The organism is Actinomadura vinacea (assembly GCF_039532545.1).
Taxonomy (GTDB): domain Bacteria; phylum Actinomycetota; class Actinomycetes; order Streptosporangiales; family Streptosporangiaceae; genus Spirillospora; species Spirillospora vinacea.
The window spans coordinates 113,160-169,884 of record NZ_BAAARW010000003.1; the positions used below are offsets into that span (position 1 = coordinate 113,160).

Genomic DNA, 56,725 nt, shown 5'->3' on the forward strand with positions numbered 1-56,725 from the left:
AAGGCCGCGAGCCAGTGGCTCAACGGCCAGCTCAACGGATCCGGCGAGGGCCTCACGGCGGAGGGCAGGGCGGCGGGCGTGGCGGCGGGCCTGCCACGGGATTCGGCGGCGGGGATGCCGTCGGCCAAGAGCTGGCGGGCGGGCCAGCGACAGGCCGATGACTGGCATCGCAACATCATCCGGGTCAGTGATGACGAGGAACGTGAGAGGCTGATCAAGGAGCACACTCTGGACGGGCTGAACATGCTGCGAGCCCGGCAATGGGGCGAAGGGCACGAGAACGGGATCAACCCGTACTTCAACGGATTCGTCAACGACGAAGAGAAGGAGCGGGCGCGCGCCGAAATGGCGAGCAAGATGGGGCTGAAGGCCGACCAGATCATGATCGGCAACCATGGCCTGGCCATCCCCGTTCCACCGGAATTCGACCGGCAGACCGGACGGGTGGTGTTCCCGGAAGGAATGAGCGTCGAGGATTTCGAGAAGAACCCGTACAACTTCTTCGACCCGTACACCCTGAAGCGCCAGATGGTCGACGGTGCCCCGGAGAACGACGACCAGTACATCGCCCGGCTCGCCGCGCAGGCGAGGGAGCGCGGCTACGTCAACGACAATGGCGAGTACCTCAGCGTGCTGGCCGCCCATGGCATCGACACGAGCCGTCCCGAGGTGCGGGAGCAGGTGGCGGCCGTCATCAGCGGGGGCTACGACGAGGAGATCTCCAGCATCAAGATCACCGCCCGCCGATCAGAGGACGTCGCGGTGCGGGCGGCCCGGGAGGAATGGGCCGAGATCGACCTGCCGAGCGCCGATATCCGCCGGCACCGCGACGTGCAGGCGGTGCGCACCGTGGGGGACTTCGCGCAGCGGGAGATCGGTGACATCCGGATGAACCCGGTGGAGATGCCCGACGGCAGTTCCACGACGACCGGAGAGGTCCAACGCCGGCTCGAGCAGGATCTCACCAGAATGCTCAGCGTCGTCGCGGAGACGCAAAGTCTGCACAGTGCGAACGCCGCGGGGTTCGCCGGCGACTTCCCGGCGGAGTTCGAACGGCTGACCGGTCTGCAGCAGCAGGTCGCCGCGAACATCGACCAGCTGAGCGCGCAACTGCGCGACGCGGTCGACGCGTCCGCGTCGGCGCGCGGCGTCTGCGAACTGCGGGTGCAGCTGGCCGATCCGAACACCGTCGTGGACGCCGACGGGCTGCAGCGGGCCGCCGAGCAGATCTCTAGGCAGACGCAGCAGGCGCAGCAGGACTGGCACGAGACGGTCGAAAGGCTGGCCGGCTCCATCACGCGGACGCCGTACACCACGGGCGACACCGATGCCCTCATCGACGCCCTCGACGAGTTCAGGGACACGTTCAGGCAGCGGGTCGCCAGCGAGGAGCGGGACAACCAGGACGTGGTCGACAGGTTGGAGGACATGCAGCGGTCCCTCCAGGAGAGCCGGCGGATGACCCAGGTCGACCCCCGGATGACCGCGAGCCGCCCGCTCGACATGGGCAAAGAATTGAGGAGGTCGCGCGAGCGTGAGGCCAGCAGGAACTAGGACCTGTCTCGAAGCGGCCTCAGGTACCGCGCGGAATCAGGTGAGCCGGACCCGCTGATCCGGACACGGAACCGGCCTCCACCCCGGTGCGGGGCGGAGGCCGGTTGTTGTGGACGGGCGTCGCCGTGACGCCCGTTCTGCTCAGCAGACGATGTCCGGGTCCGCGGGGCAGGCCTTGAGCCGGTGGGTGTCGGCGTACCGATCGACCGCCTTCTCGAAGTCGGTCGCGGAACCGACCTTCCACCCCTTCGACTCGGAGCCGGAGGTGTCGTCCAGAACGGGACCGCCTCCGGTGAGGGTGCCGGTGACGGGACGCTCGTCCAGGAGGAAGTCGTCGAACTTGAACCGATTGTCGGCGACCGTGCCCGTGAACTCCTTCGGCTGCTCGCGCATTTGGCGGGGCTTTTCGCCGGGCGTCCCGGATTCGTTGTTGAAGGTGACCCGGGTGTACTCGCCCTTGATCGTCCCCGGGGAGCGGACGGTGAGACTCACCAGGAAGTGCTCCTCATTGTCCGGATCCTGGGGCAGGATGGCGAAGGTGTACTTCCCGATGGTCTGGTTCTCCACGGGAGTACGTTCCGTTGAGTCGTCCTGACCGCCCGTCAGGGCTCCGGTGAGCAGGGCCGCGACCACGGCCACGACCAGTCCCACCAGGGCGAGACCGAGGATGGGCAGGATTCGCCGCCGGTTGGCCGGCATCTCGCGCTTGTTCACGGTTGCTTCCTTCCGTATGGAGGCGCGAGGAACCGGTAGTTGAGCCCGGCTTCCCGTTGCGCCTCATGAGACGTCTACGGAGCCGGGTTCGGCCCTGTTTGTGTGTGCTTATTGATTTTCGCGTATAACGCGCCGCGCTCGCAAGTGGATCCGCGGCCGGACGCGCGCCTTACCGTTTCCCGTCAGGTCCGGTCCGGCGAGATATCGCCAAGCCGTTTTTCCGTCGGTTCACAGCTAGCTGCGATCGAACTTGCCGACCCAGGTGGGGTTGATGTAGTCGTAGCGATCGACCCGGGAGGGTTCTGAGCGCTTATTGGTGTGCACCTTGTAGCCGTTGGCCAGCTTCATCGCCACATGCCCGTCGTTCGGCTGCACCAGGTCTCCTGGCTGGGCCTGGCTGATCGGGATCTTCCGCATCCAGGGAACCTGTCGCAGCATGTGGGTATTCGGGGAGGCTCCCCGATACAGGTTCGGGACCGCGCTGCGGTAGGCGCGGGATACGAAGCTGGAGCAGTCGGCCATGTTGTCCCAGTCGCGTTGTGGAACGCACATGCAGTACGGAAGTCCGAGATGTGTCAGCGCCCATTTGATGGCCTTCGCCGCCTCCGGGCTGCGGGCTTTCGCCACCGAGTTGACGCACAGTTCGTGGATACCGATCTCGGCAGCGCCGTTCCGGAGGGTGTTGTTCGGGGCCTCTTTGGGGCAGCCGTCCGGCCCGACCTCCACCTGCACGACACCCGTGGTGCCCTCCCCGCCCGAACCGCTCTCGAGCGAACCGATCAGCTTGCCGGCGCTGTTGAACGGGGCGATGACGCCGCCGAAGAACCAGGCGTACTCGATGGCGCGCTGCCCCAGTGAGAGGGTCACCCCCTCGGCGCTGCCGAGCCCGTCCCAGGCGTCGGCGGCGTCGGGGGCGACCGGGGCGCCGATCTCCGCCAGCGGGCGCAGCGCCAGCCTCGGGATGACCAGGGTGTCCTGGCCGACGACCGGGGGCGTCGGCTCGTTGGCGGTCTCCCTGCCCTGGTAGTAGTTGACCAGGCCGTTGAGATTGTCGCTGTTCGCGCGGTCGCTCGAGGCCAGGTCGGTGGCGATCTGCGCGAGCGTGTTGTTGAACCCGGGCGCCCAGGATCCGATGGAGCAGGCGCGGTCCCAGGCCGGGTCGGTCAGGCCGTTCGCCCTCGCCAGAGCCGACAGCTTCGGCTCCCACTCGCTGTAGACCTTCTCCCTGCTCGGGGGGTCCTTCAGGGCAGCGAAGTCCGTGGCCTGCGGGGCGATCGCCGTCAGGAAGCGGGTCATCACCCGGGTGCACTCTTCGGACGCGGTGAACTGGGTTCCCGGTCCGACCGTCGAGAACAGCCGCAGGTCGGTGCCCATGGCGATGCCGAGCTTCTGCCAGCCGCCGATCATCGGCTGGAAGACGCCGAGGTCGTCGGGGCGCTCCTCCGGCTTGGTCTGCTCGACGGAGAGCACCAGCCTGGCGGCGCCCGCGATGTTCTCGTCCACATCGCACCGATCCGTGACCCCGGCCGCGTCCGCCTCCTTCTTGGTCATCGGGAAGACGCCCTGGCGTTCGTCCCTTTTGAAGTTGTTGCAGTCTTCGTCTTCGGTCTTCCACTTGCCGGCTCCGTAGCTGACCGACATCGCCTCGTTGACGAGGGTCTCGACGGCGGCGGCCCGGTCGGTCTCGACGGAGTACTCGAACGTGTTCCCCTGGTACTTGCCGCCGGTGACCAGATAGAGATCCTGCAGCCGGGTGGCTTCGCATTTCCAGATTGAGATGATCTTGTAGCTGATCGACCAGGGCTTGTCGGGGGCGGCGGGCGGGGGGAGGGCGCACGGCGCGTCGGGATCGGCCGAGCGGTCCACGAAGATCCCGGAGGACTCGATGATCTTGCCCCAGTACTTCCGGGCCTCCTCCTCGTCCTTTTTCGACCCGTTGGGCTTCCACTTGGGGCTCTTCGGATCGGCGTGGACCCGCTTGGCCGTCTTGATGAGCTCGCGGGCGACGAAGAGCGAGGACTCGCACGGGCTCTGGGGATCGAGGCCGTCCAGACGCATCTGGCCGGCCGCCGCGGGAGTGAGCAGGTACGGCCCGGTCCCCTGCTTGTCCCGGCCGCCGATGCCGGGGTCGGGTTCGTCGACCGCGCAACCGCCGGTGAAGAAGACCGGGGGCCCCGCGGCGGCGTTCACGGCGGCGTCGGGTGGATCGGCCTCCACCTGGGACGCGGCGGGCATCGCCCCGATCCCGTCATCCCCGATACGGAACGAGGCGGGCTGCACCCCGCCTCCGCCTCCTCCGCCCCCTCCGGCCTGGCGCTGCCCGGCGTACTTCCGCATCTTCGATATCACGCTGTCGACGAAGTCCCAGATGGTCGGGTTGAAGCCACACAGGCCCGGGCACTTGCTCCAGGTCGTCTCCTCGTAAATCCCGGAGCCGGAGAAGTGGGCGGCCGCGACCTGCTGCCAAGTCCCGTAGTTCCTGAATTTCGTCAGGAAGCTGTTGCGCGCCCATCTGTCCTGCACGCTCGGCGGGGCCTTGCATGCGGTCTGGTAGCCCCCGAATTTGTTCCAGGTGGAGGAGATGACCTGGTAGGCGCCGCAGGCGTCGCTCCCGCTCGCCCCGGTCTGGCGGTCGTAGTCGCCGCCCGACTCGTGCTCGCGTATCGCGGCCATGAACCAGCCGAGCTGCTCGCTGAGGGTGCCGGCCGGCGGCGCGGGATGGTCGCCGGAGCCTACGGTGCCGGTCGAGCCCGGGCCTTTGACGCCTTGGATCGGCCCCGGCCCGCCGCCGCTGGTGCTGCCGACCTCCACGGCGCCACCACCGCCGCCGCCCCCTGAAGGGATCTCCGCCGCCTTGCGGTCCTTGTCGCGGTCGATGTTGTCGTACGGGCTGTAGCGGGCGAAGTCGGTCTGCGTCTTGGCGATGCCGGCCAGGACGGTCCAGGGCACCTTGGCGAAGTCCTCCGCCCCGCCCTCGGCGGCCCGGTTCGCGGCGTCCGCTAGGAGCTCCTGCCACCCCTCGGGGAAGTACTTGGCGACCTTGCGGTCCGAGCCGTCCTCGGGCTGGGACTGCTCGTCGCCGTCCGCGGCGCCGATGCCCATGATCAACGAGAAGAGCAGGATGATGGACAGGGGCAGGGCGATCAGCGGCAGGGCGACGGCCATCGACACCCGGAACTTCCCGCTGCTCGACCCCGAGCCCGTCCCCGAGCCGCTGGCCTTCTCGTTCCGTGTGGTGTCCTTCTTGCTCTTTGCGGCGCTTTTCCCGATCCGGGCCATCCCGCCCCCGGAGCGGAAACCGCGCATGACCGGCTCCGGTATCCACTTCCCGAAGCGAGACTGCTGGAACTTGTCCAGACCTTTCCGACCCGGAGCGGAATTCTTGGCCACGTCGGAGGCGCCGCGCGTGTAGACGCTGGCGGCCCCCGCGAGAAACTGGCCCACCCCCTGTCCAACGGCATCGAGGGCCTTCTCGCCCAGGGTGTCGCCCTGCACCGGCGCCCCGAGGTACTGCTCCGCGGCGTTGGTCAGGGCCTCGTCGGCGGCCCGGGTCGCCTCGTCGAGGGCCTGATCCGCCAGCTGCCCTATCAGGCCCTTCTCCGGGTCGCCGCCCGCGCCCTGAGCCGGCCTCAGCGCCTTCGCGGCCGCGTCCAGCGCCTGCTGCTCGGCGAGCGGGTTGGCGGCGGCGGGAAGGTTGACGGCCCCGCCAAGCAGGGCGGCCGCGCCGTACGGGGCCTTGCCCGTTCCGTCCACGCCCAGGTCGGGTTGCTCGGCGAAGAGGTCCTTGACGTTCGGGGGCTGCTGGGCCGCCGCGAGCGCGCGGGGATCAACCTCCGACGCGGGGACTACCTCGGGCGGATACCGCAGGGCGTCGTCGGGCGACTCCTGGTCGTCCAGGGGTTCCTGATCGTCCAGCGGTTCCGGCTGGCCTGCCGGGTCGGACGGCCGCCGAAGGCTCCTGTCCGGCTCGTCCACGCGGCACCTCGCTCAACTCTGCGGCTTCCCCGGATCGGGGGCGACGCCAATGACCGTCCGCCGCTTCGCCGGGAGGGCAAGGGGATGCTGGAGTGGGACACCGCGCTAGCGCGCCCGGATCGCGTAGCCGGACTGGTTCCGCTCCACCAGGATCCGCACGACGTAGGGGGCGGCCTGTCCGCCGTGCGTGATCGTCGCGCTGAACCGGTACTGGCTGTTGCCGGTCACCGAAGGGTCCGCGACGGTGATCTCTCCCACCACCGATCCCTGCGGTGTCGGTGACCTGGCCGGGGAGGGCCGCGCCGAGCCGACGAAGGGGATCGCGTTCCAGTTCCCGGTCGCCGTGGCCTTGGCGGCGGCCATGGCCACGTTCCGGGCACCGGCCGGGACGACGGTCGTCCCGCCGCTGGTCACCGGCACCTGCATCGCGGCGGAGGCGGTGAAGTCCTTGGCGGAGACCCCCGCGGGAGGCGTCCGGGAGGGAGCCGCGGACGCCGAGGGCGTCGCGCCCGGCGAGCCCGGAGCGGCGCCGGAACCGCGGGGGTCCAGTGTCTGGACCGTGTACCGCGGCGGCTCGGCCCCGGCGGTGCCGCCGCCGGACGATTTGCCGCGCCCCAGCGCCGCACCGGCCACCAGCATCAGGACGACGCCGCCGACGGCGAACCAGATCGCGACATCCCACCATTCGGGGAGTTCGGTGCGGTCCCACGGGCGTTGCCGCCGCCGGAAGCCCTCGCGGACGTAGTCGGTCACCTTCGGCATATCGGTGACCGTCGCCGCCGGAGGGGTCCGGGCAACCGGCGGGCGCCAACGAATCGCGAATCGGTGGCGCCCGGGACCCGACCGCGCACGGTCCTGGGCATGAGCCAGGACGATGCTGTCAAAGGCCCGGTGATGCTGGCGGCGACCAACATGCTGAAGCCGCCACCGACCGTGATCGGCAGCGTGAACAAGGACGTCACGCTGCCCCGCACGGTCAGGCTGAGCACGCTCATCGCGGTCCTCATCGGGGCGGCGATCGGCTTCCTGGTCGCCTTCTTCGTCGCCGGTCCGGGCCTGAAGGCGCTGATGTACGGTCCCACGCTCGGCGGCGGGCTCGGCTGGGGAGCCGTCAACATCTCACCGCTGCGGGGGGAGTCGCTGGCCAAGTGGCTGGGGTTGCAGTTCAACGAGACCCGCAACCGCAAACTCGTCGTCAACGGCCGGCCGGTCCGCCTGTACGTGGGCATCGCCCCGCTCCGCCGCACCGCCGCGGGAACCGTCCGGATGCTGCCGGGCGGCGTTCCGGTGGACGCCGTCCGCTGGGACTCGCGCGGTTATCCGCAGCAGGAGATGCCCGGCGCGGCCCGGCTGCCCTCCCGCCCGCGCGGCTCCCGCGGGCTGACCGCGTCCGCCCGGATGACAGGCGGCCGCGGCCGCGTCCGGGACAAGCGCGGGCGCGACTGAGCCACCCGGACTTGCGCATCCGCATGACGGCCGCACGGTCCTGCCTGCGACATCACAAACGGTGGAGAGGACGATGCCGGAACAGTCACCTACGCGGTTCACCATGGTGCCCGCCCGGCGTTCCAGCGAGCCGACCGCTCGCAGACGGGCCAGAAGAATCCTGGGGGCGCTCTTTCTCGCGGCGGGACTGAGCGCCGTGGCTCTGATCGTCTCCCTCACCAAGGGAAGCTCCAAGCCCGATCTGTCATCGCTCGACCCGAAGGGCCGCGACCTGGCCCACACGGCGGCGGTGAACTTCCTGGCAGGCGACCAGCAGAACCTGCCGCATGCCGAGTCCTTCGACCCGCGGGCGGCCGCCAATCAGACCGCCAACGGCCGCAGCACCCCGCTCGACTACCGGTCGCTGAACTGGGTGGGGTTCAGCCCGCAGCATTTCGGCTCGGAGAAGGCCGGCTTCACGGATTTCGAGGTGCACCATTTCCTCGTCGTCCTGGGAGCCCCCGGGGAACCGTCCGCGCAGGACTCGCAGACCCCGCGGGCTCCGTCCGGGGCGCGGAGCGCTCAGCCGTCCGCGTCGCCGAGCGGGCCGCCATCGGGCGGGCCGCCGTCGGCATCGGGCGGGCAGCCGTCCGCGCCGCCCCCCGGCTCGCCCCCCGGCTCGCCGCCCGCGGGCGAGACGGGCTCCCCGCAGCCCAGCCCCTCGACTTCCGCCAGTCCCACCGCGGGCGGGGATACGGGGGACGCGCCGGCCTCGAACGTGCTCCAGCTGGACGTCCCGGTGCTGCTCGACCCCAAGGGGCCGGTTCTGGCGGCGTCGCCCGCCTTGTCGGTCTGGAAGAACGGGGTCGGCAAGGCGGGGGGACGGGGCGATTACACCAATTACAGCGGCCTGACCACAGAGGTCAGCGACGCGGCCAAGAACCAGATCCTGCGGTGGGCGAGGGCCTACGCCACGGGTGACTCGGCGGGTCTGCTCGCCATCACCGGTGACCAGGACGGCTCCCACCGCTACGCGGGCCTGTCGGGATTCACCCTGGCCGATGCCCCCCAGGCCGTGCAGATCCTCTCGGCGATCAAGTCCGCCGACGGTCAAATCATCGTCCGGGCGCGGATCCTGCTTGCCAGAGCGGCGCCCGCCGGGACGGTCCCTGGCGGGAACGTCCCCGCCCGGCCGTTCACCACCTTCGCCGATTTCGACCTGCTGGTGGGAGAGACGGGAGCCCAGCCTCCGGTGCTCGCCTGGGGACCGGCGGGTTCCGCGGCGGAGCTGGAGCCCTACTACAACGCTCTTGCCAACTGACCAGGAACTCACAACAGGAGAAGATGATGACGTCAGTCCCTGGTTTCCAACTGCTCGCGGCGCCCGCCGGCGACACCGGTCGAAGCGGGGCCCAAGAGTTCCTCGAGTCGCCCGGGGGAGAGGCACTCGTGGCGATCTGCGGCGCGGTCGCGGTCGTCATCGTGGTGATCGCGGTCTTCCGAATGGTCAACGGCATCGGCCGGGGAAGGCCGGGGGAGGCGTTCCGGGCGCTCACCTTCGGCCTGCTGATCGGCGGGCTGCTGTTCAACCTCAACCTCACCATCGACGGGGTGGAAGCCATGTCCGGCCTTGTCGACAAGGTCTTCCAGAGCATCAGCAAGGTCAGCAAGACCGATTCCTGATGCAGGTGTCCCAGTACAGGGAGTGAAAGTGGCGTACAGCGGAGGGCCGCCGCCCAGGCCCGGGGACGACAGCGGCGGATACGTGTTCACGACCGTGGTCATGGTGGTGATCGCCATGCTCATCGTGACGCTCGTCCCGGCCATCTGCGCGGTGGTGCTGTTCGTCGCGCTGCGCCGGCTCCTGACCCGCCGGGACTGGGCCATCATGACGCTGGCGGGCGTGGCCGGATTCGCCGTGTACGCAAAGCAGAACGCGCTCAGCTATGGCTACTGGCTGCTCAGCTTCGTCGACTACGGCCCGGGGGAACCCGGCCGGGTCCCCGTCACCGTGGTGCTGTGCATAACGGCGGTACTGGCGGGCTGCACCGGCATGATCATGGGTGACGCCATCGGCTCGCCGGTCGCCGCGTTCAGCAGGTTCCTGCGCCTGATGAACCAGTTCTCCGACCTGTTCGACGGCACGTGGATGCGCCGCAAGGAGTCGGTCGACGACAAGATCACGCCCCTGAAGATCCGGCGGGACATGCTGAAGAAGCGGGTGGCCGGCCGGGTCCCGCTGAGCGACATCCCCGCCGTCCGCGGCCCGCACGCGACGGCGAAGGCCATGAAGACGCCGCTCAAGGCCAAGGCGCTCCCGATCGGGTTGGGCCGCCGGGACCGGCCGGTGTTCCTCAGCGTCCAGGAAATGGGCATGCACGGCGCCGTCGTCGGCTCCACCGGGAGCGGGAAGACGGTCACCCTGATGTGGATCATCGGGGCGGCGCTCGACATGGGGTTCGACGTCACCGTCATCGACATGAAGGAGGACACCGAGCCGGGCGGCCTGCGCGACTTCCTGCGCGCGTACTCGCGGATGCACGCGGTGCCGCTCCAGGAGATCGCCCTTGCCGACGAGCGGCCCGCCTACTGGTTCAACGCCCTGGCCGGAATGTCCGCCGACGAGGCGTTCGACACCATGATGACGCTGGTCGAGTTCGACGACGCGTTCTGGCAGGCGCTGAACCGCAAGATCTTGCAGCAGGTCGTCCAGCTGTGCTACGAGGCCAACGAGGTGGCGCCGGACCGGTTCGCCCTGCCCACCATGCTGGACATCGGCAAGATCATGGAGCAGGGCGAGAACATGCGGGGCATCGTCAGGGAGCGGGTCCTCGCGATCGACCGGGTGCGCGGCACCGGCCACTGCACGGAGCGCTACGCCAACGTGCTCCGGCCGTCCCGCGACGAGGCCAACTCCGCGGCCAGCTTCGGCACCAAGCTGACCGGGCTGTACGACTCCGGCGTGGGCCGGCGCATCCTCGTCCCCGGCGGTGACCGGCAGATGATCGACGTCCGGAGCGACGGGCTGACCTACATCGGGCTCAACTCGCTCGGGCAGCCCGACATGGCCAAGATCCTGTCCTCCTCGGCGCTGCAGCGCCTGTCGGTGTACGCCGCGCAGCGCATCCAGGGCCGTGCCCCCAAGGAGCGGCCGCGGCTGATCGTCGTGGACGAGGCGAACTTCATCGACCGGGACATCGCCATGAACATGCTGTCGCGGGTCCGGTCCGCGCTGTTCAACATGATCCTCTGCACCCAGGGGCCGACGGACTGGATCGACAAGGACGGCGACGACTGGTCCCGGCTGGCGCAGAACATCAACTGGCTGATCGCCATGGCGCAGTCGTCCCCGGAGTCCGCGGAGAAATGCGCCGAGTTCCTCGGGATGCGGGAAAACGCCACGCTCTCCGAGCGGCTCGGCCGGAGCGGCAGTCCCCAGCAGTTCAACGTCATGACGGACGAAGAGTTCATCGTCTCCCCGCAGGAACTGCGGGACCTGGGCACGGGCGAGGGGTACCTGCGGGTCAACAAGCCCGACAGCAGGGTCGAGTACGTGATCATGCCGATGCGCACCCAGGAACTCCAGTGGTACGAGGAGCGGGTGCCATGACCGCGCTCCGGGTGAGGCCGCGCACGCTGGCGATCGAGACCGCGATCGTCGCGGGCCTGGGCGCGGCGCTCGCGGGCATCTCCCTGGGGCTGCTCGTTCTCCAGTACGGCGGGACGCTCCGGCTCGGGATCGCCGATGTGCTCGCCGCCGGAGCGGCGGGCATGGCGGCCGCCGCGGTCGTGCGGCTGACCGTGCGCCTGCACCGCCGCTGGAAGAAGACGATCGGCCGGTTCACGGCCGCCGCCGCGCTGTGCTCCCTGGCCGTGGTCGCGGGAATGCTCGTGGTGATGATCCCGGGCGAATGCCCGGGCGGGCTGTTCAGTACCGGCCGGTGCGGCGTGCGTGAGGCGGCCGCCTGGGGACAGGTGGCCGGACTGGCGGCGGTCGTCAACTTCGGGATCGCGGGTCTCACGTTGGCGTTCGTGCGGATCGTACGGCGGCTCGCGCGAGCCGTCAGGGGCGTGCTGCGCGACGGGACGGACCAGGGCGTCATCTGGGTCAAGGCCCTGCGCGGCTCCGGCGGCGGCGCGGCCTCGGAGGGACGGCGGCGCGACCCGCAGGAGCCGAAGGGCCGCCCGACACGGCGCCGCGCCGACGCCGAGCGGGCCCGACGTGAACGGTCGCGTGCCCGTGCCTGACCGCGAGCGAGCCGCCGGCCCGCGGGTGTGCGCCGCGTGTCTCAGACGCCGCGGCGCACAGCCCGAACCGTCAGGGAACGTGCGGACGCCAGATGATCGACGAGACCACCAGCAGCACGCCCATACAGGTGATGGCGAAGGTCACCAAGAAAGGCAAGAGAGTGTCCGCACTGGGGCGCGGCGGCCGGTACGCCGGCAGCGCCCGGCGGGCCGGGACGCCTTCGCCGACGTCGAGCGGCAGTCCGTCGCCCACGGGCGCCGTCCAGCCGGACCGGTCTTCCGGCGCCGCCTCGGGCGGCGCGCTGAACGCGGCGTTCGACGCGCTTTCCCTCTCCGTCCGCGCCCCCGCTCCGGGGGGCGAGACATCCATGCCGTTCCACGTCTGCGACGTGGCGGAAGGCTCCCAGCCGTTGTTCCCCGGGCCGTCGACGGTGTCGTCAATGATGATCCACGGGTCCTGTTCCCAGCCCCCGACCGGCTCGGTCGCCGGCTTCCGCTCGTCGTTCATCCCGCTCGTCCTTCGAGTCCCGTCCTACGCGTCCACGAGGGGGCCGGCGAGTTTGGCCAGCGCCTTCTGCTGGATCTGCCGCACCCCCTCACGGGACAGCCCGAGCCGCTCGCCGATGACGCGGAGCGACTGCTCCGGCTCTCCGTCCAGCCCGAACCGGCGTGTCAGTACATATCGTTCGCGGGGGTCCAGACTCGGCAAGCCGCGGCCACCGATGGCGCGCAGGTCGAACTGGAGCAGCACTTCTTCCTCGACTCCCGGCGAAAGGGCGGGCAGCCGTTCCTCCCACGAGGTCTCGTCCTCGCCCGGAGCGGGCGTCTGCAGGCTGTCGAGCCGGGGCGCGTCCAGGACGCGGAGCACCTGGGCCTCGGTCACGCCCGCGCGGCGGGCGACGTCCGCGTGGTCCACCGGGGCGTCCGGCCCGGCCTCCTCCAGGAACGCCCGCTCGGCGGCCAGGATCGCGGGGCGCTTCTCGAAGTCACCGGGGTTGAGATTGGGATGATCGGCGTCCCGAACCGCGCGCAGCACCTCCCGCTGGATCGGCTTGAACGCCCAGCCGGCGAACGGGCCGCGCTTCGGGTCGTACGAGGAGATCGCCCACAGCAGCCCGACCTTGCCGGCGCTCTCGAAATCCTCGATGTGCTTACTGGATCTGGACGTGAACATCGCGACGTACCTGCGGACCAGACCGAAGTTCACGTTCAGGATTTCGAGGGTGACGTCCTCGAACTGGCGCTCGGCGCGGCGCAACGCAGGTTCCGACAGCGTGTCCAGCTCACCCGCGTCGGCCTTGGCACGCAGAACGGCGAGCTGCTCCTGAAGTTCCTTACGGCGGGCGAAGAGTTCGTCATTGCGGGTGCGGAACTCCTTGGCGGCGGGCCTACCGCCATCCAGCTGCACAGTGTCCATCTGTCTCCTCACCATCAGATGTCGTTTCATTTGATGAGTTGGCGGGCAGATGAGCGCGAGAGGGCCGGGGTCGTGCTCGTGGCGACGGCGGAAGCAGACGCGCCACCTCGCCAAGGTGGAACCCTGTGGCCCCACCCAGAAGTGCCGATTTGGGTACCGACTCCCCTACGGGGAGAACATGGCACATGGACGTCTTTGGTGGACCCTGGAGAGTTCCAGGGCGCCGTACCACAAGCAGAACCACCAGTGACAGGGCGTGTCCGTTAGCGGTCACAGAGCGACCCATCGTGACGACCTGGCCGCCGGCGCCGAAACACCGGTTGCGGATCCGTGAACGCACGGACTCTAAAGAACAGGGGCAGTCGAGAGCCAAGCCCCGCCTGACAAACGAAAGGACCATGGTGCGTACGATCCTGAGTGACCTCGGTCTCGAATCCCCGCTCGTCGGGACGACGGTGACAGCGCACATCAAGTCGAGCGGGCCCGACGGGTTCCGCTGCACCGTCTACGACGTCGCCACCCTGCTGCCGCGGGAGGCGCTCCTGCCCCGTGCCGACGCCTACGACCTCCCGGAGGGAGCCGCCGCCCCCGAGCTGGTGCCGGGGGACACCGTCATCGCGCTGGTCGTCGGCGTCTCCGGTGGGGAGGAGGAGGGCACCGAGCGGCTCCTGCTGTCGGCGACGGCACCCGAACTCGTCGAGCGGATCCTGGCGGGCTTCGTCGACGAGATCCTCCGGGGCAAGGTCGTCATCAAGGCCGTCGCCCGCGTGGCCGGAACCAAGACGAAGATCGCCGTGGCCCCCACCACCAAGGGAGTGGACGCGCGGGGCGCCTGCATCGGCCGCGGCGCCTGCCGGCTCAAGGGGGCCGAGCGCCTGCTGAACCGGGGTTACGGCCGGGAGCGGCTGGAGATCATCGAGTATTCCAGCGACCCGGTGACCTTCCTGACCAACGCCATGAACCCCGTGCAGGTCACCGAGGTCCTCGTCCAGGGCGGCGACGCGATCGTCGCGGTCGAGGGACACCAGCTCTCCGGCGGCATCGGCGAGGGCGGCCTGAACGCCCAGCTCGCCGGGCGCCTCACCGGCCACTACGTCCGGGTCGTCAAGGCCGGCACCGACCTGCGCGCGGCGCTGGACCGGTCGGCGGCGACCGGCTGATGAGATGAACGCGATACCGCTGCGCCGCCGGCTACGGTACGGGGCGGTCGCTTCGCTGATCACACTCGCGGGCTTCGCGGCCACGGACTCCCCCTACTACCGCGTCGGCCCCGGCCCCGTGATCCAGGTCGGCGGCTCCTGGTCGGTCACGACAGCCCGCGTCAGCCCGAGCAACTGGTTCCAGTGGAGCAAGGCCGAACTCACCGGACAACGCACGATCCGGGGCGGCGACGCCCCCCCAATGCCCCAGACGATGGCAGCCTCCCAGACCAACGCCGTACTAGTCGCCGCCCAACTGGCCGCACGCCGCACCCCCGTAGGCGGAACCGGCCTACAAGTAACCGACGCTCCCGGCCTGCACCCCGGCGACATCCTGCTGGCCACCCAGCAAGCCGGGGTCCTCACCCCCCTGCGCACACAGAACGACCTGCGAACCCCCCTTCGCCAGTCCCGCCTACAGGTGCTCGTAGTCCCCATGACCTCCGCGAACACCTGGGGCACCGCCGAACTCCGTCCAATATCGGCCGCCCACCTGGCCCAAGTGCGCGTACGCGAGACCTCAGCCGCCGCCTACCCCCTAGGCGACGTGCAGGGCCCCTCGGCCGGGCTAATCCTCGCCCTGGCCCGCGTCGACGCCCTCACCCCAGGCGATCTGACCGGCGGCCGCCGCATCGCCGGAACAGGCGCCATCAATTCCGACGGCACCGTGACCACCGTCGGCGAGGTCACCGAAAAGATCCACGCCGCCATAGCAGCACGCGCCGACGTCTTCCTGGTCCCCACCTGGCAAAGCCGCGAGGCCACCGCAGCGGCCAAAGGCACCAACCTGAAAATCATCCCCGTCCGCACAACCAAAGAAGCCCTCAACCACCTCTGCACCACCGCCGCCCAACCCCTCACCCACGTGTCAACGGGCTGACGGAGCCGTAATTTCAGGGTCGGCGCCCGCACCCGCGAGACCGTCTATGTGATCACAGCCTGAACTCGGTCCAGGCGTCTCCGTAGCGGCTGGCGCAAATCGTGCGCGGTCATTGGGGCATTGAGGCACTGCACCAAAGAGCGAAGCGGTCTTGCCAGGGCGTGCCCTGGCAAGACCGCTTTTGGAGATCCAGGCCTCGGCTACCCCCTAGGTGGGGGCGCCCAAGCGTGGACCGGTTCTGCTACGTGGTCTGCGTAGCGCCGCACTTCTTGCACTGGATGACCTTGTCGCCGACCTTCTCCCACACATGCTGGCAGCCCGACATTAGTACTCCCACTGCTCGAGGTGTAATGACGGCCAACGCCGTCAATAAGAACTGTCCATGTTCGTCGGGCTCCGGCAAACGCATGTGACGTGTTTCACAGGAGGTGCTGGGGGCGGGTGAAGCCCGACGATATTCCACTTGGTGGCAGCCGTCGCGTTTGCATCGAGGGGGAAAGAACGCGCCATTGGTGGCCGGTGTCCGCAAGGGGGCCTGGTCGCTGGAGGTCGAGCGGAGCGGGATGGTCATTGCCGCGCCTACCAGGGCTTTTCTGTGTGACGGCGCGACTGGGGCGTCCCGGCAATGCTGTGAACAGCAAACTTCTGGGGCCCTAGATATCCGACATCGGATGCGATTTGCGACACGAGCGACATTGACAATCGGTGGCAGATGGCGGGCTTTTCGGTATGCGAAAACCATGGATATGGTGCACCCAAAAAGGCGGCCCCGGCGGGAGTGCTGCAAGGGCGCCGAGTCGATCTTTGTTAGGTCGGCTCGGTGTGCCGATGGCGGCGTCCGGGTCCGACTCACCGTTCGAGGGGGTGCTCGGCAATGAACACGCCGAACAGGCCGACCGCCTCGATCGACTTGCTTCCCCTCGTGCCTCCTGGCGCCTTACTGCGGCTGCTCAGGAGTCGGTCTCCAGTCGTCGTTCGTCGTCAGGCGTCAGGCGTTCGTGGACGGCGGGTGGGGAGGAGGGGGAGGTGTTCCTCGCGGATGAGGCCGAAGCGCAGGGCCACATCCACTACCGCGGCTCGTTTGCCGTCCAGCCTCTCCTCTTCGAAGGGCTGTTTGACGCGTAGTTTCTGTTCGGCGAGGTAGTCGATGTGGAAGTTGACCGCGCGCAGGCTGATCTTGCGGTTGGGCAGGGTGCTCAGGCGTTCCGCGACCTGGCGCGAGGTGGGGACCGCCGTGGACGACTCGTCCCGGAGGCGTGGTTCGCAGAGGGCGACCAGGATGAGGAAGTAGGTCGCGTCCTGGTCCAGGGAGAACGCCGAGATGGTCGTGGCGCCGTCCAGGTCGGGCGGTTCGACGTCGGACGTTTCCAGGTACAGGTGTTGGGACGCGTACACCTGGAAGGAGGCTGTCGGGCCCCGGGTGGAGAGCACGACGCGCGAGAACTCGAAGGGGACCGGGCAGGAGGCGCGTAGCGGCGGGATCCGCAGATATTCGCCCGCACCCTCCGGATTCTCTACCACATAGGTCCGGTCGTGGCTAAAGTTGCTCAACCGCCAGTGATCGTCGACGGCGAGGATCTCCCCTGCCAGGCGTGGAACGGTGGGATTGTCCAGTTGCAGGTCGACCAGGTGACCGGGGGTGCCGCGTCCGAAACTGAGCGTCTCGCCCGGTGACAGTTCTCTGCGCACCGGGTCGCGACGCGGGTCCGACGGTACGTACACCAAAACGCTCGGCACGCGGTCACCTCGTGCAAGTCGTCCGCCTGGGGAAGTGATCATACCCATGGAGAAGCTACACGGGCTTGGCGGCCGAGCGGGCCCGGGACTCCGAGGGGAGCGGAATGGAGCCATTGCGTTCGGGCGATCCAGCGCAGGTCGGCGCCTACCGGCTGGTCGCGCGGCTGGGGGCGGGGGGCACCGGCCGGGTGTATCTGGGGCACGATTCGTCTGGTGACCTCGTCGCGATCAAGGTCGTCCACGCGCACATCGCTCATCGCCAGGACCGCCGTGACCGGTTCGCCCGGGAGATCGCCGCCGTGCGCGGCATCGACCCGGCGTACATCGCCCCGGTGGTGGACCACGATATGAGCGCGGCCGAGCCCTGGCTGGCCACCGCCTACCTGCGCGGACCCACCCTGCAGCAGATGGTGGAGCTGCGCGGGCCGTTGGCTGGGCCATCGGTGCGCGTGCTCGGGGCGGCACTGGCCAAGGCGCTGGCGGCGATCCACCGGGCCGGTGTCCTGCACCGCGATCTCAAACCGTCCAACCTGGTGCTCGCGCCGGACGGTCCGCGGGTGGTGGACTTCGGTATCGCCCGTCCCGACGGGGCCGACACGATCACCGCGCCCGGGTCGCTGCTGGGGACCCCGGGCTATATCCCGCCTGAGCGGATCCGCCTCCGGAACTCGGGGCCGGAGGGCGACGTCTTCGCGTTCGGTGCCGTGCTGGTGTACGCCGGCACGGGAGAAGGGCCGTTCGGTACGGGCTCGGTGCCGTCGCTGCTCTACCGCACGCAGTTCGAAGAACCTCGGCTGGACGCGCTGCGCGCGGCCCTGGACGATCCGCGGCTCACCGAGATCATCGTGAGTTGTCTCGCCCGCGAACCCGGGTGGCGTCCCACGGCCGAGCAATTGGTCGGACGATTCACCGAGGCGCCCGATCCGGGCTACGCGCCGCGGCTGCCCGACGAGGCGGCCGTTCGCGTCACCGACCCCGATGGTCGTCGATGGGCGCCACATACGAGGGGGAGCTAGCGGGAGAGTTCGTAGAAGAGGATGTCGTGGGGGCCCTCTTGGTCGCTGCGTGACGGCACCATGGCGAACCAATCATCGCCCGCACCGGCGAGGTTCCCGCTGCCGGACTGAGAGGTCCACCGCTGCCGACCGTCGGCGGCGTTGAGCACCGCCGTGCGCCCCCCGTTGCCGCCGCGATACCTGATGAGGACGCTGTCACCGGCCACCGCCGTGTCGGCCGTCAGTTCCTCCGGGTCCGGGGCCTGCCACAGCTCCCTGCCGGTCGCCGGATCGAGGGCCCGGATGGGGCCACTCTCCCTGGTGTCCCGTACGAGCACCACCCGTGGGCCCGCGTCGATCGGCACTCCGCGGCGCTGTGCCGCCCAGCGGGGCTTGCCCGCCGCCAGGTCGAACGCCTGAGGACGCCCGTCCGCCGTCGTGGCGATCAAGGCGTCGGGCGGGATCCCGAGAGCGTGGTCGCCGGTGGTCAGCAGACCCGAGCAGCCGGACTTGTCGTCGCGCTTGGAGAAGTGCGTCGAGACCTCGCCTCGCCACTGCGGCTTGCCGTCCCGTATGCCGTGAGCCCGCAGTGAGTACCTGCACGCGGGGTCCTCTTCGCGTTCGTCCACCGGCTCCCCGACCACCAGCGATCGCGGCGTGAGGATGCCGGTCCAGCCCGTGTTGCGGACGCCTGTGAGGCGCCGCCCGGTGCCTGCGTCCAGCACGGTGAACCGGTCCCCTGCTTTGCGGCCGTCGCCGCGGGCGAGCAGCACGTACGCCCCGGACGGCCGCGCCTGCAGTGCCCGCGCCTCGGTCTTGCCGATCCGCGCGCCGAGATCGGGCGGCATGACCTGCGTGGCCGGGGGCTCGTTCAGCGTCCAGCGGTCCTCGCCGGTGCGCAGGTCGCGCTTGGACACCACGCAGTCGCGGGCGCAGTCGGCGGTGTAGACGGCGTCCTGCAGCACCGTCACCTCACCGCTCTTCGCTTTGTGAGACCAGAGCTTGCGTCCAGAAGCGGTGTCGAGGACGTCCAGCCAGAGACCTTCGCCCTTCTTCCGGCCGCTGACGGCCACCACATTTCCGGCGACCGCCACGTCGGCGTAGAAGTCTCCGACGTCGCCGTCCTTCGCCTTGTAGCTCCAGCGCTGCTGCCCGGTACGCCGGTCCAGCCCCACGACTGAGCGGCCGATCCGCACGACCACCGAATCGGCGGTCGCCGCCACGTCATAGCCCTCGATCGAGGCCTGCAACTGCACGCGGGTCCGCCAGGTCGGCGCCCGGCCGTCGTCCCCCGGACCGCCGCCGTCTCCGCCGACGAGCAGCCAGCCGCCCGCGGCTCCGAGGGCCAGCACGATCAGTCCCGCCATGATCCGTCGCATATGCCCTTAGACGGACGTCCCCGATGTCTGGTTTCGGTCGGATCGGTCCGTGCGTACGATCCTGAGTGACTTCGGTCTCGAATCCCCGCTCGTCGGTACGACGGTGACGGCGCACATCAAGTCGAGCGGGCCCGACGGGGTGAACGCGCTCCAGCACCCGGCCGATGCGCTCCTTCGGACGTGAGTGCCGCCATGGGGGGCAGCGACGTCTTCGTTCGTCGCCTTGCGGTTACGAGAAGACTCCGGACGGTTGAATCTGGCTCTCGGAACAAGCCAGGGCCTGCCACCACAAAGCATGTAGGAGGAAGAGTCGCTATGTCGAATACTTACAGCCGGATCGCCGACGACGAGTTCTTCGCGGCGGCTGGGATAAGGACCCCGGCCGCTGGGACAGACGGCCCGACGACTGAGACCGGCGAGGGCAGCGACCGCACCACTGGCGGCGGGAGCGGCGATGCCGCTGCCTCCGGCAGTGCTGGAACTGGCAACGTTTCCTGACCCGTCAGGCTTCGCTGCATGACACTTGCCCGGCCGCGCCACGCGGCCGGGCAAGCCATGAGCTCAGTGCCGATCAGGTCGCCCTCTGGGCGGACATCGGCCGCCACGCACTGATCGCGCAAGCTGCGAGCTCAATCCGGGTGCATCGGCCGGGCCTTCGGCCCCGGCTCATTCCCAGCTGCGGCGTCGCCTCGGCCAGGGCTGCGAATCCGGCCCGCCTGATCCGCCGTGCCCTCGCGGAGGTCCAGCACCTGATGGCCCGGCTGATCAGCAGCCGGCCGACAACGATCGAACACTGCCGCCACTGGCGACGATGGCATCAAACTCGCCTCGCACCTGTCATTACCAGCGACAATCCACCCGAAGACGCTGGATTAGGCGATCGCCGCGGCGAGTAGGTGGATCTGGTCGGGTTGTGACGCGGTGGGAATGAAGATCAGTTCGTCGCAGCCGCTGGATTCGAACGCGGAGGCGTAGGACTGGACCATCTCGGCGCTGACGGCGGCGCCCGCCGCGACCTGGCGGGCCATGTCGCCGAGGAAGCCGTAGTAGTCCTGCAGGTAGGTGTCGGCTTGGGCTCGGGCGTTTGGGCCGAGGCCGTAGTAGGCCAGCGACAGCTTGCGGGGCTTTCCCGGGCGGCCGGCGTCCCGCCAGGCGGCATCGACGCTCGCCGCGGCCTGGGCGAACATGTCGGGCGTGCCGCCGCCCATGATCCAGCCGTCGGCGAACCGGGCCACCCGGCGGAAGCTCGCCTCGGTGCCGCCGCCCAGGATGAGTTCGGGGCCGCCGCCGCGCACGGGTTCCGGCCCGATCGCATCACCGGACCAGACGGCCTTCATGTCGGTCAGTTGCTCGTCCAGGCGGCGTCCCCTGCCTTCCTTGGCCACCTTGCTGGCGGTGTAGTCGTCGTCGCGTCCGCCCAGGCCGATGCCCAGGACCAGGCGTCCCCCGGAAAGCCGGTCGAGCGAGGCGGCCTGCTTGGCCAGCAGGGCGGCGTTCGTGTACAGCGGTGCGAGCAGGACGCTGGTGGTCAGCCGGATCCGGCTGGTGACCGCCGCGGCGGCGCTGAGGGAGACCAGCTCCTCGTAGTTCGGGTACACGAGCCTGCCGATCGTGCCGAGGGTGCTGAACCCCGCCTCCTCCGCCTGCCGTGCCCAGTCGACGAGGGCCTTGCCTTCGGTTCCGGGAACCGTGTTGGGAAGGCCGATCCCGATGTCCATTCGTGCCTCCGGTTCAGTGGACGGTGCGCTGGACGTTGACCTCGCGGTCGTGGGTGAACGGCTGCCCTTCCAGGTTGAAGCTCCAGGAGGTGGTCGGGGTGATCTGCATGTAGGGGGCGGGGCCGAACTGTCCCTCGCGTTCGACGAGTACGGCGTCGCCGTAGACGCGCAGGTAGCGCGGTGTCCACGGATCGGCGGAGACCAGGTCGTCGATGACGATGGCGACCTTGGTGTTTCCGGCCTCCACATTGCGGAACTTGCGGGTCTTGACGGGGTCGATGCCGCCCACGAACAGGTGCGTCCCGTCGAACTCGAATCCCACCGGCACCACGTCCGGCTGGCCGTCGGCGGAGACGGTGGCGATCCGGGCAAGCCGCTGGGACCGCAGGTAGGCGATCTCCTCTTCGCTGAACGACACTCTGGGCCTCCTCAGGAGATGTTAACTGGCGATACTGTACATGCCGCTAACTATCAGTGCCACGTACCTCGGTGGCGAACGCTCTCGTGCGGCTGTCTTCCCTGGTACGGGGCGTCTATGCGCGGTTGCCGTAGCCTTGGATGATCTTGGCCATCGCGCTGCGGAAGTGCTCGCTGTCGTCGGGCGCGAGGGGTGAGATGAGGTGGCCGAGTTCGGCGCCGATCTCGGTGTGGAACGCGATGGCCTTCTGGCGGCCGGCGTCGGTGAGCGTCGCCTGCAGTGCGCGCCGGTCGCCCGGGACGGGTGACCGCTGGGCGAGGCCGCGTCGTTCGGCCCGGTCCATGAGGCCGGTGAGCGCGGCCTTCTCCACACCGAAGCAGTTCGCGAGCTCGGCCATGCCCCTGGGGCCGTACATCAGGACGCACAGGAGCCTGGCCTGGACAGGGGTCAGGTCGTGGCGTTCGGAGACGCGCGCGTAGACGGCCTGCACCAGGCCGGTGAGCTGGATCAGGGCGCCGCCGACGTCCATGGGCGCGCCGTCCGCGCCGGGGTAGCATCCGCCGGCTGCGCGCCCCTGCTCTGCCGCCGCGTCCGTCCGCGTCCTCTTGTCCACGGCATTATGGTACACGCGGGCCATTTCCTGACCGTCACCGCGATCAAGGTATGGGGCAGTGTAATGCGTGCCGGTGTGCCCGGCGGAAGATGAGCTTTTCCTGTTTAGCGGTGATGGGATATCGCGTTGTTTTCGTAAACGGGCTTTGGGGTCGATCAAAATGGGCCGATGATCTCGGTCATCGTGCCGCGGCGATCCGATGGCATTCTGGTGGCCGTCGCCTGCGGTGCGCGGCGGCTGCCCGGGACGGGTGATCGCTGGACGCGGCAGATCGTGGCGATCGGAGATTCCCGTGCGGGGCGACACGTTGGAGATTTCCGGATTACACGCGTTGACGTTGGGTGGCGCGGTTCAGCCTCCGTCCGCCTCGCCTGTGTCGGTTGGCCGGACGAAAACGCCCCGCCCGCGCACGCCGATCACTTCGCCCGACTCGCGGAGGATGCGTAGCGCATCCGTGACGGTGCGGGCGGATATGTCGAATTCGTCGGCAAGCTCGCGCGCCGTGGGCAGCTTCGTGCCGGGTTGGTATGTCCCGGTTGCGATTCGCTCGCGGATCACCGTGACTAGCTGGTCCCGTAGCGCCGCGATGCCGTCCAAGCTGGCCATACCGCTACGTTACGGCGCTGATCGCAATGGTTCTGTTCGCTTCCCTTCTATTCTGTTCCTTTGTCTGCGCAACTCTGCAAGGCTCTCACCAGGAACAAGACGGCCCCGAGCGACGGTGACGCGCCGCGCGGGGCCTACGGAACCGACTGCAAAGGAGTCGAGCCCGATGGTGAACCACACTAAGGCCACCGCGTCGCGACGGTGGGAACCGCTGGAGTGCGACGAGCAAGGCGAGTTCTGGACCGCGCGACTCCACTGCCGACTGCCTGACCGCGAACGCGCGGCAGGGCTGGAGACGGCCGTTTACGGCCCTACGGCGGACGCGTGCGTGCGTGAGACGGTGCGGCAGGATCGCTTGTGGGCGGAGTTCCCGCTACGGGCGGGGGACAACGAGGGGGCGCGTGCGCGTCTGCACTACCTCGTGGGGGGTGCGGTGTGACCGTGCTCGTAACGGCGGTGATCGCCGTTGGTGCGGCTCTGCTGGCAGGGGCCGCGACCGTGTACGCGGCGGGGCGGCGGCCCCGGTACATCGGCAGGCATCGCGCGATGTTCTAGGCGCGGCCCCGAGTCGGGCACGCGTCCGGCCCCCGTCCGTTCCTGGTGAGCGGGCGGGGGCTCGCATGTCCGGCCCACCGGCCCGCGGCAATGCAGCGGGGCGCCCGTACGGAGTCCCACCAGCGGCTCTGTGATCTTCGGCCAAGTGCGCCCGTTCTGTCGGAGGGAGCCGATAGAACTATCGGCATCCGACGAACCGCGAAGGTGGAGGTCGAAACTCATGGATTCCGGCGGGGCCGGGTGGGAGGAACGGAGCGCGGTGCGGGTGGTGCCGCCCGTCCAACCGCGAAAGCTGGTCAAAGTGCCGTTCGTCGAATTGGCGGAAGGCCGGTTGCAGGGGGTGGTGTCGAGCGGTTCGGACATCGCCCGGGTGTACGTTTCCTCGATCGCGGCGGAAACGCACAATTTCAATTGCAGCACCAACAATAATCGGCCGTGCGGCGGGATCGGCGGCTCTTATCGCTGCAAACACCTCAACGCGCTGATCGATGAGGCGGTCAAGCAGTACGGCCTCGAACGGGTCGCGCGCTATCTGAAGGTCGAGGCCGCGGACGGGGACAACCTCGACTTCCTGCTCAAGGGCGACCAAGAGAAAGCCCCGGCCGCCATGGTGTTCAGCCGGTTTTTGCGGCACCTGACCTATCTGGAGGTTCCGGCCAGCCCGGAGCCCCTCACCGAGATGCACTGGTTCCCGGCCTTGGGGGCGGTCCGCTGATGCAGGGAGTACAGCTCGCCGAACTGCTCGCCCAGACGCCGCCAGGCGTCGCGGAGACGCTGGAGGTCGTCACCGGGTTCGACGCCGCGCTGGCCAACGGCCTCGCCCGGCTCGGCCCGCGGCACACCGAGGCCCTCGACGCACTGGTGGGCGCGGTGGGCGCGTCCCCGCTCGGGGAGGCGCTGGCGGAGGCGTCCGGCAAGCTCGCAACCGGTTCCATCGGCGTCACCGAGCTGTCCGCACTGGCCGGAGCCCGTGCCGCGCTGCTCGGTGCGGTGCACGACGCGCTGGTCGCCCGGCTCGACGGCGCGCTCGGCCGGTCCCGTTCCGCGTGGGAGGAGTCCTCCGCCGACCGGGAGCCGGTGCCCTCCAATCTGCTCGCCGGAAGCCGCTCCTGGTTGCAGGAACTGGCCATCGCGGGCTGGCGGGGCGTCGACGACGCGCTGGTGTCGGCCGCCGACCAGGTGCTCGAGGCGTTGTGGGCCGAGCCGCGGCTGCGCCGCCTCGCCGTGCTGCTGGACGGCCTCGCTGCCGAGCTGCGCGCCTCGTCCCCCGTCGCGACGATGGAACAGGTCCCGGAACGCCGCTGGGCCGACCTGTGGACGCGTGCGGTGCTGCTGGCGCAATCGGGCAGCTGGACGGGCGGCGCGGCCACCGTCTCCGGGCGGCTCCTGCCCCTGGGCGTCGACGTCCAAGAGCACGGAACGGCCGTCCAGGCGCAGCTGCACGCGGTGCTGGAGCCCAAGGACGGGGGGCCGGTGCGGCTCGTCCGCGTCTCCGTCGCCGCCGCCAAGGTCGACTCGATCCTCGGCCCCGCGGTGTGGAAGCTGCTGTCGGAATACCCGAAGCTGCTGGCGGTCCTCGCCAAGCGCCGCGCCATCGAGGTCACCGACATGGCCCTGACCGAAGCCGGCGACCTGCTCTGGGACGAGGAACGCGCCCAACCCGGCGAGCAGACCGACCCGTTCGCGACGGCCCGCGTCCGGCTCTCCGACGCCGCGGCCCCGGCCGTCGCGCCGCTCGACCGCCACCCGGTGCGCATCGCCGAGCCGGTGCTCGTCGAGGGCTACCGGGCCAAGCGCGACGGCACGTTCGACCTGAACGGCGAGGCGATCGCGGTCGACCTCGACCGGCTGCCGCCGAGCGGCCCGCTCACGCCGCAGCTCGTCAACGCGTCCACGGCGTGCATCGGCCTGCTCCGCTGGGACGCCGGGCGTTGGACGCTGCAGCCGCTCGCCGTGCAGAGCACCGTGAAGAAGGAACCGGTCGAGGCGCACAACGGCGACTGGGCGCTCGGCCCCACCGACCCGAAGGTCGTGAAGGCGCAGGCCCGTTCCGGCGACGCCGTGGCCGTCCTCACCGAACGCGCTGGAAGGCTGCTGCGCAAATGAGCGAGAGCGAGAGCGACGACGTCCGCCGGCAGGTGCTGCTCTGGCGGCTGCTGGGGCGGGTGTTCGACGCCGAGGAGCAGCCCGCCCTTGAGGCGGGGAGCATGGCCGTCGTCCAGGAGCGCGGGCTGCCGGCGGCGCTGCTCGACCCCGGCGTCTCGGTCGACACCGTCGTGCAGCGGTTCCCCGAGCTGGAGCCGGAGTTCCGCGACCCGCTCGCCGACGGCGACGACGGCGACCGCGTGCGGCGCACGGCCCTGGTGTCGAAGCTGCTGCTGAACGCGTTCTCCACCGGCTCCGGCAACGTGTCGGCGGAGCAGCTCGCCGCCTGGCAGCGCGACGCCGAATGGCTGCGCGCCGCGCTCGGCGCGTGCGCGGGCGGCGGTCCCGGTCAAGGCAATACCGCAGGCGCGGGCACCGGTACCGGCGAGCGGGGTGCGGGCGACGGGTCGCCCGCGACCGGTCTGCGGCGGCCCACCCCGGGACGCGGCGAGGGCGGCGGCGCCGGGCAGGGCTTCGAGGTCAACGAGGACGAGCTCAAGCGGATCCTGGGCGACCTGGAAGGCGACCTGGTCTCCCGGATGCGGCTGCGCGAGGTCCTGGCCGATCCGGCGCTGGCCCGGCAGCTCACCCCGAGCATGTCGCTGGTCGAGCAGCTGCTGCGCGACAAGCACAACCTGTCCGGTGTCGCGCTCGCCAACGCCAAGAGCCTGATCCGCCGGTACGTGGACGAGGTGGCGGACGTCCTGAAGTCGCGGGTCGAGCAGACCAGCGCCGGAAAGATCGACCGCAGCGTGCCGCCCAAGCGGGTGTTCCGCAACCTCGACCTGGACCGCACGATCTGGAAGAACCTGGTCAACTACAACCCCGAAGACCAGCGGCTGTACGTCGACCAGCTCTTCTACAAGCACACCGCCCGGCGCACCACGCCCGCCCGGCTGATCGTGGTGGTGGACCAGTCCGGGTCGATGGTCGACTCGATGGTCAACTGCACCATCCTGGCGTCCATCTTCGCCGGGCTGCCCAAGGTGGACGTGCACCTGATCGCCTACGACACCCGGGCGATCGACCTGACGGCCTGGGTGAACGACCCGTTCGAGGTGCTGCTGCGCACCAACCTCGGCGGCGGCAACGACGGGCCGGTGGCGATGGCCATGGCCCGGCCCAAGATCAGCGATCCGCGCAACACGGCGATGGTGTGGATCTCGGACTTCTACGAGTTCGACCGGTCCCGGCCGCTGCTGGACGGGATCAAGGCCGTGCACGGCGCCGGGGTGAAGTTCATCCCGGTCGGCTCGGTCAACAGCTCCGGTGCGCAGATGGTGGAGCCCTGGTTCCGGCAGCGCTTCAAGGAGATGGGCACGCCCGTGATCTCCGGGCGGATCGACAAGCTCGTGTTCGAGCTCAAGAACTTTCTCGGTTAGACCCCAGACACCTAGAGGAGTCCCCCGAAATGACCGACGACATGCTGCGCGCCCCGGCCGAGGTCAAGTACGCCGACGAGCTCGACTACCTGGAGTCGATCGACGACGCGCCCAAGCCGTTCTCGTGGCGGCTGAGCCCGCGGATGGTGCGGACGTTCGTCCTGGGTTCCGAGCGCTCCGACGGCATCGACCGGGAGATCCCGCAGAAGTGGTTCGGCGACCGCACCTTCGTCGAGCGCGCGATCGTCACGCTGGCGTCCGACCGCGGGCTGCTGCTGATCGGCGACCCGGGCACCGGCAAGTCCTGGCTGGCCGAGCTGCTGTCGGCGGCGATCAGCCGCAACTCGACGCTGGTCGTGCAGGGCACCGCCGGCACCACCGAGGACCACATCAAGTACTCCTGGAACGTCTCCATGGTGATCGCCAAGGGGCAGTCCCGGGAGTCGATGATCCCCTCGCCCATCATGACCGCGATGGAACGCGGCGTGATCGGCCGGTTCGAGGAGCTGACCCGCTCCACCAGCGACGTGCAGGACGCGCTGATCTCGATCCTGTCGGAGAAGTACGTCTCCATTCCCGAGCTGGAGACCGACAACACCGTGTTCGCCCAGCCCGGCTTCTCCATCATCGCGACGGCCAACAGCCGCGACCGGGGCGTCAACGACCTGTCCTCGGCGCTCAAGCGGCGCTTCAACTTCGTGCGCATCCCCGTGGTGACCAGCAAGAAGGCCGAGTCGGAGATCGTCCGGTTCCGTACCACCGAGCTGCTGCGGCGGCACCGGATCGAGCTGGAGGTCGCGCCGTCGCTGCTGGAGGTGCTGCTGCAGAGCTTCGCCGACCTGCGCACCGCCGCCGCGTCCGCCCGCAGCGACGACGAGAAGCTGGAGTCGGCGCTGTCGACGGCCGAGCAGATCGGCGTGCTGGAGGACGCGATCCTGCACAGCCAGTTCTTCGGCGAACGCGAGCTGCGCGCCGAGACGCTCGCGTCCTCGCTGGTCGGGTCGCTGGCCCGCCGCACCCCGGAGGACCTGGCCATCCTCAACAAGTTCTGGCACGGCGTCGTCGAGCCGCGCAGCAAGAAGCAGGAGGGTGCCTGGCAGGGCTTCCTGGAGGGCGGTCGCGAAGCGCTGGCGAAGCTGTCGTGACCGCGACCGATATCGCCGCGGGCCCGTTCGGCGACCTGCAGGACCAGCTGCTCGGCGCCGCCGAGCGGCTCGGCGCCGGCCCGATCTCGGAGATCCTCGCCGGCCTGGTCGAGGACGTCGACCGGGCGCTGCGCGAACCGCTGGAGATCTTCCCGGTGTGCCACCACTCGCCGTCCTCGGCGACGGCGATGGCCCGCCGGCTGCGGGAGAAGCGGCCGAAGGTCGTCTACCTGGAGCTGTGCGAGGACATGCGGCCGCTGCTGGACGAGCTGCACAACTGCAAGCTGCCGGTCGCGCTGCAGTCGTTCGCCACCGACATCGACGGCTTCCCGGCGGCCTGGGCGCCGCTCAGCGTGGTCGCGCCGATCACCGAGGCGTCCGCCGAGTACCAGGCGATCTCGTACGCGCTCACCACGCCCGGCGTGGAGCTGGTGCTGGTAGACCGGTCGACCGACCACGTCTTCCAGTGGGAGCCGCGCGAGGACGCCGAGACAAAGAACGAAGACGACGAGGCGGCGCTGCACGGCGACGCGGTCGGCGTCGAGATCGGCGACCTGCGGCCGGGTTTCGCCGAGCTGGAGGAGCACCTGCTCCACCACGGCAAGGTGCGGCACTGGTCGGAATGGTGGGACCAGTACGTCGAGCAGCCGCTCGTGGACGCCGACCACGACACCTACCGCCAGGTGATGGTGCTGATCGGCAGCCTGTTCCGGCGGCTGCGGCCGGAGGGCTCCGCCCGTACCACCGTCGACGAGGACCGCGAGCGCTACATGTGGACGCGGATGCGCGAGCATCTGGCGTCCTCGGGCGCCGATCCCGCCGACTGCCTGTACATATGCGGCGCCTTCCACGCGGCGAGCCGGGTCGCCGAGTTCGGGCTGCACGGGACGGGCTCCTTCGAGATCACTCCGCGCTCGGCGACGCGCTGGCAGTACGGGCTCATCCCGTCCAGCCACTCGGCGATCGAGGCGCAGTTCGGGCTCGCACCCGGCTCGGTGTCGATCGCCGCCGCGACCTGGGCGAAGGCGCTGCGGCGCAGCGGCCTCAAGCCGTTCCGGCTGGGCGCCAAACCGGCGAAGAAGGCACCGGCCCCGCTACCGCCCGCACCGGTGACCGACCGCCTGTCGGGCTTCCTGACCGCCGCGCCCGCACCGGACGGCCTCGACGAGCAGGAACTGCTCGGCTGGTGCGTCGACATCGTCCGGCTGGCCCGCAAGAACGGCTACGCCTCCAGCACCGCCGACGCCATCGCGGTGTACGAGACGTCGATCCTGCTGGCCGGGATCCGCGGGCGGCGTCGGCCGACGCCGTACGACTTCCAGGACGCGGCGATCACCTGCATCGAGAAGGACGCGGTGCCGCGCCGCCGCGACATCGCACGCCTGTGCGAGATCCTGCTCGGCGGCGACCGGGTGGGCGAGGTCGGCTACGACGCGCTGCCACCACTGGCCCGCGACGTCCTCGACCGGCTCGAGCCCCTCGGCCTCGACCTGGAGAAGCGCACGATCCAGCGGGCGCTGCTCGACCTGGACGCCGATCCGCACCTGCGGCCGTGCTCGGACCTGCTCTGGATCCTGCGCCGGCTGGTTCCCCACGACGACGCCGTCCGGCCCATCATGGGCTCCCGCCGCCTGGGCGAACGCGCCATCCAGGAAAGCTGGGACCTGGCGATCGGCCGGAACATGCGGCCGATCGTCGAGCTGGGCTACGAGGGCGTCACCATCGAGCAGGTGCTCGAGCAGCGACTCCGCAAAGCGGTGCAAACACCGCAGGCGACCGCCGCCGACGCCCTCACCGCCGTCGAGGACTCCATCCTCTACCTGGGCAGCCGGCGCTTCACCGACGAGCTGGGAGCCCGCGCGGTCGAACTGCTGGCCGCCGAACGCACGGTCGACGACGCGCCCGAGGTGCTGCGCCGCATCCGGCGGCTGCTCACCCACTACCAGGCGACCGAACCGGAGCTGCCGGGATGGTGCCAGGCGTTCGTCGCCGCCGGGTACGCGCACTATTGCACGCTGCTGCCGACCGCGTTCGCCGACGATGACACCGGCGTGCGCCAAGTCGCGGCGATGCTCGGGTTCCTGCTCGGCATGGAAAGCCTGGCACTCTCCTTGGGCTGCGACCACACCCAACTGGAGCTGGCCGTCCAGCAGTCGCATCCGGAGGCCCCCGCCAAGGTCGCCCTGCTGTGGGCCGCGAAAACACAACTGGGCCTCCTGCCGCTGGACGAACTGCGGCGCCGTTGCGACGACCTGCTCGACAACCCGCTGGTGGTCCCGTCCTTCCCGCTCTACCTGAGCGGCTTCATCCAGGCCCTGGAACCCGCCCCTGCGCTCGCGTCGCTGGTGGTGGAGGTCCTGTCGAAGGCGTTCGCCCGGCTTCCCGACACCGTCCTGCTGCCGTGGCTGCCAAAGCTGATCACCACCCTGAAGGACCACGCGGCGGAGATGGTCCCGGTGCTGGTCAGGGAAGCGGGCCGCACGTTCCCGGCCACCCTGCCGGCACTGGACTCGTGGGTCCCACCATGGTCGGCCCAGGCGGCTACCACCCCATCCGCCGTCCCGGACGCCGGCCCGGCCGGAGACCTCCTGACCACCCACCCCGCCACATGCGACGCGGTGGCCGCCCTACTGGGCCTCCCGCCCGACTGGCCGACCACCCCGACCGGCAACACCCCGGAGGTAACCGCCCTACTGACCGAACACCCGGCCACCGTCAACGCAGTAGCCACCCTCCTAACCTGAACACGTCCGGCCGGGCGGCAGGCCCATTTGAGGGCCCGCCGCCCGGCCGGAGTCATGGTTCAGCGCGGGTCAGGACGCCATGGGCGCATATGACCTCAAGATCACGATGTTGCGTGGCAGTGGCGGTGGCGCTCCAGCAGCGCGCGTCCAGACCCATACGCGTCCTGCGCGCCCACGACCAGTGGACACGCGACAGCGAGGACCGACGCAGATCAGATGATGCTGGTCCAGATCGTCGTGCTCGCCGAGTTGCCGACAAACGGCTTGTTGACGGCCCACAGCACGCCCTTGTTGTATTCCGGCACGTTGAAATTGCACCTCACCCATCCGCCGTCCGCGCCGCGGCGGTTGAAGCACTCGCGGTACCAGTTCGACGACGATGAGTCGTCCTTGATCGTGGCAGCGGCGGATGCTCCGTTCTTCTTGGTGTCCTTCACCCAGACACGGTCTCCGTACTCGGCGAAGCACGCCTTCGCGCCGCTCGTCGACACGCACCAGACGCCGGGGTCGCTCGCGGACGGTGGCGGGCCGCTCGGGACGCCCGTCGCGGCCGACGCCGCGGTCACCGTCCCGGCTGTGATGGCCGCCGCCATCGCCGGAACCACGATCAGCGCACGCACCAGCCTGTTCATGCCGCCCCCTGACTTGTCGGATAAATCCGTACTTGCATTTGACCTGCGACATTCAACCATGATCCGGTTGCTGCCCCTGGCCTGGTGACATTCGAGATCATCCGGCCGGTCGCGGCCTGCGAACATCGCCGGGCGGGGTCGACTTCCCGGTGATCCGCGCGGCCAAGAAACGGGCAGCCTGGCGACCGTGATCCAGCACATGGACGGTGCCGGGGCAGTGGCGCCAGAGCGGCTGACCGCGCGGTATCGAGCTCCCCAAGAGATCGTCGCCTGCGCCCCATCTGTAGATCACATCCCGATCGCCTTGCCGGGAGAGCGGTGCTCGGCACGGTAGCGCCCAACGCCAGTGGTGAGCCACGAGCGTTCGACAAACAATCCGGTGCCCGTGTCGCGAGCACGAGCACCCCGACAAAACAGGGAATCAATATGGACAAGCGTCCGCTGACCGCGCTCGCTTTCGGCGCCCTTGCCGGCGCCGTAATCGGAGGCTTCATCGCGGGCTTGAACTACATGGTCTGGCTCGCTGATCTCCAGCACCGCGACAACATCACCCTCTTCACCGGTGAAGTCGAGTACCTCTACCACGTCGGAAAAGCCGCCGCCGTCGGCGCCGCCTACGGCGTCTTCGGGGGCCTCTACGGGGCCATCGGGGGCGTCCTCGGCGGCTTCGGCAGCGCCAAGGCCAGGATGGTCACCGTCGGCATCCTTGGTGCCGCCGTCATGGCCGCTGTCAGCGCCTTCGTCGTCTTCTTCGTCTTGTCGGGATTCAGGGTCGTCGACGTCGTGATCAACGGCTACCTCGGTGTCGCCATCTTCACCATGTGCGGCTGGGCCGCAGGCGTGGTCGTCAGTGCCCACGTCGCTGACACTGATCAGCCTCGGCCGCGCCTTCGGCGTCGCTGGGGCGTCCGTACCGCCCTCCGCGTCGCACGTTCCCGTTCCAAGGGAGCCCGGGACGCCTGAGGCGGCCACGCGCGGAGAGGCCCGCGCCTCTCCGCATCACCTTCGGGGGTCCGGCACCAGCCGGGCCCCCGATCATTCCTCTGGCCCCGACACGGATACGGCCGGCATCGTGATCGGCGATGCCGGTGAGGCTTCGGCTTCCCCCTCGGTGGAGAGTGCCGGTCGTTGCGCCACCGCTTGCCGGTCCGCACGTTGATGCCGACGACCGCCCCCGGTTCTCCCGGAACTCGAAGTCCATCGCACCCCTTGAGTTGGGGTGTTGCGACGACCACTAGCACCCAAGCGGCATGGCCCGGGGCTTGTCGTGGCAGGGGCTACAGGTCCAGGTCTCCCTGGCGGATGAGGCTGGTGAGCGCGCCGAAGGTGGCCCGGTCGAGTTGGAGGGTCCCGCCCCCGGGGTTCTTGGAGTCGCGCACGGCGATGGCGCCGCGCAGGTCGGCAACCTCCACGCATTCGCCGGACTGCTTGCTGCGGCTGCTCTTACGCCAGAGTGGGAGAGAAAGCTGAGCGTTCGGCATAGGTACGGGTCTTTCCTGGTTAGGGATGTGGTCAGATTGTTGCCGCGTATTCGGCAATCATCCTGATGCTAGCGCTGGGGGCCAACGCCGCCGCTTGGAGACGGTTGTAGGCGGTATGGAATCTGTCCACTTCTTCGGGCACCTCCACGAACAGTTCGCCGGCGGGCGTCTCCACGTAGACGGCGTCGGGGTCTTCGGGCTCAGGGAACTGGAGGATGGAGAAGGCTCCGGCAACAGCGGCATGCGCGCCTGCCTGGAACGGGATGACCTGGACCGTGACCTTGGCGAGCTCGGCCAGGTGACAGATGTTGTTGAGCTGTTCGCGCATGACGTCGCCGCCCCCGACCATGCGGCGTAGCGCGGCCTCGTCCATGACGACCCATAGGCGTAGCGGGTCGTCCTCGCGCATGATCAGTTTCTGTCGTTCGGTTCGGATGTCAACACGGCGCTGGGTCTGTTCGGCGGTGACCTCAGCCGGGCCGCCGAGGGTGACGGCGCGGGCGTAGTCCTTGGTCTGCAGCAGCCCGGGGATGACGACGAGGTCGACGACGTAGACGGTGGCAGCGCCTGCCTCGAGGCCGATGTAGGTGGTGTACTCCTCGGAGAGCATGTTCTTGTAGGCGTGCCACCAGCCACGTTCCCGGCCCTGCTTGGCGAGGGTGACGAGGTACTCGCGTTGGCGTTCGTCGGTGACGCCGTACAGGTCGCACAGGTCTCTGATGTCGCGAGGGTTGGGGCGTACCCATTCGCCGCGCTCCATCTTGGTGAGTCGCCCGCCGGACCACTCGAGGCGCCTGGTCGCTTCGACGCTGGTCATGCCTGCGGCTTCACGCAGGGCGCGCAGCTCTGCGGACAGGCGCCTCCTGCGGAGGGTGGGGCTGTGGCGTGACGCTGGCATGGGCGGTGCTATCGCCTTTCCTGTGACGGCGGGTGAGGAGATCGTAGTCCTCGCAGGCTTTCTCCTGGGCTGAGGTGGATACCGGCACGCTAGGACGAAACGGTCGCATTCTGATTGTCGTATTGAAATTTTCGCACGGGTAGTCCACGATGGACGTCATCCAGGACTCGACCCTCCGGCACCCCATGCGCTGGATTGATGACAGAGAGTGATCATTTCATGACTGTTCCTGCCCCGATGGACATCTCCGGCGCTGACGAACGCGCCCGGCACGTCGCCTACCTGCTGAAGGCGGTCGTCCGCGAGCTCACCGGCGGGTGGGGCGTGTGGTGCTCGGACTCCGGCGTGCTGTACGCCACGCGCGACAAGACCCTGACCAAGGAGCAGCTCAAGGCGAACCTGTCGCAGACCATCCACGGTGAGAGCCCGCTGGCGCTGGTGGAGCGGCTGCGCGAGGAGATGCACCTGGAGGCCGGTCGGAAGGTCCAGGCCCCCGTCGGTCTGTGACCGCGACTGCGGACTTCGGGCGGCGCGGCCCCACACCCCAAGCCGCGCCGCCTATCCCCGGGGAGCGTGGCCGGGACGCCAGGGACTCACACACCTCGTCCCGGCCACGCGCCCCCACCACCATCGGACCGGCATCGGCAGGCAGGCATGAAGAGCAGAGGATCAGGATCCGGCAGCGGTGAGTACACCCGGGCTGACGGGGCCCTGGATTCCGGTGACGAGGGGCCACGTGCGCGTCTGCGCTATCTCGTTGGAGGTGCGGCATGACCGTGCTCATTGCGGCAATGGTCATCGTTGGCGTGGCTCTGCTGACAGGCGTCGCGACGGCGTACGCGGTGGGGCGGCGGCTCCCACGGTACGTCGGCAGGCATCGCTCGATGTTCTAGGCGCGCCCCGCGAGCCCTCCTGACCTGTGCGGTTGGGGGCCGTTGCTGTTCCCGGACGGTGACCGTCACCTGCTGCCGAGCGTGAACCGCACGCTGTCAGGCTGATGCGCGGACGACCAGGCTCGTGTCGCACATGACCGACCCTTCGGTCGATGAACCGTGGATTCGGGTGAGCAGCATCTCGACCATCTGCTGCCCCATCTTCTCGGTGGGCTGGTGGACGGTGGTGAGCGCCGGTTCCGCGCGCCGGGCGATGGCCGAGTCCTCGAAACCGATGACGGCGACATCATCGGGGACGCGTCGCCCTTGCCGCTCCAGTACGCGCAGCGCGCCGACGGCCATGGTGTCGGACCCGGCGAACACCGCGTCCGACAACGGTTCGCGTTCAAGTAGTTCCTGCATTGCGGTGGCGCCAGCGGTCTCGCTGAAGTCGCCGTAGGCCACCAGTTCAGGGCGGCCAGAGAGGGCTTGCCGATATCCGCTGAGCCGGTCGATGCCTACTGCGGTGTCCCGTAGGCCGGCGATGGTGGCGATGCGCTCGCGCCCCTGGCCGATCAGATATTCGGTGGCCTGCCGGGCTCCGCCCTTGTTGTCCGCGTCAACGTGACCGACTTTCACCGTGGCGGGATTGAACGGACGGCCCGCCACCACGGTTGGCACGCCGCTGCCGGCCAGTAGGTCGGGAAGCGGGTCGTCCTGGAGCAGCGAGATCATCATGACGCCGTCCACGCGCTGCGTGCGCAGGTCATGCGCCAGGCCTGCGCGGTCCGCGGGCGAGTGCGTGAAGGTCAGCATCAGCCGTATCCCGGCCGCACTGGCCGCCGAGCTGATCCCGCGCAGGATCTCACCCAGGTACGGCTGCTCGAACGGCCGTCCCCGTTCCTCCGACAGCACCAAGGCGACCACGCCCGTGCGGCCGGCGGCCAGCGTGCGGGCCGCGTGGTTGGGCACATAACCGAGCTCGTCGATCGCCCGCAGCACCATCGCCCGGGTCCGCGGGCCCACTTTGGCGGACCTGTTGATCACACGCGATACGGTGCCGCGGCTCACCTTCGCCCGCTCGGCGACCTGCTCCAAGGTAGGACGTCGCGCTGACATGCCCCTCCCAGAGCCTGCACGCCTTCCTCGACGCGCTGTTCGACTTCGTCCTGGACAACCGCGCGCTCATCCGCGCACTCGAACACCGCCGCCCGCACGCCTACTACGCCAATCCGGCCAGCCAGTTCTGGATCAGCGAACTGGACCGCCGCATCCACGCAGCCCACCCCGCAGCCGACGCCGGCTACCTCGCCCACATGCTGTTCACCGCAATGCGCGCCGACGTCATCGACTACCTGCGCGTCGAACAGAAGATGAGCACCGAACGGATCCGCGCAGGTCTCCATGCCCTGGTCGCCCCCGACGCATGACCGGCGGTGCTGCAGCACAGGAAGCCGACGCCATGCGAGTCGGCGCAGGCCGGTCCGGGCACGCTGTCGTCAAAAGCCCCTGGGGCGTTTGGTTCCAGGCGTTTTGGCTGTCGTGTCTGGTGGGCAGGGGGCAAACCGCCGACCTTCCGCTTTTCAGAAGTGCGACCGTTTCGTCTGCCGAGGTCGGATGGTGTGTGCTCAAGGCGCAGGTTGGTTGCCGTCAGTCCCGTATGCGTCAGAACGGGGGGTGCTCGGTCCACTCCCGCTCTGCTGGGGTCAAGGAGTCGTCCCAGCTATGCGTTGGTTGTTCGCGCGGGTACCAACCGAGGTGGTGCTGGACCCAGGGGTCAGTTTCGCTCTTCTGCAGTTCGCGCAGCCGAGGGTGAAGAGAGACAAGGCCGAACCGGCTGACTACGGCGATGCCCTGCGAACGAAGGAGCGGGTCCGCGTCGTCCAGCAGTCGCCTAGCCACGTCGTCGAGAAGGTCTGCCTGTTCAAACTCCCAGGGCTGCCCGATCAGATGATACGCCGCCCGCTGGCGCCGTTCGAGATCGTGGCACGCCAGTTCCGGCAGAATGTCGGTGAAAGTGAGTCTGCGCAGGACACTGAGCGCTTCGAGGTCTGGTGGGGTACACGACCTGGCGTACTGCGCGACATCGTCGGCGATCGCCTCGGCGTTGTTCAGCCTGCGCTGGTGCTGGTGTCGTTGCCACCTCAGCAGATCCCACAACACGGCGCGCACGGTGGCGTGCACGTCAGTGGTCATGGTGCCGACCAGAGAACTCCAGGAGCTGTCGCTCAGTACCGGTAGTTGCAGCAGCGACTCCCCGGCACGGGATCGCCGCGCCGGGGATGGATCATTGCTGAGCACGGCGATCAGCGCGTGTTCGTCCAGTGGAAGCCGTTCACCGAACCAGCCGATGTCGTAACCGGCGATGGCCTCGTCCAGCCAGCGCTCATACCAGGCCAGAAAGTCGGCATCTTCGACCACGTACGGACCGACCGGTCCCTCCTGGTCGAGGTTGAGCAATCGTCCCCGAGCCGATCCCGTCACGATCAACCGGGTGACGAGGGAACACCCGTGATGGGCGATCTCCAGCGTGCCCCGCAGGAAGATCCGATCCGAACCCGGCGGGTCCTCATACCGCTGCTCCCAGTCACCGGGATAACGGGGTCCGGGCAAGTACGGACTGGGCTGAGCCAGGTGTCCCGACCGGCGATGAGCACAGCATGAGGTACTGAGGCGACACAACCCATAGCCCGGCCCGGCACCGCCGTCGCCCAACTCGGTGACGAACAGCCGATACGCCGCGGGAAGCGCCACCTCGTGCCGCTCCTCGAACTCGGCCGCCATGGCCTCGGGCAACGGCGGCCCGAGTTCGAACCGATGTTCCTCTACGCCGAAAGCCCTCGGCGGCACGGGCACGGCACGCGCCGCTGCGAGCTTGTCGGCGATCCGACCCAACCGAACATGATCGGCATCGAACATCCGCTCAGTCTACGAAGGGTTCCCTATGGAGCGCCTTCAGCTTGGGAATCATTCGAATCTCGGCCCTCAGGACCACTGACCTGGCGCTGCACCGTGCCGCGAGTGACTGTGAACGACCCTTGATCACCTGCGCGCCTGGGATTTAGTCGCTGGCCTCTGGGGGGTGAGGCCCCGTAAAGTCCCGTCTGTGCCGTCCCATCGTCGCAAGCGAAAACGCGAGCTCACACCGCACCGCCGGTTGCTCACACCTTCGCGACGGAGAAACGATGACCGCACCGCCCCTCGACGTCCGCTACTTCGCGGACACGCTGCCTGACGCCGACGCCGACCTCGCCTTCCTACTCACCGAGGTGGCGTGGGACGACCGTATGCGCGCGCGCCGGACCGCCAGTTTCGGCGTGCCGTATAACTACTCCGACCAGCACTACGACCCTTTGGACATGCCGTCGCGGATTGCAATGATCGCGGCCCGCGCCGCCGAGTATGCCGGCCACTCCTTCAACAACTGTCTGGCGAACCGCTACGAAACCGGCGACAACACTATGGGCTTCCACAAGGACTCCTATGAGGGCCTCGACCCGGCCAGCGCGATCGCGATCGTCTCGCTCGGCGCGACGCGCCACCTGGTGTTCCGCAGCATCGACCGGGCCTACCGCACCGAACTCGCCCTTGAGCACGGGTCGCTGTTGCTCATGACGCACAAGACCCAGCGCGCCTGGACCCACGGCGTCCCCCGCACCGCCTCCGCAGGGCGTCGCATCAGCCTTACCTTCCGTTGTTTCGAGGCGGGCGAGTCTGCGGAACCTTCGATGTGAATCCCGATTTGGAGCTCGGTACAAGGTGCTGCATCTGGGCGCGCATGACGTCAGCGCCGCCGAAGTCGGCAGTCGACTCTCCGTTGGCTCCGGCACCGGCCGGGCGGCGGCCGTCTCACTTGACGATCGGCCGGGAGCGGAGACGGTACTACGTGCGGCCGAGGAGCGTCCGCGACAACCGTGCCAAAGAAGGGGAGATACCGATATGGACGAGAAGAGGGCCGAACAGGTCGCCCGGGACATGGGAAAGATCGGCGGTCGGGCGATCGCCGGGGCGGCGAAGCTGGTCTTCAGGCCGCTCATCAAGAAGAAGAAGTAGGCCGACCTAGGCCGGTCCCGCCTGCCGGGGCGGGCCCAGGACGGTGAACTGTTCCGGCCCCCATCGAGGATGGGGGCCGGATCGCAACTCGTCGCTACCGGCCCTGGCTCGACATCGCGGTCGGCGGGTGGGGCTGGTATGTGTGGGGCCCTTGGCTTCGGGCCCGTCCGCTCATGGCGACCGGGTGGGGCCGAGGTCGGCAGGCTGGTTACTCAGGACCAGCGGGACAGCCGCGAGAAGCGCGGTGACATCGCGTGAAAGCAGAGGCTGCGGGCCGGGTCGTTGAGTTACTCGCCGTCCGGGCCGCTTTCCTTCTGCTCGGACTCCGGTGCGGCGCTGCTCAACACGTTGAGCGCGTCCGCTTTCACGATCACGGCCTTGCCGGGCACACCGCGAACCAGGCCACGCGCTTTGAGGATCTTCACGGCTTCTGTCGCTGTACGCGGAGAGACATCGCATTCCGCGGCGAGTTCAGCTCCGGATGGAATGGCCGTCTTGGGCGGGTACGTCCCGTCCGAAATGCGCCCCGCGATCAGGTCTGCGAGTTGGACCCGTAGGGGTGCGTCGCCGTCAAGCTCGACCATGATCCGAACCTATGCCCATGTTGCGCATGCTTCTTAGCTCGCACATGATGCGCAGCGTGCGTAGGTTGCCTAAGCTTGGAGGTTCAGAGACAGAGCGGCCCGCCCGGCGTTCGCACCGCCGGACGGGCCTACGGAACCGACTGCGAAGAAGTCGAGCGCCGATGGACAACAGGGGACCCCGCCCGTTCCTGGTGAGCGGGTGGGGCTCGCCGCGTTATGAGGGGTCTTGTTTCAGGGTGGCTAGGACTGAAGCGATGAAGCAGTCGATGCCGAAGTCGAATTGGGAGTCGGCGGGGAGGTCGACCAGGTCTTCTGCTATGGCGACGACGCTTGGGAACTTCGTGGCTGGCAGGGAGGCGTAGTAGTGCTTGCGTTGCCGGCGTAGTTCCGCGCCGTCGGGACGGTCGGCGCGGCCCCAGGGCCTGGGGTGCTGGTAGCCCGCGAAGCCCAGTGCGTAGGTGATGAGGAAGGAGTAGCAGCGGACGGCCAGCTCCGGGGGCAGGCCCGCCTCCAGGAAACGGGCGATGACGGCCTCCATGCCGCCTTCCATCGAGTGCATGCTGATGGTGACCCGGCTGGTCATCAGCTGCACGATGCTGGGGTGCTCCCGCATCATGTTGAGGAAGCCGGTCGCGGCGGCGCGGAGGACGGCCGCAGGGTCGGCGGAGTCGGCGTCGGGGAACCGGACCTCGCCGAGGACGTGGTCGGCCATCGCGTCGAGGATCTCGTCCTTGCTCCGCACGTACCCGTAGAGGGTCATCGCGCCGACACCGAGTTCGGACGCGATGCGGCGGATGGTGAGCTCGTCGAGCCCCTCGGTGTCGGCGATCTTGAGTGCGGCCTGGACGATGGCGTCGAGGCTGACCGTTCGCCTTGAACCCGTGCGCGCCATGACTCCTCCCCCGTAAATGCAGTACAGCTTACGGTATTTAGTATCGGAGCGAACGGCGTAGATCGCGTGCGCGGGGGACGTCGTCGAGGGCCAGGCAGTGGGCGATCCACGCGTCCGACGCAGTGTTGCGGCGGAACTTGGCCGTGATCGCTTCCTTGTCCGGTGGGCAGGCTTCCCGCACCTCTTCGTGGGGCGGTACTTTCACGCGGGCGGTCCAGCGGTCCGGCAGGTGGTGGTTCAGGTCCGGGGCGGGTAGGAGCATGACCTCTGGTGTGCCGGGTGGCAATGGGCCGCGGTAGAAGGCCACGTCGTCCGCTGCGTTCGCTAGAAGCGCGGCCACCGCGAACGCTGCGCTGGCCGCGGCCTCCGTGGGGCCGGGCGGGTGCCGGTCGGCGGTGACGAACCGGAGCAGCGGTTCGGGGAGGCCGATCTCGATTTGTTGTGCTTCCGCCACCGGGACGCCTTGTTCCATGAGCGAGGTGAGCGCGTCCAGCGCGGCGTGCAGCGGGCGGGCGCAGGGATATGCCTTGAAGGCGCAGGTGGCGAGGTGCGGGCCATCAGGGGTTTGGACGGGTGCCGTGCCGAGGGCTGTTGATGCGGGCTCGTCTAGCAGGGTGGGGCTCGCGTTCGCTCCTGCGCGGGCCAGGTAGGCCGCTTCCACACCGTCCGCGGCGGCGCGGCCGGTTAGGAGGTAGTGGCCCGTGCCCAGGACGCCGGTGCCGAGCAGGCCGCCGAGGCCGGCGGCCGCGATGCTGAGCGCGGTGGTCGTCCTCTTCTTGTCCAGGGACAGCAGCGACGCCGTTGCCGCGGCGGAGCCGAGCGCTCCGAACAGGGCGGTCGGCCACCAGGCCCGCTCGTAGAGGCGGGGGCCGCCGAAGCGCATCCCGGCTTCGACGACCGCCTCGTATCCGGCGATCACCGCGTCCACGACGGCGCGTCCGGGCAGGTCCTCGTGGTCCGCCACCGCCAGCGCGGCGGGGACGGTCACGGCGGACGGCACCACGGCGGCGGCCGGATGGAACGCGTCGTACTCGTCCACGTGCGCCAGGGTCGACTCCACGAGCACCGCTGTGCGCAGGGAATGCCGTCCCGCCAGCCCGGTCACCGGTAGTTCGCCCGCCTGGGCGATCGCGGCTAGCCCCGCTGCCAGTGGATGCGACGCGCCTGCGGCCACGCAGCCCATGGTGTCCAGGACGTGCAGCGCCGCCAGTGAACGGGTTTCGGTGCCGGCTTGCCGCGGTGCACGTATGGAGCGGGCGGCCAGGTCCGCGAGGACGGTCACGCGCGCAGGACGGGCAGGACGGCCGATCCGACCGTCTCGATCAGGTCGTGCGGCAGGTCGTACGAGCCGACATGCTGCAGGTAGACGCCGCGGACCCCGGCGGCGCCGAGTTCGCGCAGGCGGGTCACGATCTCTTCGGCCGTCCCGAACAGGCAGAAGGCGCGGGCGAACGCGGCGGCGGCCTCGTCGCTCACCCATTGCGAGCAGATCTCGACGGCGGCCGGCCAGTCCTCGGCGTGCACGAGGTCGGGGTAGACGCCGTCGATGCGGTCCGGGACGTCCAGGTCGATCCCGGCCAGGGCCAGCGCCTTGGCGCCGCCGGTCTGCGCGATGGCGGCGCAGATCGGCTTGAGCTGCCGGGCTGTGCGTTCCACGTCGTCGGTCACCGCGCAGAACGCGGAGGCGACGAGGGGGACCGGCCCGCGGCCCGCGGCCCGCGCTCCTTCTCCGACCCGTTCGGAGGCGGCGGCGAGTGTGGCCGGGGAGACGCCGCTCAGCAGCACGGCACCGTCCGAGATCTCGCCGGCGAGCCGCAGGTTCCGCGGCCCGCTCGCGGCCATGTACAGCGGCACCGGCGCCGGGTCGCGCAGCCGGGAGACCGCGCCGCCGAAGTCCCACTCCCGGCCGTCGAGCAGGGCCCGCAGCGTCGCGAACCCGGCGCGCATCTCGGCCCCGGTCGAGGGACGCATCCCGACCGGCCCGACCGAGCTGTTGCCGACGCCGAGGCCGAGGATGAAACGTCCCGGCGCCAGCTCGGCGACGCTGCGGGCGGCGGAGGCGAGCACGGCGGGGTGCCGGGTGGCGAGGTTGGTGACGGCGGTGCCCAACCCGATGCGGTCTGTGCCGAGGGCGGCGGCGGTAAGGGTGGTGAAGACGTCCCGCCAGAGCAGCTGGGAGTCGGGGAACCACGCCTGGTCGAACCCGAGTTCCTCGGCTCGCTTCACCGTCCCGATCAGTTGGTCGGCGGGTGCGCAGGGCGGGACGCGGATGCCGATGTCCGGGGTCATGCGCGCTCCTCGGCCAGGAACGCCAGGTTGAGCGCGTTGAACCGGTCGGCGTGCTCGTGCTGGGGCCAGTGGCCGCACTCCCCGAAAATCTCAAGCCGGGAGCCGGGGATGGACGCGTTCATCCGGTGCGCCTCGGGGACGTCCCCGAACGGGTTCTGCGCGCCCCACACGATGAGGGTCGGCGCGGTGATCCGTCCCATCTGCTCGGGCGTGAGCAGGTCCTCCCGCCGGTTCTCGATCTCCTGGAGGCAGAGGAGGTCGTCGATCGCCTTGACGAACGCGGGCCGGTGGTAGATCGCGTGCCGGACGTCCACCAGCTCCTCGGAGACGCTCGCCGCGGGGTCGTGCATGAGCAGGTGCAGCCGCTTGCGGGTGAGGCCGACGTCGTCGGCCGCGACGGCGGCCCGGGTGCTGGTCTTGATCCGTTCCATGACGGCAGGATCGGCCACGGTGCCGCCGGGCGCCACCAGGGTGAGGCGTCCGACGCGGTCGGGGTGGTCGGCCGCGAGGCGTCCCGCGACCCAGCCGCCGAGCGACTCCCCGACGAAGTGCGCCCGGTCGATGCCGCAGGCGTCCAGGTAGCCGAGGACGTGCTCGACGTAGCGGGGGATGCGGTACGGCTCGCCGGGCCCGTCGGTGTAGCCGTGGCCGATCATGTCGATGGCGTGGCAGGCGTACCCGGCCGCGTGCGCCGGGAAGTTGCGGACGAACGCCTCGAGGTGCCCGCTGGTGCCGTGCAGGAAGATGATCGCCTCGCCGTCGCCCGCCTGGAGGGCGCGGGTGCGGAGCCCGCCGACGTCGATGTGGCGGACCGCGTAGTCGATGCCGGTCAGGTCGGTCCAGATGGTCATGGTCAAGCCTCCTGTCGCGGAGTGGGATGGAGGGCGGCGACGCCCATGCCGGTGAGCCAGGCGTCGATCGGGGCGTAGGCCAGGGTGCGTCCCGTGGCCGGGCCGACGGCGGCGGCCATGGCGATCCAGGACCGGATCTCCTGGGCGCCGTTGCCCGCCTCCGCGGTGAGTTCGTCGCTGGTCATATCGAGGATCCGGGCCAGGTCACCGCGGTCCAGCAGGTCCAGGAACCGTTCGTCGAAGCCGGGGTTGATGTCGGGCTCGGCGGTCCGGATGATCTGGCGGCGGCGGACCTCGTACTCGCTCCAGGAGTCGCGGCCGTTCAGCCAGGCGCGGATGAGGAACCGGTCGTCCTCGCTGAGCGCGTCGTACCACTTGGGCCACGGCAGCCGGTGCGACAGCCCGCCGGAGGCGATCACCGCGACCCGCCCGGCGGCGCCGTCCGACCGGACGGCCGCGCCGATCGCCTCGCCGAGCGCGTGGCAGCGGCGCAGCGACGGCAGCGGCGGCGCGAACATGTTGACGACCACCGGGACCACCGGGACGTCGAGGTCGGGCACGAGGTACTGGAGGCTGTGCGTGATGCCGTGGTCGACGGTCAGCCGCAGCGAGAACGCCGGATCGAATCCGCCGTCGACGAGCGAGTCCACCAGGTGCCGGGCCAGGGCGGTGTCGACCGGCAGCGGGCCGCCCGGCGTACCGGCCTCGCCGGCGCCGTTCACCTCGCCGACGCCGACCGTGAACGCCGGCATCATGTCGAGGAAGAACCCGCGGAAGTGGTTCGACCCGATGACGACGACCGCGTCGGGACGGGCTTGAGCGAGGAGTTCGCGGGCCTCGGCCAGGCCGTCGCGGAACCGGTGCGCCCCTGGGAGATGGTCGACCTCGTCCCAGTGCGTGTTCATCAGAGTGCTGTGCGAGGCCCCGACCCCGAGCACGACTGTACTCACGTGAGCTCCTCGCGGGTGCGGGTGCAGGTGTTGACGATCGTGTGGACCAGGGCGCGCACCAGCTTGCGGGCCTCTCGGACGTCGACGACGTTCATCCCGGCGGGGAAGTCCAGGTTCATCGGTGCGTCGTCCCCGATCCTGTCCATGCCGGTGCGTGCGGTGGGGATGCCGCGGTTGCGGAGGATGTTGGCGTCTGTGGCGCCGCTGTTGTTCAGGATCGGCTCGTGGGGCCGCCCTTCCAGTTCCTCCCAGGCGTCCTTTGCGGCTGTCACGATCCAGTTGGACTCGGGGGTCGCGGTGCCGGGGATCGCCAGGGTCATCTCCCACTCCAGGACGATCCCGGGGTGCGCCGCGCGGATGCGTTCGATCGCCTCGGCGAACTCGCGCTTGGCCTGCGCCGGCGTGGTGCGGGGGCTGATCCGCAGGTCGACGTGGAACCGGCAGGTCGCGGGGGAGAGCGAGGCGGTGCGGCGCCAGCCGCCTTCGATGCCGCCGATGTTGCCCTGCGGGGCGACCAGGCCGCTGGTGTGGCGGGCGGTGTACTCGGGGAACCATTCTTCGAGCCCCGCGATGACGGTTCCGGCGTCGACGATCGGGTTGCGGTAGGGCATCCGGTGGCGGCTGCCGACGTAGCTGTAGGTGCCGTGCACGCGGACCTCGAACCAGCAGAGGCCGACCTCTTCCCAGGCGGCCGTCCAGCCGGGCTTGGCGACCAGGGCGTAGTCGGCCCAGACGCCCTGTTCCAGCATGAACGAGCAGCCGTTGCCCTGTCCGGCGTTGTACCGGCGGGCGTGCGGGACGGTCCGCCGGTTGGTGGGCATGCCGCCGGCGCCGAGCCCGATGAGCAGGTCGCCGCGCAGCGGGATCCCGGCCGCCGACACCGCCTCGGCGGCGGCGATCAGCGCGGCGCCGTGCCCTTTGGGGTTGCTCGCGCCGAGGCCGATGACGAAGTCGCCGTCCACGATCGAGGACGGACGCATGTCGTCCCGCAGGGCCGCGCCGACCTGCGGGACGTCCTCCTCCTCGGTGCCCACGGTCAGGCTGTCGATCGGCGCGTACAGCAGGAGGTCCGGGCCGGTGCCGTCGCCGCGCAGCCGGCCCACGGCGTTCCCCTGGTCGTCGTCGATCGGCTGGTAGCGGCCGCTCAGGCCGGACTCGTCCAGCCGGTCGGCCAGCCAGCGGGCCAGGGGGCCCTCTTCGCCGGTCGGGCTGGGGATGTCGACCATCCCGGCGATCAGTTCGGTGAGCCGCCGGTCGTCGATCCTGGCCCAGGCGGCCTCGGTCCAGGCGCGCCGGGGCATGTCAGCGTTCCCCGGCGACGGGCCGCTCGTCGCGGACGACGGTGCCGGTGGCGTGCAGGAACGCCAGGCTCGCGGCCCGGCGCAGCGGGCGGGCGGCGACCAGCCCGATCCCGACGGCGGCGGCGGTGAGGAGCAGGGTCTTGCGTGACATCGGTGAGCCTCCTACGACAGGTTTCCGTCGAGGTGGGCGGCCGCCAGCGCGGCGTAGGCGGCGGGCCGCTCCTCGGCGGGGTGGTGGGCGGTGCGTCCCAGGACGGCGACGTCCGCGCGGGGGAGCCGCGCCGCCACCGCATGCGCGTACGCGGGTCCGGCGAACGGGTCGTGCTCGCCCCACAGCAGCAGTACCGGGGACCGCACGTTGGGCAGATCCGCGGTGAGGTCTTCCGGGACGCCGCGTTGGTCTGGGGCGGGGGTGAGGCTGGCCTCGTACCGCAGCTGGACGGTCCGGTCCGGGAGCCCGGACGGGTCGTGCCATTCCAGGTCCGCGATGAGCGCCCGCATCTTTTCCACGGTGGGCCCCTCGCCTCCGTAGTAGTCGGCGCGGGCGCGGGGGCCGAGCGTGGTGTCGGACCGGACTCCGCAGGGCCCCGGGACGGGCTGGCTGCCGGTCACGACCAGCCGCCCCGCCCGGTCCGGATGGCGGGCGGCCAGCGCGAGTGCGACGGACCCGCCCAGCGACTGGCACACGAAGTCCGCCCTGCCGACGCCCAGGGCGTCCAGCGCGCCGAGCACCGCGGCGGCGTGGAAGGACGCCGCGGGCCCGGTGATGTCGGGCGCCTCGGACGCGCCGTACTGGGGCAGGTCGATGAAGATCAGCCGGCGGTCCGCGGCGAGCCGGGCGGCCACCGGGCCGAAATCGGTCCAGGCCGTGCAGCCCGGCCCGCCGCCGTGCAGCAGGACCGTGGGACGGCCGGAACCGAGTTCGGCGACGTGCAGCCGCGCGACGAGCCGGCCGTCCGGGGGCGCGTCAACGCTCAAGGCGACCCCTGGCGTGCTGGACCTTCAGGTCGCTCTTCTCGATGTGCCGCCGCCAGGCGGTGAGGGACAGGTCGGGCCGGTACAGCTTCTCCGGCGGGGCGTCCATCACGTCGACCATCCAGGCGTCCTGGCCGGTGAACTGGCCGTGGAACAGCCAGCGGATCCAGGAGAGGTACTTGGCCTTGAACACCGCCGCCTTCGGCCCGTCCTCGAACCGGACCATGATCTGCACGTACCTGACGTGATCGGCGTCCACCGGCACGTACCACTCGTAGTGGATGAAGTGCGGGTAGGCGACGCGGAGCAGTCCGGGCAGCCGGATCGACACGAACCCGGGAATGTTCATCTTCTTGATGACCGGGTTGACGTCGGCGGACTTGCCGGGATGGTCGGGCAGCGGCATCCGCTTCCACCACCGCTTGTTGCTCCAGGTGCCGTAGCCGGGGTAATCGGCCTCCCAGTGCACCTCGTCCTGCACGCGGATGAGCCAGCTGCCGGATTCGATGACACGGGTCATGTTCCAGGCGGGCATCACCTTGAACAGCCGCCACAGCGCCGTGTTGTGGAGGTACTTGGCGTGCCCCTCGTCGAAGCCGTTCTCGGCGGCGAACCGCCAGTTGCCCTTGCGGACGTCGGTGCGTCCGCCCATCACGAACGCGTTCTCGGTGAGTTCGGCGGGGATGTCGCGCTCGACCGGGGGCGGGTCGCCGTCGCCGATGTAGACCCAGACCAGCCCGAGCCGTTCCCGGACCGGGTAGGTGCGGACGGATATCTTGCCGCAGATCGGCGACTCGGGGCCGTCGGTCAGGACCGCGCCGAGCCTGCCGTCCTTCAGGTCGAACGTCCACCCGTGGTAGGCGCAGCTGATGCTGCCCTCGAACTCGCGGCGGCCGAGCGAGAGCGGGACGCCCCGGTGCGGGCAGCGGTCGTGCAGGGCGCGGACGGTGTCGCCGTCCCGGATCAGGACGATCTTCTCGCCGAGCAGGGTGATCGGCATGGGCTTGGAGCCGATCCGCCGGGCCCACTGCACCGGGTACCAGAAGTCGCGGAAGCCGAGGGTGGCGTCGTTGTAGGTGGGCCAGGACGACCAGTCCTGCCCTGCGGGTGCCGGGGTCTTCGCGGCGGGCGCGGGGCCGCCCGCCCGGCGCGGCCGCCGGCGTGCGACGGCGGGCGGCTTCTCAGCGGGCTCGGCCATGGTCGACCTCCAGAATCGTCAGGGGCGGGCTCAAAGGTCGAGCACCAGCCGTTCGGTGCGGGACCGGGAGACGCAGACCATGAGCGTCCGCCCGGCCTCCTGCTCGGCGCGGGACAGCAGCGAGTCGCGGTGCTCGGCGACCCCGTCGAGGATCTTGACCTCGCAGCTTCCGCAGATGCCCTCGCGGCACGCGGTCGGCACCGCGACCCCCGCGTCGTCGAGGCAGTCGATGATCGGACGGTCGGCGGGCACCGGAACGGTGATCTCGGAGCGGGCGCAGTCCACCTCGAACGCCCGCTCGGCGGAGGCGTCGATGGCGAACGTCTTGGCCTTGAAGCGTTCCAGGTGCAGGGCGCCGTCGCGCCATGCGGCCGCGCAGCGCTCCTCCACCGCGTCCAGCAGCCCGCCGGGGCCGCAGCAGTAGATCGCGGTGCCGTCCTGCGGGGCGCCGAGGAGGGCGTCCAGGTCGAGGGGGCCGTGCTCGGCCTCGACGACGGCGTCGACCTTGCCGCCGTGACCGGCCAGGTCGCCGAGGAAGGCCATCGTCTCCCGGCGCCTGCCGCCGTAGGCGAGCCGCCAGCCGGCCCCGGCCGCCTCGGCCGCGCCGATCATCGGGAGGATCGGGGTGATGCCGATGCCGCCCGCGATGAACAGGTAGCGCTCGGCCGGGACGAGCGCGAAATGGTTGCGCGGGCCGCCCACCTCGACCAGGTCGCCGGGCCGCAGCTCGTCGTGCACGTAGGCGGAGCCGCCGGTGGAGTCGCGCTCCCGGAGCACCGCGATCTTGTAGGTGGACCGGTCGGCGGGGTCGCCGCACAGCGAGTACTGGCGGACGAGGCCGGGCCGCTCCAGGTCGATGTGCGCGCCGGGCTCCCACGCGGGGAGCAGCCCGCCCTCGGGGTCGGCGAGGGTCACCGACAGCACCCCCTCCGCCTCGCGGCGGAGCTGCTCGACGCGGAGTTCGAGCACGCCCTCGTCGGGGTCGTCCACCGGTTCGTTCACGCCGACCTCCCTCGATCCGGCTCGGCTTGCCTGTTCGGTACTATGTACGGTGCCGCGTACGGAAGTCAAGTTGGACGTTGCCTGACCTGCGCGGACGCCGGGGGCTCAGGCCGTCAGAGCACCTTCTCGAGGAAACGCGTGACCGCCGCGGCGAACAGGTCGGGACGATGGTCGACCGACGGGACGCCGGTACCCGGCAGGAGTTCGGTGTCCGCGCCGAGCCGGTCGGCCAGGGGGGCCATGTCGGGCCTTGAGTAGTCGTCCAACTCCCCGCACAGCACCAGGGCGGGCGCCTGGACGAGGCCGATGCGGTTCTCCATCTCGTAGGCGTTGACCGCGCGGTGCCCTTCCTCGACGCGGTCCAGGACGTTCAGCGCGTCCCGCACCAGGCGGTCCAGCAGGTCGGGCCGGTCGTCCGGGTAGTACGACAGGCGATTGGTCCACAGGTCCATCAGGTGCGAGCCGTCCGGTCGAGGGGTGACCTCGTCGATGGGCGGCCGCTTGGCGACCTTGGCCCGGCGGGCCGCGTCCACATACGGGACCCCGGACAGCACCAGCGCGCTCACCCGTTCGGGTGCGCGGGCCGCCACCTCGGTGGCGATCACGCCGCCGGTGTGGTGCCCGACGAGGGCCACCCGCTCCAGGTCCAGGGCGTCGCACAGCGCGAGCACTCCCGACGCGAACAGTTCGATGCTCCATGGGCCCGCGGGCCGGTCGGACGCGCCGAAACCCGGGGTGTCCATCGCGATCGCCCGGTAGCGGGCGCCCAGCAGCGGCAGTACGTCCCGGTACTCGTCCCACGAGCGCGGCGTCTGGTGCAGGAGGAGCACAGGGGTTCCCCGGCCCTGCTCCGCGTAGTGGATCAGCCCGTCCGGGGTCGTGGCGTACGCCCGCGTGGGCGCGGCTTGCGGGCCGGGACGGCCCATCGGCTGCTCGTGCACTGTGCGACCTCCTGGTGCGGTCATTCGTACGGTTCCCTCTGGACCGATCTCGATTGCTCTGACGTCGGCAAACGCGGCGCGACCCTTGACAAGCGTTCTTTGTGCCGTACATAGTACGGCACCCTTAGGCGAACGCCACCGGCACTGGGCCGTCACCCCCGTCCCCTGGGGCGAGGCGTTCCCCGCCCCTGTTCTCCGGAGGTGCGTCCATGACCGCCATGACCAGTACCGCGCGGCAACGTACGAAGGCCGCGCTCGGAAGCTGGGTCGGCACCACGATCGAGTACTACGACTACGCGTGCTACGGCCTCGCGGCGTCGGTCGTCTTCGGCGACCTCTTCTTCCCCGCGGACGACCCGCTGGTCTCGACGCTGCTGGCGCTGTCCAGCTTCGCCGTCGGCTACCTCTCCCGCCCGCTCGGCGCACTGATCTTCGGCCACTTCGGCGACCGCCTCGGCCGCAAGACGGTCCTGGTCGTGACGCTCGTCCTCATGGGCGTCTCCACCCTGGCGATCGGCCTGCTCCCCGACTACGCGCAGATCGGGATCGCCGCACCGGTCCTGCTGGTCATCGCCCGCGTGCTGCAGGGCATCTCGGCGGGCGGCGAGTACGGCGGCGCCATCCTGATGACCGTGGAGCACTCCGGCCGGAAACGGCGCGGGTTCTTCGGCTCGCTGGTCAACACCGGCACCACCGCCGGCCTCCTGCTCGCCAACCTGGCCTTCCTGCCGGTGTTCGCGATGGACGACGCGGCCATGAAGGCGTGGGGCTGGCGGATCCCCTTCCTGGTCAGCGCCGTCCTGGTCGTGGTGGGTCTGCTGGTCCGGCTGTCGGTCGAGGAGACGCCCGAGTTCGACAAGGTGCAGCGGCGGGAGGCCGTCCACCGGCTGCCGGTCGCCGACGTCTTCCGCCACCACTGGCGGACCGTGGTCCTGGTCGCGCTCGCCATCGTGTGCGCCGGCAGCGTCTTCACCCTGGTCACGGTGTACTCCCTCTCCTACGGGAAGGGCGAACTCGGGCTGAGCAGGGACGTGATGCTCTCCGTCCTGCTGCCGGCCACCGTGGTCGTCCTGATCTGCGTGCCGCTGTTCGGACGGCTGGCCGACCGCATCGGTGTCCGGGCCGTCTTCCTCGCCGGGGCGGCGTCGCTGACCGTCCTGCCGTTCGTCTGGTTCGCCCTGCTGGACACCAAGCAGTACGGCTGGATGCTGCTCGGGTTCGTGCTGCTGCTCATCGGCTACTCGGCCAACTACGCGGTGGTCCCCGCGTACTTCTCCGCGGTCTTTCCGTCGGCGATCCGGTTCAGCGGAATGTCGATCGCCTTCACGATCGGCCTGATCGCGAGCAACGCCATCGCGCCCGCCCTCGCCACGTCGCTGCTGGCGGCGACCGGCGGGTGGCACGCCATCGCGATCTACATGGCGCTCGCCGCGATCGTGTCACTCGTCGCCGGGGTGTTCCTGCGCCTGCCGGACGAGCCGGCGGCCGACGCCCCGGCGGTCGCGCTCGACGAGGAAGCGGCCCAGGCCGAACGTTGACGACGACCTTTCCCCGGGCGTGCCCTGTTCCGATGTGGAGCAGGGCCGCCGGAGTCTCGGCCGGTTCGGTCAGTGCGGCCAGGTTCCGCCGGTTCGGGGACGCGACGAACCGGCGCAGCCTCTGCCGGACGAAGGGCGGCAGCAGCAACGGCCTGTGACCGGGGCTGCGGGCGGGCGGCTGGTTCCTGCAGGCATTTCTTCCGCCGTTTCTGCCTGGTTCCTGGTGGTGCCCAGCGCGGACCCTAGAGCGGTGAACGTTGACCCGATGAGCGAGACCGTCCTGGACGAGACGTGGGTCCGCAGCTTCCAACCCGGGCCCGGCAAGGGCGTGCCGCTGGTCTGCTTCCCGCACGCCGGGGGCTCGGCGAGCTACTTCCGTCCGCTGTCCGCGGCGTCGCGGTCCGATCTTCGGGTGCTCGCGCTGCAGTACCCGGGACGGCAGGACCGGCTGCGCGATCGCCTCCTGTCCACCGTCGACGAGTACGCCGACGAGGCGTTCACCGCGCTCGAACCGCTCATGGACCGTCCGGTGGCGTTCTTCGGGCACAGCATGGGGGCCGTGATCGCCTTCGAGGTGGCGACCCGCATGAAGGAGCGGCGCGGCGCGGCGCCGGTCGCGCTGTTCGCGTCCGGTCGGCGGGCGCCCTCCACGCACCGGGACGAGAAGGTCCACAAAGGCGGCGACGCGGCCCTGATCGCCGAGCTGGATCGGCTGAGCGGCACCGACCGGCGCGTGCTGCGGGACGAGGACGTCCTGCGCATGGTCCTGCCGTCGATGCGCAGCGACTACAGGGCGGTCGAGACCTACCGCCACCGGCCCGGCCCCAAGCTGGACTGCCCTGTCGTCGTCCTGGCGGGCGAGGACGACCCGAGGGTCGACATGGACGAGGCCAAGGCGTGGGGCGACCACACCACGGGCGCGTTCGAGGTGTGCACGTTCCCCGGCGGCCACTTCTACCTGGCCGACCAGTGGGAGGCCCTCGTCGAAGTGGTCTCCCGGCGCCTGGACGACATATGAACGGAGACCCCCGAATGGACGAGATCCGGGACGCCATCCTGTCCGGAACGGCGGAGCCGGCGGACTTCGCCGCGCTGCCGATACCGGAGAGCTACCGGGGCGTCACGGTGCACGCGGACGAGACCGACATGTTCGCTGGCCTGGACAGCGCCGACAAGGATCCCCGCAAGTCGCTGCACCTGGCGGACGTCGCGACCCCCGAGCTCGGCCCCGGCGAGGCGCTCGTGGCCGTGATGGCGAGCGCGGTCAACTACAACACCGTCTGGTCGTCGATCTTCGAGCCGCTGCCGACGTTCGCGTTCCTGCGCAAGTACGGCAGGACGTCGCCGCTGGCGGCACGGCACGACCGTCCCTTCCACGTGCTCGGCTCCGACCTGGCCGGCGTCGTGCTGCGCACCGGACCCGGCGTGCACGCCTGGCAGCCGGGCGACGAGGTCGTCGCGCACTGCCTGAGCGTCGAACTGGAGCACCCGGACGGCCACGACGACACCCTGCTCGACCCCGAGCAGCGGATCTGGGGCTTCGAGACCAACTACGGCGGCCTCGCCGAGATCGCGCTGGTCAAGGCCAACCAGCTGATGCCCAAGGCGCCCCACCTCACCTGGGAGGAGGCCGCGAGCCCCGGGCTGGTCAACTCGACCGCCTACCGGCAGCTCATCTCCCGCAACGGCGCCGCCATGAAGCAGGGCGACGTGGTGCTGATCTGGGGCGCGTCCGGCGGGCTGGGCTCCTACGCGACGCAGCTGGTCCTCAACGGCGGGGGCACGCCGGTGTGCGTGGTCTCGACGCCGGAGAAGGCGGAGATCTGCCGGCGGCTCGGCGCCGAGCTGATCATCGACCGGGCGGCCGAGGGCTACCGCTTCTGGAAGGACGAGCAGAGCCAGGACCCGCAGGAGTGGCGGCGCTTCGGCGCCCGGATCCGTGAACTCACCGGCGGCGAGGATCCGGACATCGTCTTCGAGCACCCCGGCCGGGACACCTTCGGCGCCAGCGTCTACGCGGCGCGGAAGGGCGGCACGGTCGTCACCTGCGCGTCCACCTCGGGCTATCTGCACCAGTTCGACAACCGCTATCTCTGGATGAACGTCAAGCGGATCGTGGGTTCGCACTTCGCGAACTACCGCGAGGCCGCCCTGGCGAACCGGCTGATCGCCAAGGGCCGGATCCACCCCACGCTGTCGTCGCTGTACCCGCTGGAGGAGACCGGGCAGGCCGTGCACGACGTCCACCGCAACGTCCACTGCGGCAAGGTCGGCGTGCTGTGCCTCGCCCCCGAAGAGGGCCTCGGCGTCCGCGACCACGAGCTGCGCGAGCGGCACCTCGGCGCCATCAACCGGTTCAGGCCTTGACCCGCCCCGCTAGGGGCGGGTGGTCGACTGATGTCTGCCGTGCAGCAACTTGCCGCCGAGCGGGGTGGTCGTGTGCACCACCATGTTGGCGTTCCGGCGGCTGATCACCAGTTCGGCGTCGCGCAGTGCCGAGACGTGGTAGCTCACGGTGCCGGCGGAGACGTTGAGGAGCTTCGCCAGCTCGCCGGTCGACCTGCCCGGCCGGGTCGCGACCAGGATCGCGGCACGGGTCGCGCCCAGCAGCGCGGACAGCCCCTCGGCGGTCGGGGCCGAGGGGAAGCCCGCCTGGGCGATCGGGTAGACCAGCACCGGCGGGAGCGTCACGTCCGCCAGGGTGATGGGGTAGGTCTGGCAGAAGAACGACGGCAGGAGCGTGATCCCGCGGCCGTCGAGACGCAGATCCCGGTCGACCGGATAGTTGATCTCCAGTACGGGCCGCCGCCAGGACGTCTGCGGTGACAGCGTTTCCAGCAGGTGTTCCGGCCCGCCGTCGAGAAGGGCCTGGCCGCGGGCCGTCCGGTCGGTGTCCACCCGTTCCTGAATATGGTGCCAATAGGGCGCGAGGGCGAACCGGTGGTAATCCCCAAGCGCCTTTCCCAGGTTATGCAGAGGGTCGGACTTTCCGGCCGCGAGCTCTCCGGCCCAGGCGGGAAGCCGGCTTACCGCACCCAGTCGCTGCATTTCCCGCCGCAATCGTGGCGGTGGTGTGGACAGGACCGCGTCGATGCCTTCGACCAGATTCCCGGCCGCGTGTGACGGCGTCAGGAAATCGGGCATGTAGGTCGCGATCGGGGCGAGCGGCATGAGCCGTGCGAGCTGGCCGCGCCGCCGCTGATCGGTGAAACGTCCGCGGACCTCGCGGCGCCACTTATCCAGCGTGAATGCCGGGCGGCGGGTCTGCAGGATGTGCAGGCTCAGCACGATCTCCCACATCGGATCGGCCGCCGCCGCCACGCGCGTGCGGATCAGGTCTTCGCTCGTGAAGTGGATGCGAAGCAAGGCTGTGTCCCCCGGGAGCGAACAGGATCTTCCAGGTGGGACGCCCGGGGCCGGGGCACGGTTCCCCCGGTCCGTGTGAACTCCTGGTGAAGAGCCTCACACCGGCGCGGTCCGCTGCCGGCGGGGGGCATTCGGAGGACATTCGGAGGCGGCGGAGGGCGCGTCACGCGAGGTCTTTTGAGCCTGCTCGAAAGACATTGCCGCGGGCCCCGCGGACTCGCGATGATCTGAGTGGTGTTTTGTGGATGGCCAGCTCACAACGCCTTTGCCGGCGTCCGGTGAAGTTGTCGCCACCGGGGCGCCGAAGGCGGCGGTGAACACGCTCGGCCATGAAGATTCCCGGCCGCGCGGCAAAATTCGCCGGCGTGACTCTCAAGTAGCGTGTGAGATCTGTACTTGATCGTCGGGGGCAGCGATCGATGCGCGCAGCCTCGACGGCTTCCAGTCGGGAGGGCTGATGTCGCAGTTGCCGAAGCGACTCGGTGACGCAACGAATGGCGAGTTCTCGTCGCTGCTGCGTGCTCTTCGCGAAAGGGCGTGCCTGACCCAGGAAGAGTTGTCGGAACGCTCCGGGCTGAGCGTTCGGACGATCTCCGACCTGGAACGCGGCCGGACGGCCAGGCCGCAGCGCAAGTCGGTGGCCCTGTTGGCCGCGGCGCTGCGGATCGAAGGCGAAGCCCTGGAGGCGTTCCGGCGGCTCGCCCGGCGCAAGTCCGGCTCCGCCGCGGACGGTGCCTTGGCAGACGAGCGGGAGACCGTGCTTTCCGAGCCGGTCGAGGCGGTGGGGGTGGCCGGGCTGGTCGCTCGCCTGCTGACCGTCCTGGAAGCCGGCCCCGCGGTCACCGGATCTCTCGACGACGGTTCTTTCGACGACCGGGTCGAACTGCTGCGTGTCACGCTGCGCCGCGCGCTGCTGGTGCTCGACAACGTGGACGCCGCACCGGAACGTTCCGCGGTCACGGGCGGGACGGGCGGCGCGGTCATCGAGCTCATGCCGCACCGGCTCGGCCGGCCGGCGCCCGCGGTGGCCGTCCAGGCGAGGGGACCGGCCGTGTGCGACGTCCCCAGGTCCTCCCATCGCTTCAACCGTCGCCCCGATCGAAACGTTAGGAAATACCCCTATGCCTGAAGCGTTGCCCACCCTGGAGTCGTTTCCTACTGCTCGAACATGTTTGTTCGGCCCGCCCGAAGAGTTGACGGCCCGCCGCGAGACGGAGCCGATCAGCAGGTTCCGCTACCCGGACGGGCACTTGGGCTGGGTCGTCACCGGCTATTCGGCCGGCCGCCAGATTCTCGCCGACCTGCGCTTCAGCTCCCGGCCCGAGAACATTCATATCCCGATTCCGGGACCGTTCGCGTCGAACCGTCCGGCCTACCCGGGCTTCTTCGTGGAGATGGATCCGCCGGACCACACCCGGTTGCGCCGCCTGCTCACCGCGCAGTTCACGGTGCGCCGGATGAACCAGCTCGAACCGAAGATCGCGGAGATCACCGGTAGGCATCTCGACCGGATGGCGAGCATGGGACCGCCGTGCGATCTGGTGTCCGCGTTCGCGCTCCCGATCCCGCTGCTGACCATCTGCGAACTGCTCGGGGTGCCCTACGCCGACCGTGAGCGCTTCATGGAGTGGCAGACGACCGCGCTCGACCTCGACTCCGGCAACAAGGAGTCCGAGGCCGCGATCGGTGAGATCGTGCAGTACATCGCCGCCCTGGCGGTGCGCAAGCGGGCCGAGCCCGGCGACGACCTGCTCAGCGGCCTCGCCGCCAACCCGGAAGTGACCGAGCTGGAACTCGGCAACATCGGGACGCTGCTGCTGATGGCCGGTCACGAGACCACCACCGGCATGCTGTCCCTCGGGGTTCTCGCGCTGCTGGCGCACCCGGACCAGATGGCCAAGCTGCGCGACGACCCTTCGCTCGCAGAGGGCGCGGTCGAGGAGCTCATGCGCTATCTGAGCGTCCCGCACATCGGCCCGAACCGGGTCGCGCTGGAAGACGTCGAGGTCGACGGCATCCTGATCCACAAGGGTGAGACCGTCACCCTCTCGCT

52 protein-coding genes (2 of these 52 only partly in view) are annotated in these 56,725 nt (G+C 69.7%); 23 read left to right on the forward strand and 29 right to left on the reverse strand.

What is annotated here, in order from left to right:
• Window positions 1-1,554, forward strand: partial view of a hypothetical protein gene (locus ABD340_RS04985; RefSeq protein WP_344587257.1) — the 3' portion only. The gene continues 1,728 nt to the left of window position 1, outside the view; only the last 1,554 of its 3,282 coding nucleotides appear in the window; its start codon lies off the left edge, out of view; the stop codon is at window positions 1,552-1,554.
• A 141-nt stretch (window positions 1,555-1,695) separates the two neighbouring features.
• On the opposite strand, the gene ABD340_RS04990 is transcribed toward ABD340_RS04985, so the two are convergent.
• From ABD340_RS04990 to ABD340_RS05000, 3 genes are all read right to left on the reverse strand, one after another.
• Entirely contained in the window at window positions 1,696-2,268 is a 573-nt protein-coding gene (locus tag ABD340_RS04990) for a hypothetical protein (RefSeq protein WP_344587258.1), read from the reverse strand.
• Between the two features lie 234 nt (window positions 2,269-2,502).
• The gene (locus tag ABD340_RS04995; protein WP_344587259.1) at window positions 2,503-6,243 is read right to left on the reverse strand and encodes a hypothetical protein; all 3,741 of its coding nucleotides are present in this window, start codon (window positions 6,241-6,243) and stop codon (window positions 2,503-2,505) included.
• Between the two features lie 105 nt (window positions 6,244-6,348).
• A complete protein-coding gene (locus tag ABD340_RS05000) occupies window positions 6,349-7,005 on the reverse strand; it encodes a hypothetical protein (RefSeq protein WP_344587260.1) in 657 nt (218 codons plus the stop codon).
• Between the two features lie 99 nt (window positions 7,006-7,104).
• Between ABD340_RS05000 and ABD340_RS05005 the strand changes: the two genes are divergently transcribed.
• The 5 genes from ABD340_RS05005 to ABD340_RS05025 all read left to right on the forward strand — a co-directional run bounded on the left by ABD340_RS05005 (window position 7,105) and on the right by ABD340_RS05025 (window position 11,916).
• On the forward strand, window positions 7,105-7,689 hold the full coding sequence (locus ABD340_RS05005) for a hypothetical protein (protein WP_344587262.1): 585 nt from the start codon (window positions 7,105-7,107) through the stop codon (window positions 7,687-7,689).
• 196 nt (window positions 7,690-7,885) lie between these two features.
• Window positions 7,886-8,989 carry a hypothetical protein gene (locus ABD340_RS05010; protein ID WP_344587263.1) on the forward strand — a complete coding sequence of 368 codons (1,104 nt, stop codon included), beginning with the start codon at window positions 7,886-7,888 and terminating at the stop codon, window positions 8,987-8,989.
• A gap of 26 nt (window positions 8,990-9,015) precedes the next feature.
• The gene (locus ABD340_RS05015) at window positions 9,016-9,351 is read left to right on the forward strand and encodes a hypothetical protein (protein WP_344587264.1); all 336 of its coding nucleotides are present in this window, start codon (window positions 9,016-9,018) and stop codon (window positions 9,349-9,351) included.
• Window positions 9,352-9,379: 28 nt separating this feature from the next.
• Entirely contained in the window at window positions 9,380-11,278 is a 1,899-nt protein-coding gene (locus tag ABD340_RS05020; RefSeq protein WP_344587265.1) for a type IV secretory system conjugative DNA transfer family protein, read from the forward strand.
• Window positions 11,275-11,916 carry a hypothetical protein gene (locus ABD340_RS05025; protein WP_344587266.1) on the forward strand — a complete coding sequence of 214 codons (642 nt, stop codon included), beginning with the start codon at window positions 11,275-11,277 and terminating at the stop codon, window positions 11,914-11,916. Before ABD340_RS05020 ends, ABD340_RS05025 begins: the two co-directional genes overlap by 4 nt.
• Window positions 11,917-11,986: 70 nt before the next feature.
• Here ABD340_RS05025 and ABD340_RS05030 read toward each other — a convergent pair whose 3' ends face one another.
• Both ABD340_RS05030 and ABD340_RS05035 read right to left on the reverse strand, forming a co-directional pair.
• Window positions 11,987-12,424, reverse strand: a complete 438-nt coding sequence (locus ABD340_RS05030; RefSeq protein ID WP_344587267.1) for a hypothetical protein — start codon at window positions 12,422-12,424, stop codon at window positions 11,987-11,989.
• Window positions 12,425-12,448: 24 nt separating this feature from the next.
• A complete protein-coding gene (locus ABD340_RS05035; protein ID WP_344587268.1) occupies window positions 12,449-13,333 on the reverse strand; it encodes a sigma-70 family RNA polymerase sigma factor in 885 nt (294 codons plus the stop codon).
• Window positions 13,334-13,731: 398 nt separating this feature from the next.
• On the opposite strand from ABD340_RS05035, the gene ABD340_RS05040 reads away from it, so the two are divergent.
• Both ABD340_RS05040 and ABD340_RS05045 read left to right on the forward strand, forming a co-directional pair.
• On the forward strand, window positions 13,732-14,493 hold the full coding sequence (locus tag ABD340_RS05040; RefSeq protein ID WP_344587269.1) for a hypothetical protein: 762 nt from the start codon (window positions 13,732-13,734) through the stop codon (window positions 14,491-14,493).
• 4 nt (window positions 14,494-14,497) lie between these two features.
• Window positions 14,498-15,412 carry a S16 family serine protease gene (locus ABD340_RS05045; protein WP_344587270.1) on the forward strand — a complete coding sequence of 305 codons (915 nt, stop codon included), beginning with the start codon at window positions 14,498-14,500 and terminating at the stop codon, window positions 15,410-15,412.
• A 981-nt stretch (window positions 15,413-16,393) separates the two neighbouring features.
• Here the strand turns inward: ABD340_RS05045 and ABD340_RS05050 are convergent.
• The gene (locus ABD340_RS05050) at window positions 16,394-17,149 is read right to left on the reverse strand and encodes a hypothetical protein (RefSeq protein ID WP_344587271.1); all 756 of its coding nucleotides are present in this window, start codon (window positions 17,147-17,149) and stop codon (window positions 16,394-16,396) included.
• Between the two features lie 104 nt (window positions 17,150-17,253).
• Here ABD340_RS05050 and ABD340_RS05055 point away from each other — a divergent pair, with 104 nt between their 5' ends.
• Window positions 17,254-18,165: a serine/threonine-protein kinase gene (locus tag ABD340_RS05055; protein ID WP_344587272.1), complete on the forward strand. Its 912-nt coding sequence runs from the start codon at window positions 17,254-17,256 to the stop codon at window positions 18,163-18,165.
• On the opposite strand, the gene ABD340_RS05060 is transcribed toward ABD340_RS05055, so the two are convergent.
• The 5 genes from ABD340_RS05060 to ABD340_RS05080 form a co-directional block, all read right to left on the reverse strand.
• A complete protein-coding gene (locus ABD340_RS05060) occupies window positions 18,162-19,511 on the reverse strand; it encodes an outer membrane protein assembly factor BamB family protein (protein WP_344587273.1) in 1,350 nt (449 codons plus the stop codon). The genes ABD340_RS05055 and ABD340_RS05060 overlap by 4 nt on opposite strands.
• Window positions 19,512-20,395: 884 nt before the next feature.
• Window positions 20,396-21,241, reverse strand: a complete 846-nt coding sequence (locus ABD340_RS05065; protein ID WP_344587274.1) for an LLM class flavin-dependent oxidoreductase — start codon at window positions 21,239-21,241, stop codon at window positions 20,396-20,398.
• A gap of 13 nt (window positions 21,242-21,254) precedes the next feature.
• Entirely contained in the window at window positions 21,255-21,659 is a 405-nt protein-coding gene (locus tag ABD340_RS05070; RefSeq protein ID WP_344587275.1) for a PPOX class F420-dependent oxidoreductase, read from the reverse strand.
• Window positions 21,660-21,774: 115 nt separating this feature from the next.
• Window positions 21,775-22,272, reverse strand: a complete 498-nt coding sequence (locus tag ABD340_RS05075; protein ID WP_344587276.1) for a MarR family winged helix-turn-helix transcriptional regulator — start codon at window positions 22,270-22,272, stop codon at window positions 21,775-21,777.
• Between the two features lie 351 nt (window positions 22,273-22,623).
• Window positions 22,624-22,878, reverse strand: coding sequence for a winged helix-turn-helix domain-containing protein (locus tag ABD340_RS05080; RefSeq protein WP_344587278.1), 255 nt, complete (start codon window positions 22,876-22,878; stop codon window positions 22,624-22,626).
• Between the two features lie 166 nt (window positions 22,879-23,044).
• On the opposite strand from ABD340_RS05080, the gene ABD340_RS05085 reads away from it, so the two are divergent.
• The 6 genes from ABD340_RS05085 to ABD340_RS05110 all read left to right on the forward strand — a co-directional run bounded on the left by ABD340_RS05085 (window position 23,045) and on the right by ABD340_RS05110 (window position 30,849).
• On the forward strand, window positions 23,045-23,317 hold the full coding sequence (locus ABD340_RS05085) for a hypothetical protein (RefSeq protein ID WP_344587279.1): 273 nt from the start codon (window positions 23,045-23,047) through the stop codon (window positions 23,315-23,317).
• A 336-nt stretch (window positions 23,318-23,653) separates the two neighbouring features.
• Window positions 23,654-24,148: a hypothetical protein gene (locus ABD340_RS05090; RefSeq protein WP_344587281.1), complete on the forward strand. Its 495-nt coding sequence runs from the start codon at window positions 23,654-23,656 to the stop codon at window positions 24,146-24,148.
• Complete coding sequence (locus tag ABD340_RS05095) at window positions 24,148-25,539, forward strand: hypothetical protein (RefSeq protein WP_344587282.1); 1,392 nt, start codon at window positions 24,148-24,150, stop codon at window positions 25,537-25,539. The genes ABD340_RS05090 and ABD340_RS05095 overlap by 1 nt, the downstream gene beginning before the upstream one ends.
• On the forward strand, window positions 25,536-26,960 hold the full coding sequence (locus ABD340_RS05100) for a VWA domain-containing protein (RefSeq protein ID WP_344587283.1): 1,425 nt from the start codon (window positions 25,536-25,538) through the stop codon (window positions 26,958-26,960). Before ABD340_RS05095 ends, ABD340_RS05100 begins: the two co-directional genes overlap by 4 nt.
• Window positions 26,961-26,989: 29 nt before the next feature.
• Complete coding sequence (locus ABD340_RS05105) at window positions 26,990-28,105, forward strand: ATP-binding protein (protein WP_344587285.1); 1,116 nt, start codon at window positions 26,990-26,992, stop codon at window positions 28,103-28,105.
• Window positions 28,102-30,849 carry a DUF5682 family protein gene (locus tag ABD340_RS05110; RefSeq protein ID WP_344587286.1) on the forward strand — a complete coding sequence of 916 codons (2,748 nt, stop codon included), beginning with the start codon at window positions 28,102-28,104 and terminating at the stop codon, window positions 30,847-30,849. The genes ABD340_RS05105 and ABD340_RS05110 overlap by 4 nt, the downstream gene beginning before the upstream one ends.
• Before the next feature lie 212 nt (window positions 30,850-31,061).
• Here ABD340_RS05110 and ABD340_RS05115 read toward each other — a convergent pair whose 3' ends face one another.
• Window positions 31,062-31,469 (reverse strand): hypothetical protein, encoded by a 408-nt coding sequence (locus ABD340_RS05115; RefSeq protein ID WP_344587287.1) that lies wholly within the window; start codon window positions 31,467-31,469, stop codon window positions 31,062-31,064.
• Between the two features lie 330 nt (window positions 31,470-31,799).
• Here ABD340_RS05115 and ABD340_RS05120 point away from each other — a divergent pair, with 330 nt between their 5' ends.
• Window positions 31,800-32,444, forward strand: coding sequence for a hypothetical protein (locus ABD340_RS05120; protein WP_344587288.1), 645 nt, complete (start codon window positions 31,800-31,802; stop codon window positions 32,442-32,444).
• A 314-nt stretch (window positions 32,445-32,758) separates the two neighbouring features.
• Here ABD340_RS05120 and ABD340_RS05125 read toward each other — a convergent pair whose 3' ends face one another.
• The gene (locus tag ABD340_RS05125; RefSeq protein ID WP_344587289.1) at window positions 32,759-32,962 is read right to left on the reverse strand and encodes a DUF397 domain-containing protein; all 204 of its coding nucleotides are present in this window, start codon (window positions 32,960-32,962) and stop codon (window positions 32,759-32,761) included.
• 31 nt (window positions 32,963-32,993) lie between these two features.
• Complete coding sequence (locus ABD340_RS05130; RefSeq protein WP_344587291.1) at window positions 32,994-33,860, reverse strand: helix-turn-helix domain-containing protein; 867 nt, start codon at window positions 33,858-33,860, stop codon at window positions 32,994-32,996.
• A 219-nt stretch (window positions 33,861-34,079) separates the two neighbouring features.
• Between ABD340_RS05130 and ABD340_RS05135 the strand changes: the two genes are divergently transcribed.
• The gene (locus ABD340_RS05135; protein ID WP_344587292.1) at window positions 34,080-34,367 is read left to right on the forward strand and encodes a hypothetical protein; all 288 of its coding nucleotides are present in this window, start codon (window positions 34,080-34,082) and stop codon (window positions 34,365-34,367) included.
• Between the two features lie 482 nt (window positions 34,368-34,849).
• Here the strand turns inward: ABD340_RS05135 and ABD340_RS05140 are convergent, their stop codons facing one another.
• Entirely contained in the window at window positions 34,850-35,830 is a 981-nt protein-coding gene (locus tag ABD340_RS05140) for a LacI family DNA-binding transcriptional regulator (protein ID WP_344587293.1), read from the reverse strand.
• A 567-nt stretch (window positions 35,831-36,397) separates the two neighbouring features.
• Complete coding sequence (locus ABD340_RS05145; protein ID WP_344587294.1) at window positions 36,398-37,651, reverse strand: hypothetical protein; 1,254 nt, start codon at window positions 37,649-37,651, stop codon at window positions 36,398-36,400.
• Window positions 37,652-37,917: 266 nt separating this feature from the next.
• On the opposite strand from ABD340_RS05145, the gene ABD340_RS05150 reads away from it, so the two are divergent.
• On the forward strand, window positions 37,918-38,466 hold the full coding sequence (locus tag ABD340_RS05150; protein WP_344587295.1) for an alpha-ketoglutarate-dependent dioxygenase AlkB: 549 nt from the start codon (window positions 37,918-37,920) through the stop codon (window positions 38,464-38,466).
• Window positions 38,467-39,072: 606 nt separating this feature from the next.
• Here ABD340_RS05150 and ABD340_RS05155 read toward each other — a convergent pair.
• The 12 genes from ABD340_RS05155 to ABD340_RS05210 form a co-directional block, all read right to left on the reverse strand.
• Window positions 39,073-39,369 carry a winged helix-turn-helix domain-containing protein gene (locus ABD340_RS05155; protein ID WP_344587296.1) on the reverse strand — a complete coding sequence of 99 codons (297 nt, stop codon included), beginning with the start codon at window positions 39,367-39,369 and terminating at the stop codon, window positions 39,073-39,075.
• A 214-nt stretch (window positions 39,370-39,583) separates the two neighbouring features.
• Complete coding sequence (locus ABD340_RS05160) at window positions 39,584-40,261, reverse strand: TetR/AcrR family transcriptional regulator (RefSeq protein WP_344587297.1); 678 nt, start codon at window positions 40,259-40,261, stop codon at window positions 39,584-39,586.
• A gap of 37 nt (window positions 40,262-40,298) precedes the next feature.
• Entirely contained in the window at window positions 40,299-41,543 is a 1,245-nt protein-coding gene (locus ABD340_RS05165) for an MmgE/PrpD family protein (protein WP_344587299.1), read from the reverse strand.
• Complete coding sequence (locus ABD340_RS05170) at window positions 41,540-42,550, reverse strand: LLM class flavin-dependent oxidoreductase (protein ID WP_344587301.1); 1,011 nt, start codon at window positions 42,548-42,550, stop codon at window positions 41,540-41,542. The genes ABD340_RS05165 and ABD340_RS05170 overlap by 4 nt, the downstream gene beginning before the upstream one ends.
• On the reverse strand, window positions 42,547-43,401 hold the full coding sequence (locus ABD340_RS05175) for an alpha/beta fold hydrolase (RefSeq protein ID WP_344587302.1): 855 nt from the start codon (window positions 43,399-43,401) through the stop codon (window positions 42,547-42,549). Before ABD340_RS05175 ends, ABD340_RS05170 begins: the two co-directional genes overlap by 4 nt.
• Window positions 43,402-43,403: 2 nt before the next feature.
• Window positions 43,404-44,351: a DODA-type extradiol aromatic ring-opening family dioxygenase gene (locus ABD340_RS05180; RefSeq protein WP_344587303.1), complete on the reverse strand. Its 948-nt coding sequence runs from the start codon at window positions 44,349-44,351 to the stop codon at window positions 43,404-43,406.
• Window positions 44,348-45,652, reverse strand: a complete 1,305-nt coding sequence (locus ABD340_RS05185) for a M20 family metallopeptidase (protein ID WP_344587305.1) — start codon at window positions 45,650-45,652, stop codon at window positions 44,348-44,350. Before ABD340_RS05185 ends, ABD340_RS05180 begins: the two co-directional genes overlap by 4 nt.
• A gap of 1 nt (window position 45,653) precedes the next feature.
• Window positions 45,654-45,803, reverse strand: coding sequence for a hypothetical protein (locus ABD340_RS05190; protein ID WP_344587307.1), 150 nt, complete (start codon window positions 45,801-45,803; stop codon window positions 45,654-45,656).
• An 11-nt stretch (window positions 45,804-45,814) separates the two neighbouring features.
• The gene (locus tag ABD340_RS05195; RefSeq protein ID WP_344587308.1) at window positions 45,815-46,630 is read right to left on the reverse strand and encodes an alpha/beta fold hydrolase; all 816 of its coding nucleotides are present in this window, start codon (window positions 46,628-46,630) and stop codon (window positions 45,815-45,817) included.
• Window positions 46,620-47,825, reverse strand: a complete 1,206-nt coding sequence (locus tag ABD340_RS05200; protein WP_344587309.1) for a Rieske 2Fe-2S domain-containing protein — start codon at window positions 47,823-47,825, stop codon at window positions 46,620-46,622. Before ABD340_RS05200 ends, ABD340_RS05195 begins: the two co-directional genes overlap by 11 nt.
• A 30-nt stretch (window positions 47,826-47,855) precedes the next feature.
• Entirely contained in the window at window positions 47,856-48,827 is a 972-nt protein-coding gene (locus tag ABD340_RS05205) for a PDR/VanB family oxidoreductase (protein ID WP_344587310.1), read from the reverse strand.
• Between the two features lie 113 nt (window positions 48,828-48,940).
• A complete protein-coding gene (locus ABD340_RS05210; protein ID WP_344587311.1) occupies window positions 48,941-49,768 on the reverse strand; it encodes an alpha/beta fold hydrolase in 828 nt (275 codons plus the stop codon).
• Between the two features lie 209 nt (window positions 49,769-49,977).
• On the opposite strand from ABD340_RS05210, the gene ABD340_RS05215 reads away from it, so the two are divergent.
• The 3 genes from ABD340_RS05215 (at window position 49,978) to ccrA (ending at window position 53,673) form a co-directional block, all read left to right on the forward strand.
• On the forward strand, window positions 49,978-51,306 hold the full coding sequence (locus ABD340_RS05215) for an MFS transporter (RefSeq protein ID WP_344587312.1): 1,329 nt from the start codon (window positions 49,978-49,980) through the stop codon (window positions 51,304-51,306).
• A 265-nt stretch (window positions 51,307-51,571) separates the two neighbouring features.
• Entirely contained in the window at window positions 51,572-52,324 is a 753-nt protein-coding gene (locus ABD340_RS05220) for a thioesterase II family protein (RefSeq protein ID WP_344587313.1), read from the forward strand.
• A 14-nt stretch (window positions 52,325-52,338) separates the two neighbouring features.
• Window positions 52,339-53,673: a crotonyl-CoA carboxylase/reductase gene (gene ccrA, locus ABD340_RS05225; RefSeq protein WP_344587314.1), complete on the forward strand. Its 1,335-nt coding sequence runs from the start codon at window positions 52,339-52,341 to the stop codon at window positions 53,671-53,673.
• 9 nt (window positions 53,674-53,682) lie between these two features.
• Here ccrA and ABD340_RS05230 read toward each other — a convergent pair whose 3' ends face one another.
• Entirely contained in the window at window positions 53,683-54,627 is a 945-nt protein-coding gene (locus ABD340_RS05230; protein WP_344587315.1) for a winged helix-turn-helix domain-containing protein, read from the reverse strand.
• Between the two features lie 502 nt (window positions 54,628-55,129).
• On the opposite strand from ABD340_RS05230, the gene ABD340_RS05235 reads away from it, so the two are divergent.
• Complete coding sequence (locus tag ABD340_RS05235) at window positions 55,130-55,801, forward strand: helix-turn-helix domain-containing protein (protein WP_344587316.1); 672 nt, start codon at window positions 55,130-55,132, stop codon at window positions 55,799-55,801.
• On the forward strand, window positions 55,794-56,725 hold the 5' portion of the coding sequence (locus tag ABD340_RS05240; RefSeq protein ID WP_344587317.1) for a cytochrome P450. 277 nt of this gene lie beyond the right edge of the window; the window shows 932 of its 1,209 coding nt (coding positions 1-932); it begins with the start codon at window positions 55,794-55,796; its stop codon lies beyond the right edge, outside the window. The genes ABD340_RS05235 and ABD340_RS05240 overlap by 8 nt, the downstream gene beginning before the upstream one ends.

Bases quoted from the DNA above. Each gene is read 5' to 3' on its own strand.
- ABD340_RS05000 (WP_344587260.1), bottom strand. From the start codon at position 7,005: ATGCCGAAGGTGACCGACTACGTCCGCGAGGGCTTCCGGCGGCGGCAA.
- ABD340_RS05005 (WP_344587262.1), top strand. From the start codon at position 7,105: ATGAGCCAGGACGATGCTGTCAAAGGCCCGGTGATGCTGGCGGCGACC.
- ABD340_RS05015 (WP_344587264.1), top strand. From the start codon at position 9,016: ATGACGTCAGTCCCTGGTTTCCAACTGCTCGCGGCGCCCGCCGGCGAC.
- ABD340_RS05025 (WP_344587266.1), top strand. From the start codon at position 11,275: ATGACCGCGCTCCGGGTGAGGCCGCGCACGCTGGCGATCGAGACCGCG.
- ABD340_RS05030 (WP_344587267.1), bottom strand. From the start codon at position 12,424: ATGAACGACGAGCGGAAGCCGGCGACCGAGCCGGTCGGGGGCTGGGAA.
- ABD340_RS05035 (WP_344587268.1), bottom strand. From the start codon at position 13,333: ATGGACACTGTGCAGCTGGATGGCGGTAGGCCCGCCGCCAAGGAGTTC.
- ABD340_RS05040 (WP_344587269.1), top strand. From the start codon at position 13,732: ATGGTGCGTACGATCCTGAGTGACCTCGGTCTCGAATCCCCGCTCGTC.
- ABD340_RS05045 (WP_344587270.1), top strand. From the start codon at position 14,498: ATGAACGCGATACCGCTGCGCCGCCGGCTACGGTACGGGGCGGTCGCT.
- ABD340_RS05055 (WP_344587272.1), top strand. From the start codon at position 17,254: ATGGAGCCATTGCGTTCGGGCGATCCAGCGCAGGTCGGCGCCTACCGG.
- ABD340_RS05060 (WP_344587273.1), bottom strand. From the start codon at position 19,511: ATGGCGGGACTGATCGTGCTGGCCCTCGGAGCCGCGGGCGGCTGGCTG.
- ABD340_RS05065 (WP_344587274.1), bottom strand. From the start codon at position 21,241: ATGGACATCGGGATCGGCCTTCCCAACACGGTTCCCGGAACCGAAGGC.
- ABD340_RS05080 (WP_344587278.1), bottom strand. From the start codon at position 22,878: ATGGCCAGCTTGGACGGCATCGCGGCGCTACGGGACCAGCTAGTCACG.
- ABD340_RS05085 (WP_344587279.1), top strand. From the start codon at position 23,045: ATGGTGAACCACACTAAGGCCACCGCGTCGCGACGGTGGGAACCGCTG.
- ABD340_RS05090 (WP_344587281.1), top strand. From the start codon at position 23,654: ATGGATTCCGGCGGGGCCGGGTGGGAGGAACGGAGCGCGGTGCGGGTG.
- ABD340_RS05095 (WP_344587282.1), top strand. From the start codon at position 24,148: ATGCAGGGAGTACAGCTCGCCGAACTGCTCGCCCAGACGCCGCCAGGC.
- ABD340_RS05100 (WP_344587283.1), top strand. From the start codon at position 25,536: ATGAGCGAGAGCGAGAGCGACGACGTCCGCCGGCAGGTGCTGCTCTGG.
- ABD340_RS05105 (WP_344587285.1), top strand. From the start codon at position 26,990: ATGACCGACGACATGCTGCGCGCCCCGGCCGAGGTCAAGTACGCCGAC.
- ABD340_RS05125 (WP_344587289.1), bottom strand. From the start codon at position 32,962: ATGCCGAACGCTCAGCTTTCTCTCCCACTCTGGCGTAAGAGCAGCCGC.
- ABD340_RS05130 (WP_344587291.1), bottom strand. From the start codon at position 33,860: ATGCCAGCGTCACGCCACAGCCCCACCCTCCGCAGGAGGCGCCTGTCC.
- ABD340_RS05135 (WP_344587292.1), top strand. From the start codon at position 34,080: ATGACTGTTCCTGCCCCGATGGACATCTCCGGCGCTGACGAACGCGCC.
- ABD340_RS05145 (WP_344587294.1), bottom strand. From the start codon at position 37,651: ATGTTCGATGCCGATCATGTTCGGTTGGGTCGGATCGCCGACAAGCTC.
- ABD340_RS05150 (WP_344587295.1), top strand. From the start codon at position 37,918: ATGACCGCACCGCCCCTCGACGTCCGCTACTTCGCGGACACGCTGCCT.
- ABD340_RS05155 (WP_344587296.1), bottom strand. From the start codon at position 39,369: ATGGTCGAGCTTGACGGCGACGCACCCCTACGGGTCCAACTCGCAGAC.
- ABD340_RS05160 (WP_344587297.1), bottom strand. From the start codon at position 40,261: ATGGCGCGCACGGGTTCAAGGCGAACGGTCAGCCTCGACGCCATCGTC.
- ABD340_RS05170 (WP_344587301.1), bottom strand. From the start codon at position 42,550: ATGACCCCGGACATCGGCATCCGCGTCCCGCCCTGCGCACCCGCCGAC.
- ABD340_RS05175 (WP_344587302.1), bottom strand. From the start codon at position 43,401: ATGACCATCTGGACCGACCTGACCGGCATCGACTACGCGGTCCGCCAC.
- ABD340_RS05185 (WP_344587305.1), bottom strand. From the start codon at position 45,652: ATGCCCCGGCGCGCCTGGACCGAGGCCGCCTGGGCCAGGATCGACGAC.
- ABD340_RS05190 (WP_344587307.1), bottom strand. From the start codon at position 45,803: ATGTCACGCAAGACCCTGCTCCTCACCGCCGCCGCCGTCGGGATCGGG.
- ABD340_RS05200 (WP_344587309.1), bottom strand. From the start codon at position 47,825: ATGGCCGAGCCCGCTGAGAAGCCGCCCGCCGTCGCACGCCGGCGGCCG.
- ABD340_RS05215 (WP_344587312.1), top strand. From the start codon at position 49,978: ATGACCGCCATGACCAGTACCGCGCGGCAACGTACGAAGGCCGCGCTC.
- ABD340_RS05220 (WP_344587313.1), top strand. From the start codon at position 51,572: ATGAGCGAGACCGTCCTGGACGAGACGTGGGTCCGCAGCTTCCAACCC.
- ccrA (WP_344587314.1), top strand. From the start codon at position 52,339: ATGGACGAGATCCGGGACGCCATCCTGTCCGGAACGGCGGAGCCGGCG.
- ABD340_RS05235 (WP_344587316.1), top strand. From the start codon at position 55,130: ATGTCGCAGTTGCCGAAGCGACTCGGTGACGCAACGAATGGCGAGTTC.